The sequence below is a fragment of the Natrinema ejinorense genome, assembly GCF_002494345.1.
GTDB classification, from domain to species: domain Archaea; phylum Halobacteriota; class Halobacteria; order Halobacteriales; family Natrialbaceae; genus Natrinema; species Natrinema longum.
This window is the reverse complement of sequence record NZ_NXNI01000001.1, coordinates 385,604-442,103: the sequence shown is the minus strand read 5'-3', so window position 1 is coordinate 442,103 and position 56,500 is coordinate 385,604. Positions and strand designations below refer to the sequence as shown.

At 55.9% G+C, this 56,500-nt stretch carries 62 protein-coding genes (1 of these 62 only partly in view); 26 read left to right on the top strand and 36 right to left on the bottom strand.

Going from position 1 to position 56,500, the window contains the following annotated elements:
• The first annotated feature begins 69 nt into the window (after positions 1–69).
• Complete coding sequence (locus tag CP557_RS02355) at positions 70–423, top strand: hypothetical protein (RefSeq protein WP_245852868.1); 354 nt, start codon at positions 70–72, stop codon at positions 421–423.
• A 580-nt stretch (positions 424–1,003) separates the two neighbouring features.
• Here CP557_RS02355 and CP557_RS02350 read toward each other — a convergent pair.
• Complete coding sequence (locus CP557_RS02350) at positions 1,004–2,665, bottom strand: tRNA uridine(34) 5-carboxymethylaminomethyl modification radical SAM/GNAT enzyme Elp3 (RefSeq protein WP_097378426.1); 1,662 nt, start codon at positions 2,663–2,665, stop codon at positions 1,004–1,006.
• Positions 2,666–2,838: 173 nt separating this feature from the next.
• Between CP557_RS02350 and mbhE the strand changes: the two genes are divergently transcribed.
• From mbhE to mnhG, 7 genes are read left to right on the top strand one after another with little or no spacing between them, the layout of a single operon-like run.
• On the top strand, positions 2,839–5,352 hold the full coding sequence (gene mbhE, locus CP557_RS02345) for a hydrogen gas-evolving membrane-bound hydrogenase subunit E (protein ID WP_097378425.1): 2,514 nt from the start codon (positions 2,839–2,841) through the stop codon (positions 5,350–5,352).
• Positions 5,349–5,813, top strand: a complete 465-nt coding sequence (locus tag CP557_RS02340; RefSeq protein ID WP_097378424.1) for an MnhB domain-containing protein — start codon at positions 5,349–5,351, stop codon at positions 5,811–5,813. The genes mbhE and CP557_RS02340 overlap by 4 nt, the downstream gene beginning before the upstream one ends.
• Positions 5,810–6,163 (top strand): sodium:proton antiporter, encoded by a 354-nt coding sequence (locus CP557_RS02335; protein ID WP_097378423.1) that lies wholly within the window; start codon positions 5,810–5,812, stop codon positions 6,161–6,163. Before CP557_RS02340 ends, CP557_RS02335 begins: the two co-directional genes overlap by 4 nt.
• An 11-nt stretch (positions 6,164–6,174) precedes the next feature.
• A complete protein-coding gene (locus CP557_RS02330) occupies positions 6,175–7,824 on the top strand; it encodes a complex I subunit 5 family protein (protein ID WP_211290230.1) in 1,650 nt (549 codons plus the stop codon).
• Entirely contained in the window at positions 7,824–8,429 is a 606-nt protein-coding gene (locus tag CP557_RS02325; protein WP_097378421.1) for a Na+/H+ antiporter subunit E, read from the top strand. Before CP557_RS02330 ends, CP557_RS02325 begins: the two co-directional genes overlap by 1 nt.
• Positions 8,422–8,712: a monovalent cation/H+ antiporter complex subunit F gene (locus CP557_RS02320; RefSeq protein ID WP_097378420.1), complete on the top strand. Its 291-nt coding sequence runs from the start codon at positions 8,422–8,424 to the stop codon at positions 8,710–8,712. The genes CP557_RS02325 and CP557_RS02320 overlap by 8 nt, the downstream gene beginning before the upstream one ends.
• The gene (gene mnhG / locus CP557_RS02315) at positions 8,709–9,068 is read left to right on the top strand and encodes a monovalent cation/H(+) antiporter subunit G (protein WP_097378419.1); all 360 of its coding nucleotides are present in this window, start codon (positions 8,709–8,711) and stop codon (positions 9,066–9,068) included. Before CP557_RS02320 ends, mnhG begins: the two co-directional genes overlap by 4 nt.
• A 430-nt stretch (positions 9,069–9,498) precedes the next feature.
• Here mnhG and CP557_RS02310 read toward each other — a convergent pair whose 3' ends face one another.
• The 8 genes from CP557_RS02310 to CP557_RS02275 all read right to left on the bottom strand — a co-directional run bounded on the left by CP557_RS02310 (position 9,499) and on the right by CP557_RS02275 (position 15,054).
• Positions 9,499–10,020 carry a type IV pilin gene (locus CP557_RS02310; protein ID WP_097378418.1) on the bottom strand — a complete coding sequence of 174 codons (522 nt, stop codon included), beginning with the start codon at positions 10,018–10,020 and terminating at the stop codon, positions 9,499–9,501.
• A gap of 20 nt (positions 10,021–10,040) precedes the next feature.
• Positions 10,041–10,487: a type IV pilin gene (locus CP557_RS02305; protein ID WP_097378417.1), complete on the bottom strand. Its 447-nt coding sequence runs from the start codon at positions 10,485–10,487 to the stop codon at positions 10,041–10,043.
• Positions 10,488–10,827: 340 nt separating this feature from the next.
• Entirely contained in the window at positions 10,828–11,058 is a 231-nt protein-coding gene (locus CP557_RS23450) for a DUF7563 family protein (protein ID WP_394340606.1), read from the bottom strand.
• Positions 11,059–11,254: 196 nt separating this feature from the next.
• Positions 11,255–12,439: a tyrosine-type recombinase/integrase gene (locus tag CP557_RS02295; RefSeq protein ID WP_097378415.1), complete on the bottom strand. Its 1,185-nt coding sequence runs from the start codon at positions 12,437–12,439 to the stop codon at positions 11,255–11,257.
• 123 nt (positions 12,440–12,562) lie between these two features.
• Entirely contained in the window at positions 12,563–12,856 is a 294-nt protein-coding gene (locus tag CP557_RS02290) for a hypothetical protein (protein WP_097378414.1), read from the bottom strand.
• 194 nt (positions 12,857–13,050) lie between these two features.
• Entirely contained in the window at positions 13,051–13,623 is a 573-nt protein-coding gene (locus tag CP557_RS02285; RefSeq protein WP_211290164.1) for a J domain-containing protein, read from the bottom strand.
• A gap of 85 nt (positions 13,624–13,708) precedes the next feature.
• Positions 13,709–14,635, bottom strand: coding sequence for a PadR family transcriptional regulator (locus CP557_RS22870; RefSeq protein WP_245852867.1), 927 nt, complete (start codon positions 14,633–14,635; stop codon positions 13,709–13,711).
• Positions 14,635–15,054 carry a hypothetical protein gene (locus CP557_RS02275; RefSeq protein ID WP_097378412.1) on the bottom strand — a complete coding sequence of 140 codons (420 nt, stop codon included), beginning with the start codon at positions 15,052–15,054 and terminating at the stop codon, positions 14,635–14,637. The genes CP557_RS22870 and CP557_RS02275 overlap by 1 nt, the downstream gene beginning before the upstream one ends.
• Before the next feature lie 233 nt (positions 15,055–15,287).
• On the opposite strand from CP557_RS02275, the gene CP557_RS02270 reads away from it, so the two are divergent.
• Both CP557_RS02270 and CP557_RS02265 read left to right on the top strand, forming a co-directional pair.
• Positions 15,288–15,563, top strand: coding sequence for a winged helix-turn-helix domain-containing protein (locus CP557_RS02270; RefSeq protein WP_342746464.1), 276 nt, complete (start codon positions 15,288–15,290; stop codon positions 15,561–15,563).
• A 67-nt stretch (positions 15,564–15,630) separates the two neighbouring features.
• Positions 15,631–15,825 (top strand): hypothetical protein, encoded by a 195-nt coding sequence (locus CP557_RS02265; protein ID WP_097378410.1) that lies wholly within the window; start codon positions 15,631–15,633, stop codon positions 15,823–15,825.
• Positions 15,826–15,839: 14 nt separating this feature from the next.
• Here CP557_RS02265 and CP557_RS02260 read toward each other — a convergent pair whose 3' ends face one another.
• From CP557_RS02260 to CP557_RS02245, 4 genes are all read right to left on the bottom strand, one after another.
• Entirely contained in the window at positions 15,840–16,112 is a 273-nt protein-coding gene (locus CP557_RS02260; protein WP_245852866.1) for a hypothetical protein, read from the bottom strand.
• A 456-nt stretch (positions 16,113–16,568) separates the two neighbouring features.
• Positions 16,569–18,539, bottom strand: a complete 1,971-nt coding sequence (locus tag CP557_RS02255) for a hypothetical protein (RefSeq protein ID WP_097378408.1) — start codon at positions 18,537–18,539, stop codon at positions 16,569–16,571.
• Complete coding sequence (locus CP557_RS02250; protein WP_211290163.1) at positions 18,539–19,333, bottom strand: hypothetical protein; 795 nt, start codon at positions 19,331–19,333, stop codon at positions 18,539–18,541. The genes CP557_RS02255 and CP557_RS02250 overlap by 1 nt, the downstream gene beginning before the upstream one ends.
• Positions 19,334–20,051: 718 nt before the next feature.
• Positions 20,052–21,062: a Cdc6/Cdc18 family protein gene (locus CP557_RS02245; protein WP_097378406.1), complete on the bottom strand. Its 1,011-nt coding sequence runs from the start codon at positions 21,060–21,062 to the stop codon at positions 20,052–20,054.
• A gap of 91 nt (positions 21,063–21,153) precedes the next feature.
• On the opposite strand from CP557_RS02245, the gene CP557_RS22040 reads away from it, so the two are divergent.
• Positions 21,154–21,897, top strand: a complete 744-nt coding sequence (locus tag CP557_RS22040) for a hypothetical protein (protein WP_143825017.1) — start codon at positions 21,154–21,156, stop codon at positions 21,895–21,897.
• A gap of 138 nt (positions 21,898–22,035) precedes the next feature.
• Here CP557_RS22040 and CP557_RS02240 read toward each other — a convergent pair whose 3' ends face one another.
• The 6 genes from CP557_RS02240 to CP557_RS22035 form a co-directional block, all read right to left on the bottom strand.
• Positions 22,036–22,704 carry a GIY-YIG nuclease family protein gene (locus CP557_RS02240; protein ID WP_245852865.1) on the bottom strand — a complete coding sequence of 223 codons (669 nt, stop codon included), beginning with the start codon at positions 22,702–22,704 and terminating at the stop codon, positions 22,036–22,038.
• A gap of 476 nt (positions 22,705–23,180) precedes the next feature.
• Positions 23,181–23,258 (bottom strand): hypothetical protein, encoded by a 78-nt coding sequence (locus CP557_RS23445; RefSeq protein WP_394340605.1) that lies wholly within the window; start codon positions 23,256–23,258, stop codon positions 23,181–23,183.
• A gap of 159 nt (positions 23,259–23,417) precedes the next feature.
• Positions 23,418–24,362: a hypothetical protein gene (locus tag CP557_RS02230; RefSeq protein WP_143825016.1), complete on the bottom strand. Its 945-nt coding sequence runs from the start codon at positions 24,360–24,362 to the stop codon at positions 23,418–23,420.
• A 122-nt stretch (positions 24,363–24,484) separates the two neighbouring features.
• Positions 24,485–25,072 carry a tyrosine-type recombinase/integrase gene (locus CP557_RS02225; protein ID WP_097378403.1) on the bottom strand — a complete coding sequence of 196 codons (588 nt, stop codon included), beginning with the start codon at positions 25,070–25,072 and terminating at the stop codon, positions 24,485–24,487.
• A gap of 203 nt (positions 25,073–25,275) precedes the next feature.
• Positions 25,276–25,962, bottom strand: a complete 687-nt coding sequence (locus tag CP557_RS02220; protein WP_097378402.1) for a hypothetical protein — start codon at positions 25,960–25,962, stop codon at positions 25,276–25,278.
• A 1,119-nt stretch (positions 25,963–27,081) separates the two neighbouring features.
• A complete protein-coding gene (locus tag CP557_RS22035) occupies positions 27,082–27,357 on the bottom strand; it encodes a hypothetical protein (RefSeq protein WP_143825015.1) in 276 nt (91 codons plus the stop codon).
• A gap of 109 nt (positions 27,358–27,466) precedes the next feature.
• Between CP557_RS22035 and CP557_RS02215 the strand changes: the two genes are divergently transcribed.
• Both CP557_RS02215 and CP557_RS22030 read left to right on the top strand, forming a co-directional pair.
• Complete coding sequence (locus CP557_RS02215; RefSeq protein WP_097378401.1) at positions 27,467–28,618, top strand: restriction endonuclease; 1,152 nt, start codon at positions 27,467–27,469, stop codon at positions 28,616–28,618.
• A 293-nt stretch (positions 28,619–28,911) separates the two neighbouring features.
• Entirely contained in the window at positions 28,912–29,532 is a 621-nt protein-coding gene (locus CP557_RS22030) for a hypothetical protein (protein WP_143825014.1), read from the top strand.
• Positions 29,533–29,666: 134 nt separating this feature from the next.
• Here CP557_RS22030 and CP557_RS22025 read toward each other — a convergent pair whose 3' ends face one another.
• The 10 genes from CP557_RS22025 to CP557_RS02170 form a co-directional block, all read right to left on the bottom strand.
• Positions 29,667–30,461: a hypothetical protein gene (locus tag CP557_RS22025; RefSeq protein ID WP_143825013.1), complete on the bottom strand. Its 795-nt coding sequence runs from the start codon at positions 30,459–30,461 to the stop codon at positions 29,667–29,669.
• A gap of 9 nt (positions 30,462–30,470) precedes the next feature.
• Positions 30,471–31,565 carry a hypothetical protein gene (locus CP557_RS02205; protein WP_097378399.1) on the bottom strand — a complete coding sequence of 365 codons (1,095 nt, stop codon included), beginning with the start codon at positions 31,563–31,565 and terminating at the stop codon, positions 30,471–30,473.
• A gap of 8 nt (positions 31,566–31,573) precedes the next feature.
• A complete protein-coding gene (locus tag CP557_RS02200; protein WP_097378398.1) occupies positions 31,574–34,150 on the bottom strand; it encodes a sensor histidine kinase in 2,577 nt (858 codons plus the stop codon).
• A 183-nt stretch (positions 34,151–34,333) separates the two neighbouring features.
• Positions 34,334–36,685: an N-6 DNA methylase gene (locus tag CP557_RS02195; protein WP_097378397.1), complete on the bottom strand. Its 2,352-nt coding sequence runs from the start codon at positions 36,683–36,685 to the stop codon at positions 34,334–34,336.
• Positions 36,686–37,168: 483 nt separating this feature from the next.
• The gene (locus CP557_RS22020) at positions 37,169–37,744 is read right to left on the bottom strand and encodes a hypothetical protein (RefSeq protein ID WP_143825012.1); all 576 of its coding nucleotides are present in this window, start codon (positions 37,742–37,744) and stop codon (positions 37,169–37,171) included.
• Between the two features lie 256 nt (positions 37,745–38,000).
• Positions 38,001–38,267, bottom strand: coding sequence for a hypothetical protein (locus tag CP557_RS02190; protein ID WP_097378396.1), 267 nt, complete (start codon positions 38,265–38,267; stop codon positions 38,001–38,003).
• On the bottom strand, positions 38,264–38,704 hold the full coding sequence (locus CP557_RS02185; RefSeq protein WP_143825011.1) for a hypothetical protein: 441 nt from the start codon (positions 38,702–38,704) through the stop codon (positions 38,264–38,266). Before CP557_RS02185 ends, CP557_RS02190 begins: the two co-directional genes overlap by 4 nt.
• A gap of 237 nt (positions 38,705–38,941) precedes the next feature.
• A complete protein-coding gene (locus CP557_RS02180) occupies positions 38,942–39,781 on the bottom strand; it encodes a hypothetical protein (RefSeq protein ID WP_097378394.1) in 840 nt (279 codons plus the stop codon).
• The gene (locus CP557_RS02175) at positions 39,778–40,287 is read right to left on the bottom strand and encodes a hypothetical protein (RefSeq protein WP_143825010.1); all 510 of its coding nucleotides are present in this window, start codon (positions 40,285–40,287) and stop codon (positions 39,778–39,780) included. The genes CP557_RS02180 and CP557_RS02175 overlap by 4 nt, the downstream gene beginning before the upstream one ends.
• Positions 40,280–40,549, bottom strand: coding sequence for a hypothetical protein (locus tag CP557_RS02170; protein ID WP_143825009.1), 270 nt, complete (start codon positions 40,547–40,549; stop codon positions 40,280–40,282). The genes CP557_RS02175 and CP557_RS02170 overlap by 8 nt, the downstream gene beginning before the upstream one ends.
• Before the next feature lie 133 nt (positions 40,550–40,682).
• Here CP557_RS02170 and CP557_RS02165 point away from each other — a divergent pair, with 133 nt between their 5' ends.
• The 12 genes from CP557_RS02165 to CP557_RS02100 all read left to right on the top strand — a co-directional run bounded on the left by CP557_RS02165 (position 40,683) and on the right by CP557_RS02100 (position 50,385).
• Positions 40,683–41,030 (top strand): hypothetical protein, encoded by a 348-nt coding sequence (locus CP557_RS02165; protein WP_097378391.1) that lies wholly within the window; start codon positions 40,683–40,685, stop codon positions 41,028–41,030.
• 2 nt (positions 41,031–41,032) lie between these two features.
• Entirely contained in the window at positions 41,033–41,359 is a 327-nt protein-coding gene (locus CP557_RS02160) for a hypothetical protein (protein WP_097378390.1), read from the top strand.
• 31 nt (positions 41,360–41,390) lie between these two features.
• Entirely contained in the window at positions 41,391–41,855 is a 465-nt protein-coding gene (locus CP557_RS02155; protein ID WP_143825008.1) for a hypothetical protein, read from the top strand.
• Positions 41,852–42,157 carry a hypothetical protein gene (locus CP557_RS02150; RefSeq protein WP_097378388.1) on the top strand — a complete coding sequence of 102 codons (306 nt, stop codon included), beginning with the start codon at positions 41,852–41,854 and terminating at the stop codon, positions 42,155–42,157. The genes CP557_RS02155 and CP557_RS02150 overlap by 4 nt, the downstream gene beginning before the upstream one ends.
• On the top strand, positions 42,154–42,723 hold the full coding sequence (locus CP557_RS02145; RefSeq protein ID WP_097378387.1) for a hypothetical protein: 570 nt from the start codon (positions 42,154–42,156) through the stop codon (positions 42,721–42,723). Before CP557_RS02150 ends, CP557_RS02145 begins: the two co-directional genes overlap by 4 nt.
• Entirely contained in the window at positions 42,723–43,652 is a 930-nt protein-coding gene (locus tag CP557_RS02140; RefSeq protein ID WP_097378386.1) for a hypothetical protein, read from the top strand. The genes CP557_RS02145 and CP557_RS02140 overlap by 1 nt, the downstream gene beginning before the upstream one ends.
• Positions 43,653–46,022 (top strand): regulator of G-protein signaling domain-containing protein, encoded by a 2,370-nt coding sequence (locus tag CP557_RS22015; protein WP_143825007.1) that lies wholly within the window; start codon positions 43,653–43,655, stop codon positions 46,020–46,022.
• Entirely contained in the window at positions 46,023–46,256 is a 234-nt protein-coding gene (locus CP557_RS02120; RefSeq protein ID WP_097378382.1) for a hypothetical protein, read from the top strand.
• Positions 46,256–46,531, top strand: a complete 276-nt coding sequence (locus tag CP557_RS02115; protein ID WP_097378381.1) for a hypothetical protein — start codon at positions 46,256–46,258, stop codon at positions 46,529–46,531. Before CP557_RS02120 ends, CP557_RS02115 begins: the two co-directional genes overlap by 1 nt.
• A 106-nt stretch (positions 46,532–46,637) precedes the next feature.
• Positions 46,638–49,706 (top strand): outer membrane protein assembly factor BamB family protein, encoded by a 3,069-nt coding sequence (locus tag CP557_RS02110; protein ID WP_097378380.1) that lies wholly within the window; start codon positions 46,638–46,640, stop codon positions 49,704–49,706.
• Entirely contained in the window at positions 49,703–50,071 is a 369-nt protein-coding gene (locus tag CP557_RS02105) for a hypothetical protein (protein ID WP_143825006.1), read from the top strand. Before CP557_RS02110 ends, CP557_RS02105 begins: the two co-directional genes overlap by 4 nt.
• Positions 50,068–50,385 (top strand): hypothetical protein, encoded by a 318-nt coding sequence (locus CP557_RS02100; protein ID WP_097378378.1) that lies wholly within the window; start codon positions 50,068–50,070, stop codon positions 50,383–50,385. Before CP557_RS02105 ends, CP557_RS02100 begins: the two co-directional genes overlap by 4 nt.
• Positions 50,386–50,516: 131 nt before the next feature.
• On the opposite strand, the gene CP557_RS02095 is transcribed toward CP557_RS02100, so the two are convergent.
• Positions 50,517–50,912 (bottom strand): hypothetical protein, encoded by a 396-nt coding sequence (locus tag CP557_RS02095; RefSeq protein WP_143825004.1) that lies wholly within the window; start codon positions 50,910–50,912, stop codon positions 50,517–50,519.
• A gap of 228 nt (positions 50,913–51,140) precedes the next feature.
• On the opposite strand from CP557_RS02095, the gene CP557_RS22385 reads away from it, so the two are divergent.
• Positions 51,141–51,281 (top strand): hypothetical protein, encoded by a 141-nt coding sequence (locus tag CP557_RS22385; RefSeq protein WP_169924325.1) that lies wholly within the window; start codon positions 51,141–51,143, stop codon positions 51,279–51,281.
• 281 nt (positions 51,282–51,562) lie between these two features.
• Here CP557_RS22385 and CP557_RS02090 read toward each other — a convergent pair whose 3' ends face one another.
• The 6 genes from CP557_RS02090 to CP557_RS23560 form a co-directional block, all read right to left on the bottom strand.
• Positions 51,563–53,575, bottom strand: coding sequence for a helix-turn-helix transcriptional regulator (locus CP557_RS02090; RefSeq protein ID WP_097378376.1), 2,013 nt, complete (start codon positions 53,573–53,575; stop codon positions 51,563–51,565).
• The gene (locus CP557_RS02085) at positions 53,565–53,861 is read right to left on the bottom strand and encodes a hypothetical protein (protein ID WP_097378375.1); all 297 of its coding nucleotides are present in this window, start codon (positions 53,859–53,861) and stop codon (positions 53,565–53,567) included. The genes CP557_RS02090 and CP557_RS02085 overlap by 11 nt, the downstream gene beginning before the upstream one ends.
• Positions 53,858–54,367, bottom strand: a complete 510-nt coding sequence (locus tag CP557_RS02080; RefSeq protein WP_097378374.1) for a hypothetical protein — start codon at positions 54,365–54,367, stop codon at positions 53,858–53,860. The genes CP557_RS02085 and CP557_RS02080 overlap by 4 nt, the downstream gene beginning before the upstream one ends.
• Positions 54,364–55,566, bottom strand: coding sequence for a DNA-methyltransferase (locus CP557_RS02075; RefSeq protein ID WP_245852864.1), 1,203 nt, complete (start codon positions 55,564–55,566; stop codon positions 54,364–54,366). Before CP557_RS02075 ends, CP557_RS02080 begins: the two co-directional genes overlap by 4 nt.
• A gap of 109 nt (positions 55,567–55,675) precedes the next feature.
• Positions 55,676–56,377 (bottom strand): SAM-dependent methyltransferase, encoded by a 702-nt coding sequence (locus CP557_RS02070; protein WP_097378372.1) that lies wholly within the window; start codon positions 56,375–56,377, stop codon positions 55,676–55,678.
• Positions 56,370–56,500, bottom strand: partial view of a DUF7563 family protein gene (locus CP557_RS23560; protein ID WP_449406609.1) — the end only. The gene runs 157 nt beyond the window's last position; only the last 131 of its 288 coding nucleotides appear in the window; the start codon falls outside the window, past its right edge — the gene reads right to left on this strand; it ends in the stop codon at positions 56,370–56,372. Before CP557_RS23560 ends, CP557_RS02070 begins: the two co-directional genes overlap by 8 nt.

Below are 56,500 nucleotides of genomic sequence, written 5' to 3'. Positions count from 1 at the left end.
ACCCGGACGTCGACGACTTCGTTCCACAGCCATCCGAAAGGATATACTATCAGCGCCCGAATGTGTTCTATGCTCTCACGAGAGAACCGCGTTCTCGCTATCGCGGCTGTTCTCTTCGTTGCGGGACTGAGTATCGGGCTGATCCTCGAGATTGAGCACGTCCTCTTCGGCGTGCTCGTCGTCGTCGTGATCCCGATTCTCGGACCACAACTGTACCTCGCGGTGACCGACGGCGATGGCGAGTACGCGCCGCGAACTCGCATTCGAACCGCAGCGCTGGTCAGCCTCGCCTTGCTCCTGTCGTTTCTCGCTGTCGCCGACGGTACCGACCGAACGATCCTCGGCCTCCTCGCCGGCGGAGTGGCGCTTGGCTACCTCTGTTACGAGGGCGGGATCGGCTATCGGAGGGCGCGCGAGGCGTGACCGCTTCGCCGAGGACGGCGAGGCGTCCCGTCCCGCGGTTGGGCTGTGTGCTGGTTTGTACCCCGGTCGGCACGACAGGACGACCGGCGTTTACGAACGCACCGCCCTCGGACGGCCCAGCACCACCTTCCGACTTCCGAGGATGGAGTAACCGACTGGCTTCTCTCGCAGACGGTCGTCGACGGCGGCCGTCACACCGTGGACGCACCGCTCTGGCTACCCGAGAGCGCATGAGAGAACGAAACTGACGGGATGGCGACGACACAGAAAGGTCCGGGGACGAGCGCGCCGAGATGGCCGCACCAGGAATCGAACGATGAGTGGCGTTCGACGCACTCGATCGGACGGTGATGTGGTGTGGCGTTGTCGGAGTGGGGGGGTTTGACAACGGTGCCGACCACTGTCGGCAGCGGATAATTGTGGGATTACCCGAATAAATTTTTCGATTATAATCCAGATCTACACCGTCGCCAATAAATACGACATCGGAGTCAGACACCGCCCAAGCGGGCGCTGCGATCCGGACGACACGATCCACGAGCCCGACTTACAGGCGGTTGCTGACGTACGGACCGTCCACTCACACTCGTTTGCTGACGTACGGACCGTCCTGATGGTAGCCGAGCTTGTTCCGGTAGTACTCTCGAGCACCGATGCCGGAAATGACGCTTACCTTGTCGTATCCGGCGTCGGCGGCGAGCGTCTCGGCGTGGTCCATCAACCGACGGCCGTAGCCCTGGTGTTGGTGCTGGTCTGTCGCGCCGTCGTCACCCATTGCGACTTCCGAGCCGTAGACGTGCAGTTCCCGGACCAGCGCTGCGTTCTCGAGTTCCGGGCGGACGGGATCGTTCGGGAACCGGAGCCGGCAAAAGCCCACGAGGAGGTCCTTGTCGAAGTCCTCGACGGAAATGAAGTGCTCGGTGCCGCCACAGGCCTCGTAGCGGGTTACGTCGAGTTCGACGGTTTCGGGCTCCTCGTCGTGCATTCCGGCCTCGCGACAGCGGATACACTCACACGTCCAGCCGTGTTCGTCCATGCGCTTGCGCGCGAGCTGGCGGAGGTTCGACTTCCAGACGCCCGCGTCGATGAAGTCCGCCGGGATGTCCCGCTGGACGCGCTGGAGCCGAGTGTACCGGGGGATCATGTCCTTGATCTCCGCGATCAGGTCGGCGGCCTCGTCGTTCGAGAGGGGATCGTACTCGTCTCTGTGCCACCAGTCGTAGGTCGCAGTGCCCCGCACCACGAGCGTCGGGTAGATCTTCAGGTAGTCGGGCTTCCACTGTTCTTCCTCGAAGAGTCGCCGGAAGTCCTCCAGACACATTTCCTTCGACATCCCGGGCTGGCCCGGCATCATGTGGAACCCGACCTTGAACGCCGAGTCGCGCAGCCGCTGATTGGCGTCGATCGACGCCTGAGCGCCGTGGCCGCGGTGCATTTCCCTGTTGATTCGCTCGTAGGTCGTCTGGACGCCGACCTCGACTTTCGTCCCGCCAAGCTCGAGCATCCGATCGATCTGTTCGGGATCACACCAGTCGGGCTTCGTCTCGAAGGTCGTCCCGATGTTGCGGATGTCCGCCGTCTCGTTTTCCGCGATGACGTCCTCGAGGTACTGCCACTCGTACTCCTCGGGATCCTCGGCGAAGCTAACCCCCTGGGCCGGCTCGGGTTCCTTGTCGACGTCGTAGTCGTTCATCGCCTCGAGGGCGCGCTTGACGAACCACTCCTGATAGTCGTGGCTGCGGGCGGTCATCGTCCCGCCCATCAGGATGAGCTCGACCTTGTCGACGGGGTGACCGATCTGGCGCAACTGCTCCAGGCGCAGGGTCACCTGCCCGTAGGGGTCGTACTCGTTCTGGACGCCGCGAGCGGCGGCGGGCTCCTCGCCCGTGTAGCTCTGCGAAGAGGAAAACTCCGAATCGGGACCGCCCGGACAGTAGAGACACTTCCCGTGGGGACAGCGCTCGGGCGAGGTCATGATCGCGACCGGCGAGACGCCCGACGCCGTCCGAACCGGTTTGCGCTGGAGCACGGTCTCGAGATCCTCGCGGTGCTCCTCGGGCGCGTAATCCAGCAGCTCGGAGTTTTTCGGCACCTTGGGCGCCGAGTGTTCCGAACAGGCCTCGAGTTTGGCTTTCTCGACCTCGTCGCGCTCGACCTCGCCGGCGAGGATCCGCTCGACGAGCGTCTCACAGACCCGTTCGAACGCTTCGGTTTCGGTCGGTTCTGGCGTCTCAGTACTCACTACACGTGAATGGTCCCCGTTCGCGAATAAGCGTGTCGGAGTCGTCAGTCGCGAACCGGCCCCGCCGATTCGAACCCGATCGTCCCCCGCTCGTGTCGATCGATTCCGATCATCGTTCGGCTATCCGAAAGGTAACCGTTTAAGGCCGGTCTTCCCCTACCCCGGCGTATCGAATGTCTCCCGACCTGGCGATCGTCATCGCCGCGGTCGCGCTGCCGTTCGTCGCGACAGCGCTCACGCCGCTTTTCGTCCGCGTTCTCGGGGAGCGGACCGGATACGCGGGCACCGTCGTCGCACTGGCATCGTTCGGACTCCTCGGAACCCAGTACGGCCAGGAGGGAACCGTCGCCCTCGAGTGGATCCCCGCGCTGAATATCGCGCTTCGGTTCTCCGTGGACGGCTGGGCGCTGTTGTTCGCGTTGCTCGCCTGCGGTATCGGAGCGCTCATCTTCACGTACTCGCCCGCCTATATGCACGGACAGTCGGGGCTCACCAGATACTACGCCGCGTTGCTCGCCTTTATGGGATCGATCGTCGGCGTCGCACTCGCCGCCGATCTGATCGCGATCTTTCTGTTCTGGGAACTCACGAGCCTCTGTTCGTTCGTCCTGATCGGCTACTACACCGCTGACGACTCCTCGCAGTACGCCGCCCGGATGGCGATGTTCATCACCGTCGGCGGCGGCCTCTTCTTGTTGGTCGGCTTCCTCCTGCTGTCGCTCGTCGCCGTCGACGTCGTCGATTCCGGGTCGGCGGTCGCAGTGTTCGACCTCGCGGCGATGCTCGAGAACCCCGACGCGATGCAGGAGGCCCTTCGCGAGCGGGGACTGTTCCTTCCGGTACTCGGATTGTTCGCCATCGGCGCGGGAACCAAGTCCGCACAGGTCCCGCTGCACTTCTGGCTCCCCAACGCGATGGCAGCCCCGACGCCCGTGTCGGCGTTTCTCCACTCCGCGACGATGGTCAAAGTCGGCGTCTACTTCATCGGCCGCGTTCGGCCGATGCTCGTCGGACCCGAGTGGCTCGTCCTCTTTGCGACGCTCGGCCTGACGACGATGACCGTCTGTGCGATCATGGCCGTCGCGTCGACGGACATCAAGGAACTGCTGGCCTACTCGACGGCGAGCCATCTCGGCCTGATGGTCGCCGGATTCGGCTTTACGTCCGTGTACGGCGCTGAAACCGGCGTCTTCCACCTTCTCAACCACGCCCTGTTCAAGGCCGCACTGTTCCTCGTCGCCGGCATCGTCGCCCACGAGGCGGGCACGCGAGAGATCGCGAAACTCGGCGGCCTTCGCCACGACCTCCCGGTCACGGCGGCGATCACGACTATCGTTGCACTCAGCATGGCGGGTCTTCCGCCGTTCAACGGCTTTTACTCGAAGGAACTGCTCTTCGAGGCCGCCGTCGAGGCGAGTCACTACCACGATATCGGGGTGCTGGGCTGGCTCTATCCCGCCGTCGCCGTCTTCGGGAGCATCTTCACCGTCCTCTACTCGCTGCGATTCCTCTCGCTGTTCTTCGGCGACCGGCCCGAGGGGCTCGGCCACGTCCATCGCCCACCCGTAACCCTGCTCGTCCCGCCGGCCGTGTTGGCGCTGCTGGCCGCACTCGTCAGCGTCGACCCCGACATCGCCGTCGACGTCATCGTCCAGTCCGGCCTCGAGGCGACGGCCGTCGATCCCCACGAGATGCACGTCGGGCTCCCGACATCGTATTCGACGCCGGTTGGGATGAGCGCGGTGACCATCGGCGTCGGGTTCCTCGCGTATCCAGCCTACGGCCGCATCCACGACGGCGTCCGAACGCTCGTCGGAGGGATACCACCCATTCGGGCGAACTGGTGGTACGATACTATCGTCGAGGGGCTCACCGACGAGGGACGGGCGTTCGCCGAGACGGTCCACAACGGACTCCTGCGGACGTACGCGACGTGGACGTTGGCGGCGACCTGTACGCTCGCACTCGCCGGCTTCGTCGCGGCGGGCGCCATTTCGCCCGTCGCCTTCGGGATCGAGGTGACGCTGCCGATCGCGCTCGTGTTGCTCGTCGCGGTGATCGGTGGCGTTGCCGTCGCCCTCTCGGACTCGCACATCGCGGGCGTCCTCACGCTCTCGATCCTCGGCTTTATGATCGCCATCTTCTACATCCTCGCGAGCGCGCCCGATCTGGCCTTGACCCAGCTCGTCGTCGAGACGCTCGTGCTCGTGCTCTTCCTGCTCGTCATCGAGGAGATCCCCGAATCCGAAGAGATCGAATTGGGGGCGGTCGCCCGTGACGCCGTCCTCTCGGTTGCAGTCGGCGTGACCGCGTTCGTCACGGTGCTGGTCACGACCGCCGCCAGGCCAGACGGGTCGACCGACATCGCACGCTACTACGCCGCGAAGGCCGTTCCGGAGGGCGGCGGCACCAACATCGTCAACGTCACCCTCGTCGACTTCCGCGGGTTCGACACGCTCGGCGAACTCGCGGTGATCGCGGTCGCCTCGATCTCGATCCTGACGCTGATCGTCATGCGCGGGCGCGGCGACGACGACTCGAGGACCGCCGGGACCGACGTCCCGCCCGCCGGCGGCTCGAGCACGGGTGGACCGACCGCCGGCGAGACGGACGGCGGTTCGTCTACCGACGACGGGCCCGCCGGAACCCGATCCGACGGCGGTCCGACCGGGGGTGAGGACGAATGACGACGGTCATCATGCGCACGACCGCTCGAGCGATCGTCCCGATCATCCTGGTCGTTGCGATTTCGCTGTTCTTCGAGGGCCACAACCTGCCCGGCGGCGGCTTCATCGGCGGCGTGCTCACGACGACGGCGTTCGCGATCGTGTACATGGCGTTCGGGCTGGACTTCCTCGAGCGGGGCGTCCTCGGCCGGGACGTCGATCCCGGCAAGGGACCCTCGCGGGACCGCGTCGTCGTGGCCTACCGCCGGCTGTTCGCCTACGGGTTCGCGATCGCGGTCGCCAGCGGCCTCGCGCCGCTGCTGTTCGGCCGGCCGTTCCTCACGCAGACCTACGAGACCCTCGAGGGGATCCCGATCTACGACCACCTCGAGGTCGCGAGCGCGCTCGCGTTCGACTTCGGGGTCTACTGCGTGGTCGTCGGTGGCCTCCTCACGATCCTCTCGGTGGTGGGAGCCGAATGACCGGCGTCGTGCTCGCGGCGACGGTCGGTGCACTGTTCGCCCTCGGGACCTTCCTGCTCCTGCGTCGGGATCTGATCCGGGTCGTCTGGGGGCTGGCGATCATCAGCCAGGCCGCGAACGTCTACCTGCTGGCGATGGCCGGAATCGCACCGGCGACCGCCGACTCGGTGCCGATCCTCGCCGGTCACGGCGAGAGCGTTCCGGAGACCGCCGACCCGCTGGTCCAGGCACTGGTGTTGACCGCGATCGTCATCGGCTTCGGCATGACCGCGTTCGCGCTCGTGCTGTCGTATCGCGTCTACGAGGAACACGATACGTTAGACGTCACGGAACTCGGTGATCGTGAATGATGATGACGACGATGACGACGATGCCAGTCGGGACCGAATCGCAGCTCGTGATCGCGCCGATGCTGATCGTCCTGGCCGCGGCCGTCGGCTCGCTCCTGCTGGGCCGACACCCACGGACTCGAGCGGCCGTGAGCCTCGCCGCCGGCGCCGCCTACGCGGTCGCGGTGGCAGCTATCGACTGGTATATCGTTCTCGCGCCGGACGCGCCGGGAATCGCGACCTACCAGGTCGGCGACTGGCCGGCCCCCCTCGGCATCACGCTGGTCGCCGACGGCCTCTCGGCGTTCATGCTAACCATGGTGGCCGTGCTGGGAGTCGCATCGCTGGTCTTTTCGACCAGACATCTCCCCGGCGGAGAGGGGCGCAGTTACTACTTCCCGCTCTTTCACTTCCTCGCGCTGGGCGTGACCGGGGCCTTCCTCACCGGCGACCTGTTCAACCTCTTCGTCTGGTTCGAGGTCATGCTGATGGCCAGTTACGTCTTCGTCGCCTACAGCGGCGGCCCCCAGCACACCAGGGCCGCGTTCTGGTACGTCACGCTCAACCTACTTGCCAGCGCCGTGTTCCTGCTCGGCGTCGGCGGGATCTACGCGACGACCGGAACGCTCAACATGGCCGATCTCGCCCAACGGCTCGCCGAGCCGGCGGCCTACGGCCTCGAGCCCGTCCCCGTCGTCGGCCTCCTCGGACTGCTCCTCTCGGTGTTCGCGATCAAAGCCGGCCTCGTCCCCTTCCAGTTCTGGATCCCGACCGCCTACCGGGCCGCACCGCCACAGATAACGGCGCTGCTGGCCGGCGCGACGAAGAAAGTCGGCATCTACGCCATCATCCGGCTCTCCTTTACCGTCTTCGCCGGCGCGGAGGTCGCCGTCGACCTGCAGCTGCCGGTCCTGAACGCGGCGATCGCGGGGGAGTCCCCGCTCCCGTTCGTCGGCACGGCGCTGTTCCTCATGGCCGCCGCCAGCATCCTCGTGGGCGGGATCGGAGCCGTCGGCCGCGACTCCATGGAGGGCGTCTTCGCGTACTCGAGCATCGGGCAGGTCGGGTTCATCGCGATCCCGGTCGCGATCGCGGCGACGACGATCGATCCGACGCTGCGCCAGTTCGCCATCGTCGCGGCGCTGGTCTACGCGCTCAACCACACGCTGGCGAAGGGACTGCTCTTCCTCGCAGTCGGGACGGTCAGAGCCGCCACGGGGACGAGTCGCTTTGACGATCTCGGCGGGATGGCGAAGCGGTCGCCCCCGCTGGCGATCGCCGTGTTCGTCGGCTCGCTCGCGCTCGTCGGGATCCCGCCGCTGTCGGGCTTTTTCGGCAAGTTCCTCGTCTTCGACGCCGCGGCTCGAGCGAGGGCCGGTCCCGTGATCGTCCTCTTGCTCGTCGGCTCCCTGTTGACGATCGCCTACACGACCCGGCTGTGGAATCAGAGCTTCTGGGGGGCCGAGACTGACGCCGTCGAGACGGCGACCGTCGATTCCGTACAGGTGATCGTCCTCGCGGTCCTCGCGGCGGCCATCGTCACGGTCGGCGTCGGCTTCGATCCAGTCTACGAGTTCGCCGAAACTGCCGCCGAAGCCGCGCTCGATACCGAGGGATACGTCGACGCCGTCGATCCCACGGACCCGAGCGAACTGGTACCCTCGAGTGGAGGTGAACACTGATGCGAGTTCGAACCTGGCCGGTCATTGGCATCGTCTTCGCCGTCCTGTGGGTGTTCGTCCGCGGGTTCCCCCTCACACCCATCTCGCTCGTCCGGGGGCTCCTGGCGGGACTGCTCGTCGGGCTGCCGGTCGCCTTCGTTTTCCGGCGGCTGTACGGCAAACACGTCGATCTCGGGCGGGGCGTTCGCGTGCTTCCCTACGCCGGACGCTACCTCGGCGCGTTTACCTGGGAACTGCTGCGGGCGAACCTCGACGTCGCCTACCGCGTCCTCTCGCCGGGCATGCCGATCGAGCCCGAAGTGATCCTGGTGCCGCTCCGGGTCGAGTCCGACATCGCGATCACCGTCATCGCGAACAGCATCACGATCACGCCCGGCACGGTGACGCTGGACTACGACGACGAGACCAACGCCCTGTATGTCCACGGCGTCAACGGCCGCAATCCCGAGGCCATCGCCGAACCGATCCGAACCTGGGAGGACTACGCCCTCGAACTCTTCGACGAAGGCGCCTCTCCATCGGATCCGGCACCCGAAATCGTCGTCTCGGGTGGCGAAAGAGACAGGCGACGGGATCGCCAAGGTGGAGGTGTCGACGATGACTGACGCCGATCCCGCCGTCCTCGAGACAGCGATCCGGGCCGCGCTGGTCCTCGTCAGCGGGCTCTGTGTCCTGTGTGGGTATCGCGTGATTCGCGGGCCGACGAACCCGGACCGTGTGGTCGCACTGGACACCATCGCGACGAACGTCGTCGCGATCGCGGTCCTGTTCGCGCTGCTGACCGATCGCGGCCTCTTTATCACCGTGAGCCTCGTGCTCACTATTATCGGATTTATAGCGACGGTCGCCGTCGCCAAGTTCGTCACCGACGGCGAGGTGATCGAATGATCCACGCGATCGTCGTCATCGCGTTGCTCGTCGTCGGCACGTTCTTCCTGACCGTCGGGACGATCGGCCTGCTTCGTCTGCCAAACGTCTACAACCGAATGCACGCCACGAGCAAGCCCACGACGCTCGGGACTGCCGCGATCTTCCTGGCCGGATTCGTCCACTTCGGCCCCGGCGAGGAAGGGCTGACCGCGCTCATCGGAATCGCCTTCCTCTTCCTGACCGTTCCGACCGGTTCACACATGATCGCCCGTGCCGCCGAACGGATCGGGATCCCCTTCCTCGGAAGCGTCACCTGGCCCGATCCCGACGCAGTCGAGCGCCCCGAGCGATCGAACGACGCGAACGATGACTGAGACCGACGGCCGACACGAAATCGGGCTGCTCGAGGATCGTCACGTTTTCGGTGCAGAACTCGAGAAACGGGTCGATCGGCAGTATTTAGTTCAGTGAGACGACATGTTGGTCGGCTTCGTCCAAGACGATAACCGTCGGCCCGTCGACGGCTCGCTCGATCGCGGCGGCCAGGTCATCCGTCGGCACGGACCGACGTGAGATGGTCGGTCTCAACATCACGTTGCGTGACCACCTCCCGATCGGGCCGGATGTCGGTTTGGAGAACTTCACAATTAGTAGTCATATCTGACTGTTCGGTTGACCGGGCTATAATTTCGGAGGGGACGGATTCCGACTGTTCCGAAAGCGGCTAAGAGACTCGGTAGACTGAATAGATCTCTATTCGGTATCTGAGCACTCGCCGAAAAATGTGAAAAGCGAACTACAGTATTAGCTGTAGTCGAAGTCGAAGTCTTCACTTGCGACTTGTGTCTGCGTATCGTCCTCTTCGATGACAGCAATAGCGGTTACTGTCCCGCTAATTTCTGTGTCAGAAGCACCGGAACTAGCGGCAGCAAAGTGCACATCGGCACCCTCGCTACCATCTCCAATTGTAACTGTGTCCCCAACTTTCAACTCTTTTAGATCGTCAACTTGATCGCTTGCTGAATCACCTGTATCTGGATGGGTGTCTAAATTACTTTCAGTAGCAGCACCCGACAGGTTCACATGATCGGAGTTTCCAAGTGACGTGATCTCGACCTGCACTTCTTGTGCCTTGTCGTCGACTTCTATCGACACACCAGCCTGTGCTTCCTGACCCACACTCCCGCCAAGGTCAAGTACGAAGGCTGCAATAACAGCAGCGAGAATGACCGTAATCGCAACCATCAGTATCACTCCGATAACGGGTGAGACTGCACGTTGTCGGTCGTCCCCAATCAGACGACTTCTATATTTTTTAAAGTCCATATATTTATTCCGATATGATCTTAGCTGAAGTCCCACTCTTCGCTGCCAACCTGTGTTTCTGTCTCGCTCTCGTTGATGACAGCAACAGCAGACATTTGGCCAGTTTCAGCGATATCGCCACTACCACCATTATACGCATAGGTGACAGCATCGCCGACTTTCATATATTCTGCAGAACTCGGTGCACCGGAACCAGTATTCCAATCACTCGACGTGAGGTTCACGTGATCTGAGTTCCCAAGAGATGTGACTTCCACTTGCACTTCATTAGCAGCACTGTCGACTTCCATCGACACACCGGCCTGAGCTTCCTGCCCGACACTCCCGCCGAGGTCGAGCACGAATGCAGCGATCACAGCAGCCAAAATCACTGTAATCGCAACCATCAGTATCACTCCAATCACTGGCGATACTGCTCGTTCGTCGTTTCCACCAATCAGCTTCGCGCGATATTCTTTCAAATCCATGTGTTCTCACACACCGGTGCGTGAACGGTGAGAAAGCTTATCAGCGTCCTCGTCAAACCGAGGACTGCGGACAGGGGGTTAGGAATCCACCACGTCCCCGCTTTCTCGACCACACCTTACCGATGCTAACAGAGTCGCGATACCGGACATATATAAACATACCTGATAGTCAGGATTCGTTCTCGGAACAAAGGCTTTCAGAAATGATAAACAGCGCCCCCTGGAAGCACTACAGCACCCTCTTGAAGCCGTCCCGTCGAGCGATTTCACCACCATCTCTCAAAGCCGGACGAATTTGATCGTTCAACTCCGTTCTCTCCTTCTGCGTGATACCGACCCACTAGTCGCAGAGCGTGCGCTCGCATGCACCTACAATCCCCGTATACCGACCCCGCCGACACGGTCGAGGGAGACCGTCGCGTGCTGGTCTACGCGAGCCGGCATCACCACAGCGGTCGGTCAGATCGTCGTCACCGAAGACACGGCGGAACCGATCGGTGACGTGATCCCCACAGTGTTCGCACCTCGAGTTGTCGACTGACGGCCAGGGCACGACCGCCACGCCAACCACCACCATGCGGTCTGTCGACTACGTCGTAATATACGAAACCGAGAATTGGATTTTCGGCCGTCTCGAGGGTACGAGCCGCTAGGAGTTGAACACGTAGATAATTTCGAGTGGGACCGCCGAGGTTCTCTCGGCAAGCCGACCATACACATTGTGCTGTACTGCGTTGCGTTCGATTGATTTCTTATCTGTTTGATTATCATTCTGAACCCCTTCCGTTGTCGAGTTTTTCGAGATGCTTCCGTCTCCCAGCACCGCGGACCAACTTCTCGGGCTGGTCGTAGACGCTTCTGATAAGTTCCTCGCCAGCGTTGGCCTTGTCCGAGAGATCGGAGATCGGCCAGCCCTGGTCGCGGTGCCATGTGATCGACCCGGTCCGGAGCTTGTGGGGACTTCTCGAACTCGGACACTTCGAACCGTGACCGTGCTCGCGAGCCTCGCACGTCTCTGGGTCCCTATCATGCGGACACTCACCGCCGAACTCACAGGGCTGCGTGTAGATGTAGATCCAGTTCCGCATCGAGGACTTCGAGAGCCGACCATCGCCCTTTCGCGATGTCAGCAGCGGCTTCCGACCATGCTCGTCGGTCCGGTCAGGGCGGTTGACATCGATGTAGTCCTGGATCGTTTCGCCCACCCAGTCAGCGACGTTGACCACTCGCTCACCGAGATCGCCGTTCTTCAGTCGTGTTCCCGTCTCGGGCCGATTCCGAGGGAAGATGAACGGGAGCGCTGCTCCCTCGAGAATCTCGTCAACGACATCAGCTGAGAATCCACCTTCCCTTAGGTACACGCGCAAGCGATCACGATCATCGTCGTCCAGGTAGACATCCTCGAGGTCGAGCGCGTAGATCGTCCCAATCCGCGCGGTGGTCCGCCAAAGCAGGAGGAACAACACGTGCTCGCGCGAGGCGTACTGGAACCGCCCCATCTTCTCGAGGATCGTCTGGGCACGCTCGGCGACCAGCTTCTCCGTGTTGACGCGATCCTCTTTCGTCAAATCCGGAACGTCCAACGCCACGACGACGTCCTCGCTGACCGCCTCAATATCTTCACAGTAATTCAAGAACTGCTTGAGCGTCCCAAACTGGTTGTTGATCGTCTGCTTTTGGAGTCCTTCCGCGCGGCGCTCGGCTTCGAATTCCTTGATCATTCTCGAGGAGAGTTCGTCGAGCGTCGTCACGTTCTCGTCGCAGAACTCGAGGAACGACTCGAGTCGGTACTCGTAGGTCTGCAACGTCGAGTCGGCGCGATCGAGTTGCTGCATCCAAAGGTCGAACGCCTCTCGAGGATCGGTCGGCTCGAGATCTTCCTCGTCATCGATCTGGTCGGACAGCCGCCCGATCTCGTCGACGAGATCGTCGATGCGATCGTCATCACTCATTGGACAATCCTCCAGAACCGCGAGAAGTGGTCTCGCGTCGTCCAAGGCCGGACGTTCACCGCGCCGCCGCCGTAGGCCCACACCGTCGCGCCCAGGACGTGCTCGCGAGCGATCGAGCAACGGTCACTCATCGCGATCACCATCCTGCCAGTTTTCGGGACTGCCCCACCGGAACTGGGGATGCTCGTCGTCGACGCGATCGCGTTCGAACAGCCGGTCCTGAATATCCCTCTGGAGTGCGCGGCCGGACCGATTGCGTGGCTCGTGCTCCGCGTGGTGGTGATCATCCACCCGCGCGGCGAGATCATCCATCGACTCAAGCAGTTCACAGAACACAGCATTCTGGTAGCGAAGCTCCGTAGCGATCGCCTCGAGGGCCTCTGCCTGTCGCTCGAGCGCGAAGGTATCGTCATTCATCGGAATCACTGTCGTAGTACGTTTTTCCCGAGCCACTCTTGGGGAGGTGATCGGGCCGCTCGGGACAGCCGATCTTATGCCCATATTCGACACCGCTATTCCCGCGAGTGCACCGCGACTTGCAGGTGTCACAGACGAACTCGCGGGATGTCCGGACGACCGGGTTCGCCGTTCTCTGACCGAGCGAAGCGTGGCTACTCATCGAGCATCGCCTCTTCTGCTTCGACGACGCGTTGAAACTGCTCAGTGCTGCCACCCGAGTCGGGATGATACTCTTTCTTCTTCGCTCGAGCCGCGGCTTCGACGACATCGTCGTCAGCGTCAGGTGCGATGTCGAGAACCTCGTGCGGTGGTTCTTCTGCCACGACCGCGCCGTCCGCGCTCGGAAGACGAGCGGCAGCGAACTCCGCATCCGCTGTTTTGACCGGACGATCCGACCGAAGCCGCGTTTCGTGGACCCACTTGAGGACTTCCCGAACGTTGTCGCGAAGCTGTTCGTAATCGTCACAGGCCACAGCGAATTGTTCGCCGTCCTTCGACCACCGGAGAACAAACCCCGGATCGTCCGGATTCGCGTTGTGGCGCGGGAGGCCGCTCGACTTCGTATGCTGGTTTCCGATCGCCGCCCGCCAGTCGTCGGGATCGAGTCGATCCATCTCCTGGGCGAGCTCTTTCGTCGTCGAGCCGAGGGTCGCACTGAACCGACTCTTCGACTTGCGTTCGCTTGGCGGCGTCCGCTTGGTCGCTGCCGGCCAGTCAGGGATCATCACTGATCACCGCCGAGATGGGCACAGGAGATCCGCCGGCGCTGGCACTCAGGACACCAGACCGTCTCGGGCTCGCTGATCCAGTTCATTCGCGACCGACCTCCCTTCCGTCAGCGGTCGCGACCGCCATTTCACACGCATCCGCGAGCCGTTCGACACGCTGGATCAACAGTGCGCGTCCTTCGTCGGTCAACGTGTACTCGTTCGTTCGCCGATCGAGTTCGGACTTCTCGACAAGGCCACGATCTGCGAGGTCGTCCAGGTTCGAATAGAGTCGCCCGTGGGTCACCTCGTCGTACTGTGTCTCGAGTCGGTGCTTGATTGCGAGCCCGTAGGAGGTCTCGCCGTCGCGATCGAGCCGCTGGATCTCCTCGAGGCAGTCGCGCTGGAACCCGGAGAGGTCTCCCCAGACTATGCCGCCATCACAGCAGACATCTTCGTGATCATCGTCCGGCTGTGGTTTTCTGGTGACGATCTCAGCGTTCTCATCGACGAGAGCGTGATGGAGGTCGTCTTTCAAATGACCCCAGACCCTCTCACAAGTTAGGCACATCACGTTATACTGATCTTGCTGCTGGAGTTCGCCGTCACACTCGTCGCGTGGACAGTCCTCGTGATCCCAGCAAAGGACAGTACCACTCGAGTCCGTCCCACCGTCGGCCGCGACCGGCCGCTGCTCGCTCTTACAGAACGGACACCGCCGCCCATTGCGGACGATCACGTGATTCACGTCCGGCGTTTCGGGACACTCGTGGGGAATGCGCTCGCGGTCGATCTCGAGGCCGACGTGACAGTCGGGACAGTTCGTGATCGACTGGACGTGTGGGCTGGTGACCGTCTCGTAGGTACACTCTGGACAGCCGAGGATGACCAGTTCTCTGCCGTCGCCATCGCACAGCATCTCGCGATCGTTCCCCTCGTCATCCTCAGCTGAGTTTCCGAACTTGTCCTCGAGGCGCTCGGGACAGATATCGATCTCGTGGCCACCGACGCCGCAGTACGAACACGGCATCAGGCCTCACCTCGGTTCCGGCGGACACGATGCTTCGCCTCGGCGACGGTCTCGTCGTCGAACGCCTCGCGTGCGAGCGCGTTCAACACGTCCAGATCGGAGACACCGGATCCGGACAGCGCCGTCGAGAACAGTTCCGCGAGGACGACGCGGGTGACCGTCGGCGGGATCTGGTCGGCGACCTCGAAGCCGACGCGATCACAACGCTCGAAGCCGCGCTCGCGCCAGGTGCAGCCGGTCCACTCGTAGTCGATGCGCAACCAATCGCCGCATCCAGCCGGTTCGAACGCGATTTTCCGCGGCGCGCCGTACGTCGGATCGAAGCGAACGTCAAACCCTTCGGTCGGGTTGCTGATCGGTTTCGAAGTCAGTGCTGTCGTGTCGGGGCTTTCAATACCCCGCGTTTCGTTGTCGGACATGGCTTTCGTACTGTAACTACGAGAGCCGCGCGGACCCGGTGTCACCAGCACCGGCCCGCAATTTTCGTACGGACCCAACGGACAGTCGGGTCCACGTGAAACTCTCGTGAAGCACAATCTTGTGCATTGATACTTAACTGTTATGCACAATTCTGTTCCTATTTGGCCGAGTACTGTGCTAATACAGATGGGTATGAAAATAGTAAAAACAGAATCGTCCCTTGGGCGGGGTAATGCGCCCGAAGTTAGCAGAATGGATGACTCCTGCTGATAGAGACATCCTGGAGTTGTTAGAAAACGAGGGCGCTGATCGTGAATTGGTGCTAACGCCCGGTTTGATAGCGGAGAATACAGACTGGTCAAGGAGTACCGTTCGTAGCCATCTGATGGAACTCCGTGATCACGGTCTCGTCGAGTATTACGATGAAGATCGCTCGATCCACCAACTGACGAACCGAGGTCGGGACTATCTCCGTGGGGAAATATCACCCGACCACCTCGAAGAATAGCCACGCTTACCGTACCCGTCGTAGATCCCTCCGAGAATTTAAACCGGAAGCCGCGGCCAACAGCGGTGTGCTCTCGACAGATCATCCGCAGGACGACCTGTTGATCGCTGACGCACTGCTTCGCGAGTCCTACCGACTCGAGGACACCGACCCCGCCAGAGCGAACAGGGCGAACGACCTCGCGTCCGAGATCATCTCCACGCACGGACTCCGCCTCTGCGAGCTGCAGCGGCAGATCGACCGGGAGACCTACCCCGAATGACGAAGACGCAACGCTCACGCCTCGATCCCCTCCAGTCCGATCCGCTGCAGCATCGGCTCGAGCCAGGTCGGGATCTCGTCGGTGTACCCTTCGCCGTGGAGTTCGATCAGGCCGGCAGTTCGATCCTCCACGGCAAAGACCCAGCGCGGGCCACCTTCGACGCACACGTCGATCCGCTTCTTGTTGCTCGGCGAGCCCGTAATCTCGACATCGACGGTCCGCCCATCCTCGAGATCGGTCTGCAACCGGGGCTCATCTGCATTCGAGTCGAGTTGTCGAATGGACATGAGCGAGAGAAGGTCACAGTTTGCGATAAGTGAAGGGCGGAGACGAACGGAAAATCACCAATATCGACTCTTGCGTATAATATCGGACGCTACAAACGCTCTACTGTGGATAGCGGAAAGCGAACGGAACGAACGGTTCTATTGAAATCTTACTCATCAAATAAGTCCTTGTACAAAACAGTTGGTCGCTGAGGGATGCGAATTGACCACTGAGGAACCTGCCAATTTCAGATGACTTCCGGCGAACAGTACTGAATAGAGGGCGCATCTCGCACAGGGCTGAGTTCATACTGAAGCAACCGGATCACTCGATGCGGGCTAATAAGATAGCCCGGGGAATCCACCGTGCGAGCGAGGAACTTCCTGGCAAAAATGGTTTCGCAGCGTACACACGTTGGTATGTGATTATTTCTGAGGTGTGACTGGCGTTTCTGGGTACAACAGATCTGATGAGCACTAATCGTGCGCTTCAGGATCTAGATGGAAAAGCACCCCGTCAAGTTCCTTGCTCTGTATGAATCCTCGAAGCCGTATATCAAGTTCTACGTAGTCATGAGGCGCTTGCTTGTATGGAATAGATTCTAGAGGTTCGTTCGACATATCGAGTACAGCTGTTTCTTCTCCGGGGGCGGCTTTTACGTCCAGTGCTTGCCCGTCCCCGTCTACGAACTCTACACCCCGGCTTTCATTCTCTAAGAGCAGGAGTGCGGTGTAGGTGTCTGTGGGTTCAGTGAGGATGGGTATATCCAAAAATGAGTGGTGGGAATGGGAGATATCTCCGTCGTGTGCGAACCTGTCGTCATCTAAAAGCCTTCTCCGATGTTCGCCCGTTTGCAGGAGGATTACTGACGCATCTCGCTTTCGGACTTGATCCTCTATTTCGTTGAGCAACTCATCAATACTGTCGACGTTATGTTCTTCTAAGGTCAGCCTCCTCAAAACGTATTCATTGTACCTATCGAAGACTCCACGAAAAGTGGTTGTGATCGGTTTACTCACCCCTTCCTCTGGTACAAACATCCGTTTTGGTGGATAGATTGCTGACACCCTAATTCCATCAATATTCGGAGGAAAAGGCTTCTCGCGAAGTAAGCCGGCTTCTTTGAGTCCCTGTCTCAACAGGGAGGAACTATCGAACTGATCGTTTATTTGCTCTTCCCAAGAGTCGAGATACTCTGGTTCAATTTGATGGTTACGTACCCGCATTATTGCCTGCTTTTCTGCGTGTGAGTGTGCTTGATCAAAGGTTTTAGAGAGGATCTCTACCCGCTTATCGAGATCTACATGGCTATCTAAAAGAAAGTCCAGCAGGTAGTCGTCTTTAAATTCCTGCACCTTGTCGTGGAGGCTATTGAGATCTCTACGGTATTGTCTTCCGGCTGGAATAGGCACTTCTTCGGGTGTAGAATTTGAAAAGCGGTCCTGAGTATTTTCATCAAATAGGTAGAGTGAGAAGGCTAGGTAGAATTTTGGAACCCATGTATTGGTTCCCATAGAAGTCATAATAGGACCGACTGCATTTTGGAGCTGTCTGCTGGTCTCCCAGTTTTCCCAGTAAGGGTCTTGGTCTAAGACGGATCCGATCTCGAAATAGGTCTCTGATAGGGATTTGATGGATGAGAAATTCTTCTCCGCGTAATCCCGGTATAGGGTTTGAATGAAGTTTTTGTCGGAGTAAACGTCTTCTGCGTAGAGTTTATATGCCCAAGAATATGCAGCAAATTTCTGGATTTGAATACACTTCCGGAATGTGTTAGCGAGCTTTTGCTTTACAGCCAGGATATCCTGAGCGTTTCCATCTGAGGGGACGCCTGTATGTGAGTATCGAAATCTTTCGAAGGCTCGTACGTCGGTCAGATTGTTATGCAGCCTCTTGATTGAGTCCTTACATTCGTATTCAACAGAGTACCGCCAAATCTCACGGTAGTATTCAAGGAGAGTTTCGATGATCTCTCTACTCTTTGCTAATTGTTCTACATTGTCGGCATCCTGGAAGTTCTGCGCTATTCCATATTGGAGGGTGTTGTATCTCTCAAAAAACTGCTCGATTGCGTCGTCAAACCCTGGTTTAGGGTATGAGCTTACGTAGCAACTGGTAAGAGCGTTAAGCAGTTGATCAAAGGCGTCTCGATCGTTTGCTTGCCGGGCGTAATTGGCCTCGGCTGAGATTGAGTTAATGACGGTTTCTCTCAGGTCTTCATCAGCACCATTGTCAAGGATGTTGTTATATAGTCGGATGTATCGACGTTTGCAGAATCTATAGTCCGCCCTGAATTGTCCTTCTAAAACCGTCTCCTTGTCAATCAATTTTTGGATCAATTCTGCGAGGTGAGAGAGGTTATCGGTGAGTTCCTGACCTTTTCCTTCTCGGATAGAGGTCTCTGCTTTCTCGAAGAAGTGTTCGAGGTAGTCTTCATAGTTCGGCATCAGTTCCCACCTCGTGTCCGGATTCCCCGGCGTAGTTGTCTTTCAATCTGTTCAAGTTGCTCTTTGGATAGATCGCCGTCCAGAGAGATCACAGTGGTATCTTCAGCCAGTGTCATATCTATAGTTGGATTTTGATCGATACTGGCCGTGGCATCCTGATTAACGATCTCTGAGATTTTGTACATCCTCCGCAAGTTGATGTCGGACACAGTCCCTCTCTTATCGATATCTTTTGAGGAAACAATGATCCTCTCTAAGCCGAAATTGGGGAGACGCATCGAGACTTGATCAAATCCGGGTACAGACTCCGCGAGAACCTGGTTTGGAGTCGAAGAGGTGCTTATGATCTCTTTCTCTAAATCTTCCTTTGCAAAGTTCTTGACTTTTCCATCTAAATCGGTGTAGAACAAGAGATCCAATGCGTCTAAGAACCGTTTTGCCACAGTCAATATTGATGCCGTGAATAGTACTGCAGTAGTGTAGATTGGTAGGAACTCTGCGGTTTCAACTGAAGAGTGTGTGAAGGCGATAGCTCCGATTACTAGGTTAGCGCCGAAGACGAAGGTGACTGTCCAGATAGAACCGATATCTTCTACAAATAATCTTGTGAGTTCATTGTTAAGTGAGTTGCCGTAGATCTCTTCCCAGACGAAAGTTAGAGCAACGAAGCTGAATCCGATGATAACTGCGTGTACCTGCCATGTAGTTCCGAGTACACTACCAGAGATATTGAATGGAACCTCTTCTGAAAGAGATGAGTGAATGAAGCCGATGAAGATCCCTGCGATGAGCACTGTGATAACCAATAAAATACCTTTCATAAATTCCATACTTCGACGTCTACGGGATTTAATTACACTAAGTAGAGATAAAGCCCCAAAATGTCTGTATTTCCTGTATACCGTTCTTAATCGTAGTGACCAAGGAGATATGAAAATACCTCCGTACCAGAGTATTCCTAATACAAGAATGGCGGAAGCAGCAACAAACAGTAAAATAATCTGCCAATTGACGGCGAAAACCTGGTTTAGCGTGATCAGCAGAAGGGAGACAATTAGAATGAGAGTACCGAATCCGATTACAAAGGAACTCAATAACCGTAAACTTGAGATAGAAGGTTGTCTGAGAGAAGCCATTCTTCTTAGATCGATATTACCACCCATCAATTAAAGAATGATGGTTTTGTTGAAGTACTAAATGTTTGCCACATTCTGGCCTGTTAGTAGTTAGTGTAGGCCAGAGATAGCACCGGAGCATCCGTCGAGGGAGCGAGGAAACCCTCCTCGGCAAAAAATGGTTTCGCAACTCTATTGATCTGTTGATTTTGCACAGATTATTTGGAAGAAACGGCATCGGTTTACTGCATTCATTCTCTATATTAACCATACTGCTTATGTCAGATATCAAAGTTATAGATCACCGCTTTGGTAACGTCTTCTCCTGTACTTGCCGCTGAGGGTGTCGAAACTGTCATTTAGTGATGTTTTCAACAAAGCCGAACGAGCGGGAAATTCAGAAGCCGGGGACAGCGTAGACCTTCGCTCGACCGTTGCCGTTCGATTCGATCAGACCATACTTCTCCTCGAGGTTCTTGAGATACTTCCGCCGAGTCGATTTAGCTTTCGGGTTCTGAGAGCGCTGCTCGTAGGTCCCGTGGAGTTCCGTCCCAGGCACTTCGCCCGCAGCTTCGATGATATCGTACAGCAGACGCTTGTGCGTTCCGAGATCTTCGACCCGCTCGAGGTGGATCTCCTCGCGAGCCGCCGTCCGGTTGTCGTCGACGACTTCGACCGTGATCTTGGAGAGATCGTCATCCTTCGAGACGGCCCGCGCACCACTCCGGAGAATGCCGATCGCCTCACGTGCGTCTCCTGCAGCGACATCGGCGATGTAGTCGATCGCGTCGCTCGAGATCGTCCCCGGTCGAAGCCCCGCGCGGATGCGAGCTTGGAGGATGTCGACAAGCTGGTTGTGCGTGAACCGCTCGAGGTGGATCGTCTCGGCGCTGCGGAATCGACTTTGAACTCGACTGTCGAGATGTGCGAAGAGATCGTCTTCGTCGATCGTAATCGCGACAATTGTCACGTTCGGAATCTCGTAGAGCGCCTGGAGTGTCGTGTCATCCTCGAGGACATCGACCTCGTCGATGATCACGACGACGCGCCTGTCACTCTCGCGGAGCCGATCGAGAAACGAACTCGTCGGCGAACCGGTTTTCCGAAGATCCGCTCCGAGACCGGCGTCGCGCATGATGCCGAATAGAACTTCGGACTTCGACGAGCCGGAGATGCAGTTGTGATAGCCCCAGCGGAGGTCGAGCGTCTCCCGCTCGAACTCGCGCACGACGAAGCGAGCGAGCGTTGTTTTCCCTGTCCCGCTCGGGCCGAAAATGAGTGTGTTCTCGCCGGTATCCCCATCTGCGATCGGCTCGAGGGCGTCAGCCAACTGCCTGATCTTCGCATCCCGGTGGTAGAGATCACTCGGGATGTGGGACGGGCGGAGGGCTCGAGCGTTAGCAATCATATGTAGACAATCTATTGTCAGATAATAAAACCAGTACTCGGGACAAGTAAGGATATGTATTTCAAATAGAACTACACTCGTTCTATTAAAGATGAAGTCTAAGGCTGACGATAATCCTCATCAAAGGAACCGAGAGGATATACGGTTTCGATCATTTATAAGCGAGAACAGTGATTTATTTACAGTCATGGGTGTTTTCGCTGCACTTTCTGTTTACATATCCCGTTTACCCTCAGAAACAGTTGATGAATCCTATATTCAACTAGGTCTTGTTTCTTCCCTTTTGATAACAGGATTAGTTGCTTTAGGGATAATGAAATCACTATCTGATATAATAAACCCAGAGGAGATCTTTCGCCTTAATAACGCTCTTATAACCTTGTTCTTAATATCGTTCCTATTCCTGCTATACTCTTTATCTAGAATCGTAATTAAGGATCCGCAAGAAGTTTCTATCATTTGGAGTTTTTTCGTGATAACCCTACTACTGATGGCACTTTATGAGGGATATGACTTTATCAAAAATCGTCTGTCTCCTGTAATAGCGGATCAATTGTTGCAGAAATTGATTTCTGTTTTCTTGGTGTCAAGTATATCCCACTATCTATTTCCAAATATCCGGGCATGGTTGAAGAGGAGATATACACTACAACAGTTGGAAGAAGCAAATAATGTTATAGAAAGTCTACCCACTCTAATAAACAATTCAATTATATTATTAGAAGAATTTACCTATCCAGCCATGATTATATTTGGGTTCTCTATTTTTATACACGCCATGGATATTTTGGGGACTAGATGCAGGAAATTAAAGAAGTTGTGGGAAGACCATTGACAAAAAATTCCCGACAGGACCAATATGATCAAACTGTGGAGACGCACTCCCAAGAGGGAACTCGAACAGATTAGTTCGATAGCGATTTGATACTGTACCATAATATATATATATATATAATATCAAGAACAATAAGAGCTAGATTTCTTGAAGCTGTTCCTCGTACCCAAACTGAGCAATTGGAGCTTCTCCATTTTCCAGATAATGTACTCCTATTAGATCAGTCTCGATCTCCTGACGCTTATGAGCTGCATCAAGTTCTGGCCGATTGACGTAGGAAAAGAGCGCATCGCCGCCAAACGTCTTTTCGTGGTTATAGAGCCGTGACGAAATATTGCTAGACTCTCCAATGTATGCGAGTGGCGGTGAGTTTGATCCATACCAGATACGGTACAGCCCGTTATCTGGTGGATCTACAGCGAGCCGATTCTTGAGGAAGTAGGGTTCGGACCATTCGAGACCCATCCAGTTGGAGCCAGTTACTTCGTTAACGTTCTCCCAAGGGACTGGCCCGCGCCCATTCTCGGTGTTTGATTCAGTCTCGTCTTCCGACAGCGGCCCACCGACGATCTCGTCCTTACTGTAACTCGACTGCTTGTAGCCGTCGATTATCCGGCCGAAGTTCGCTGTCGGACTTTCGCCCATCTCTCGGCGAGCAACGGCGATCAAAGCGGCTTCGATCGCTTTCCGCTCCTGCTTGTCTTTCGCCTCTGACGGAACCGCGTATGAAACCTCGAACTCCGGTCCGTATCGGTCATGGACAGCCCATAGACACGGTGCAGCTGTATGGGGATCTCGATACGGCATCTCTTCCGCGTACGTTCCTCGAGCGAGCGAGCCTACTCGCCCGCGTGTACTCCGCCCAGTTTCGCCGATGTACTCGAGTCCATCCCGTTCCTGATGACGCACTCGGTACAGTCCCGGATCACTCGAGATCGTCCCTAAGTCTCCGTCCGCCCGAGCGAGGGAGAGCCACGGGCTCCACTCAATTCCTAACCAGTCGTCGCCATAGAAACCGGTTTCGTTCATATTCGCTCGTTGTACCATCTAAGTCACTCGCCAATCATTAAACCCTCCACTGGGGATTGAACCGTCACCTCGGGTCTTCAAGTATGAGCAAGAGTTTTTCATATGTGCGATTTTCCGCATGAGCACGATAACAGTCTCCGACTTCAGCAACCCGACCAACCTGAGCTGATAGAACGCTTCTTTCGACCATTCCCATTTTCTCCCGACTCATGCGCAGGGTCTCGTTGTACGGTTCAATCGGTGGGCTGTCCGGCTCAAGCAAGGTGCTTCGCTGAGAGAATATACCAGTCATCGCACTGCTGTGTGCAGTACTGCCGAGCCTTGCTGAACAATGTTGACGGAACGAACTGAACGCTATAATCAAATCAGGAATAGAATAAATTAGAGAAATGTGATGAATAGAATTGTAAGTCTTGCACGGTGATGACTAAAGCTAGTGGAAAGTGATTCTATTAAAATACACTAGGGGAGGACACAAGGGAGCGGGCGATTCATAAGCCAGGTTCATCGCTAGCTTCAAATGGGCAATTTGTCTCCGTATCGGCTCCAGGGAGAATCAAGACACTATTTCGATATCCGGCTTCCAGACCGTCAGCAATGATACTTCCGAGCCATGGATTCTGATCTTGGGCACGCATGATGAATTGGAACTCGGAAAGGGCAGCAAATTCTTGTTCAAAGAATGGATAGAAGTGTTCAACATTGTCTATCGAGTCTGCGGTCTCAGTAATCTCAGTATGAAGCAGGTCTGGCAACGCATCAGTAACTGCATCGTTGACTGCGTAGAATATCAACTCAGTACCTACACAAACGATCCAGCCATCATAGGTCCATACTGGGTCGCCTTCATTAATCATCTCTACGTCGTCCACCGGTTCAATAGCATCGTATGCAATACTGAGTACCAGCGCCAAGAGAACTGGATTGTACTCCGAAGAAGATCTGTCAAGATGTTCACTGTATACATCAAGTGCCTCACGATAATCAGATACAACTAGGGCGTCAAATGGCGTTCCAGAGAGGATCGTTTCCAAGACTGGTTGCTGGAGCTCCCAGTTAAGATCACCGATTGAGAGAAGAAACTGGAGTGTCCCCTCCTGAGCACTCAAGTCGGCAGCGCTATACTTGGCAAGTAGACCCTCACCAAGCCGGATCCTTTCCTTGTCGGGGATTTCTTCAAACGACAAATCATCTGGGATTGGTGCATCCGCGGGGGTATACGGAGAATTGCGAGTATAGAGCAAGTCCAGCGAGCGAAGTGTCCCAAACACATCCCAATCAATATCGCTCTTGTGTCCCAATCCGGCAGCGAGCAACCATTTGTATCCTTCTGGTTCCAACTGAAACGTGAATGGGTGATTTGGACCAGAAGTTATTATATACCAGTTGCTCTGGTCGTTTTCTGGCTCCGATTGCCGCTTATTTAGCGTTGGCACAATTTGAGTATCAGTATGTGAATGAGAAAGATCTGTCCTCTGATCTCTAGTAGATCCGTCTGATTCTACCTTGAGAATTCAAAGCGTCGCCCAGCGACAGATCTAACCTCTCTCATTATCAGTCATAACCAGTTCACCTTTCCACGTTCCCGCTGCTGGGCTTCCGGGCTGAACGTCCCACGGTAGTGTTCCAGGAACGTCTCGAGGTCGTTCCACCCGCCCCAATCACACACCAAGAGCGGATCAACATCTGCCGAAGCGAGCGCAGTTGCCCAGGTCCGACGGAGATCGTGGAACCCGAGATGGTCCCAGCCGGCGTCACCGGTTTCATCGTGCAGCTCATCTGCTGCCGATCGAACCCAGCGCCGCAGCGAGCGCGTACTCGAGATCTCGACGAGCGGTGAACTCGCGTCCGCGTCGCGATAGTCGTCGATCGTGTCGATGGTCGTTGCGAGATCTCGCGGGACTGGCGTCTCGCGGAACTTGTCACCTTTCCCGTGCCACACTCGGAGCATCGTCCCAGCGTCGGTGTCGACGACATCGTCTGGAGCGACATCGAGCACTTCGTGCGAGCGGAGCCCACAGCGAGCTCCGAGCGCGAATGCGATCCGCTGTTGGGTATCGGCGGCGGCCTCGAGGAACTGGTCGACCTCGGGCTGACTGAGCCAGACCTTCATATCGTCTCGTTTCTCGTGCTGTTGTAGATTCATGTCCGGAATGCGCGCTAACCGGCCAGTTTCGAGGGGAGATGGTAGTTGTTTCGGTGGTTCAGAGGGGAGATCGACATCGATTTCGTCCGACTTCGGAGGAGTTCTCGGACACGGTCCAAGCGGTAAGTGTACACGCTTATTAGACATATTTTCACTTACGGGATTCATAAAGAACCGAATTTTGGTAGGGCCAGTAGAACGATTTAGCGACTTTGTGCTTCCGAGAAGGAGTACGATGAAAAAATCACATCAGAGTCCTCTATAGAGTAGTGATACAACCGTTGCAGTTGGCGCGTATCACCTTCGTAGAGGTTCGATGTTAACTCACCATCTACACGTAGCCAGTGGAACTCCTCCAACTCGTAGCCATCATCCCGAGCAGCTATTTCATGCCCGAGCATACCGATAATATACTTCTTTTTCTGTCCAGGCTCTAAGAACTCCGTGTGCTTGCGCCAGTCCCCTGCCCCTCCTTTGTAGACTTTTATACTATCGGGTAAGTCCTCATACGGTATTTCATCATCAAGAATAGGGTCATCAGAACCTGTGTCTCTTACTGGGGCAAGCGACAATCGGATAGTAGCCTCGATTGGAACTTGACCCGTATTCTCAAATACGAGATGCCCGGCTCCCCCATCAATCGTCTCATGATGCAACGACAACCGAGGTCGCCGCATGAACTCCACCTCCTTCCGCATATACTCTGTCTGCCTCTGAGTGTTGTAGACCGTTATTGCGGTAATAAGAGCTAAAAACAAGGTTCCAAATGCTACTGCTTCATCCGCAGTAAAGAGGTCACTTTCCAGATAAACGATGACTGTGACGAGGAAGAGGAGAGTGGCAATGATTACAGGCTTTCCGTGATCAAATCTCCAGTTCAACTGCCTCACATTTGGGGATACAGTTCATCTATTATACTACTTTCTTTTTAAATATCAGGTCAAGCAATCGCGACGTGTACGTCCTGTACTTACCGCTTATTCACTATCTCCTGTCCGACTTCAGGGAACTTCTCGGACACAAAACTCGCGGTAAGTACAGATGTTTATATATTTAACACACGGGACACTACAGAGAGCCAGCAGCCAAGTCTAAACGGAATCCAATCATGGTCAGTATCCAAGAAGCAATTCAATTCTTACTTCGACCACTTGCAGGAATAGTCCTCTTCGTCTACGTCGTTCTGTGGTTGGTAGGTCGTAAGACGACCGATCTTATTAGATCTCTCACTGGGCTTCATGATGGTATCCAACTGGATGTCCACAACCTCCGTATTTTGTCTCTCTCAGTGGGATCAGGTCGCCAAGAACAACGGCTTCGACTCAGTTGCGGTGTGGACATTCAGAATGACACATATTTTGATCTTGTGATAGACCGTATGGAAGTCAAATATGAGTTCTTGGGCGAACACGACCACATAGATACAAGAGAAGATTCACGCTTTCAATTACGCGACATAGAAGCACACAGTAAACGCAGACAGAACTTCCACTGTCCGATACCATGGCGCGCTATACGCGATACTACTCGTGATAACGAACCGTATCTTGAGGGATATATTGAGATCGACGTAAGTCCGCTTGTGACGTTACCTATCTTGACCTCACAGCTGGGTTGGAAGAAGAAACTCAAAACAATTCAAATCAATAAACAGTTTGATGCACAGGTTCCTACCGAAGAGTGGCATCTTGAGACAGAGACCTCCTACGCGATCCCGATGAATGAGACGACATGGAAGAGAGTCAGCAACCAGAAACCATAAGTATTCTACATACCCTCGTTTTCGAGGACAGAATCTAGCAATTCTAGATTCATAGATTATATTGGAAATAGTAGTTACTGCGATAACTGCTTGACCTATACTTAGCGGACTGTGGTATCCTTGATCTGCGTATTTGACCCTACAGAATATGTGGAACCGCGCTATCGGTACAAAAATCAGCCTTAATCTCGACTCGAGTGTCCTCAAGGAGTGGGTTCTCGGACAGGAGAAACCAATCTTCGGGCACCTAAATAATGTCAAATCTTTTTAATGCATCTTCAATTGCTTCTCGTCGATGCGATGGGCACGGGTTTGCTCTCGGCTTCTGTCTATTAGAGGCCGGTCCAGATGTTAGCCCATAGTCCTCTTTTACATCTGCTATCCAACAATTTTTCGCATGGAACCCGTGCTGTTCCTTAACGTACTCGCGGATTTCTTCGTAAGTAACTACCATTTGCCACAGATAGTCGTACACGGTTGATTTTAATTTTTGCTGTCCCATCATTCCAGTAGTCTTCAGCATGTCCGTGACGACCGGCTTCGCGGACACAGTACTCGGGTAGTGGGGTCGACAACCGAGTAGCAGTCGATGAGTGATAAAAGCAAAACACCCCTAGTAGAATCTATGTTCTATGACCAGTTATGGCGACAAGTACGTCGTTAATGAGACATACCGGAGTTCGGTGGATCCAGCGATTGATGAGTTCCAGACATGGCTGAACGGACCAATCGACACCGGAATAAGAAATTCAGGTGGCATCCGTTCGATTAAGAACCCGAATACCGGTGAACGCGAGTTCTTAGTCTTCTACTCCGATTCCAGTTCCTCTCAGACTCAAAACCCGTGGGAAGACGTCATCAATATGTCTGATGGGATTGCCCATTACTGGGGCGACGCTAAAGCAAAACATCGTCCCGATCCAGACGCACCCAAGGGTAATGGCTGGGTCAAAACAGACTATACGGAAACCTACGCTCAGGGCAAGCGTGCAGACGCGCCACCAGTGTTGTTATTCGAACAGCCAGAGTCAGGTGAAGTCACCTTCCGTGGAGTGTGCGTGATTACTGATCTCCGAATCGAACGTCACAAAGATGAGGGCGAAACCGCTGTCAACTATCTAATCGAGCTTGCGATTCTCGATGCCGATGCCGTTAGTCTGGAATGGATTCATCGAAAAGCCCGGACTGGTGTCGATACCGGCGGGCCTGACGCTTGGAATCAGTGGGTGTCGGACGGACGGATACAACGGTACTCCATATACAAAGACAGCATCCGCGCAAAGGAGACTCAATACCCAGACGGACACGAGAAAGAACTGCTCGATGATATCCGGAACCGTCTCGACGGTCCGAATAAGGGAGTCCAACTCGAGTATCTCCTCAGATTTCTTCTCGAACAACTACCCACATTCACTAATGTAGAGTTGACTCCCCCAAGCGGTGACAGGGGCGTAGATCTCACAGGCAGTATCGATCTCCTCACAGATACTCATCTGAGTGGAACTGCAACAACAGTCGATTTCAAGGCCCAGGCAAAAAATACGGCCAGCAGTATTTCTGGGAAAGAACTCAGCAGATTGGCCTCTAGAATCGATGACGGTGAGATTGGATTGTTTTTTACTACATCCCACTTCACTCACAGTGCCCAAAAAGAGAACTCGACCACCTATCCGGTTCGGTTGTTCGCAGCTGCTGATTTAGTTGAGTTGCTTCTCCAAACCGATCTTGTCGAAAGTCACCGTCTCAGTGACGAGATTGTTAGCGAAATCAAGGAGTCGAGCTGAGCTACCACTGTACTGAACTGGATTCGAGTGTCCTCGATCTCCAGTTTTGAGTCTACAGAACATGAAGGGTCGGACAGAGGGCGCACGTACTAGCCGTCTCTCGGTTCAAGATGTCCTCGAGGAGTGGATTCACGGACACCTCTTGTCCGACTTTGGAAGATCTCTCGGACGATGATTTCACCAAGTTTGGTTTCGAAAGTGGTGTTACCCACGTGTGCGAAATTATTGACAAACACCCATAATATGGTTTACAGAATCAATACTAAGTAGTGAGAGTTTGAAGCAGGGTGAAAATGAGCAATGAGGGAACAATAGTGAGAGAAATTAATGCGAACTACACGCAGTCCGAAGACCGGGCTATTGGTGGTAGACTCACAATCACACCTGAAGCAATCAAATTCTCACCGAATAAAATAGATGAACTAACTAGCAGGAGTGATCTGCGCATTCCAGTAGAAGATATTGAGAGCGTAGGTGTGGAAGAAAAGTTCAGCAATGGATTGCAAGATACTTTAAGAGGAGGTGGGTTACGAGACCGTCTGTGCATTAAGCGCAAAAATGGCCAGAGCGAACTCTTTGTAGTGAATGATTTGAGCGGGATTATTGACGACGCACAAGCAGTAGTAGAAGGTGATACTGCAAGCACACCTGAAGATGATGAAAACCCTGAGCTGGGCGGTCTACTACTGAAAGGAGTAGCATATCTCTTCGGTGGAATCGCGCTGTTGCTCGGAGTCTTACATTTGATATCAAGTAATATTGCGGTCGGCGTACTGCTGCTACTTGGGGGTATCATCGGATCGCCGTATACAAGAAAAATAATGGGAGATACCCTTGGCGTTCGCATCAACAAATGGACGGCGACAATCCTGTTTATACTATCCTGGCTAACTGCTTCGCAATTCTTGCCATAAAATAAGTACAGGCTCTGTATTGAACGGGGTCGCTATCCGACTTTGGAGGAAATCTCGGACACAGACTCAATGAGGTGTGGATATTGTGATAAGATGACTACTTCAACAATTCCCGGACCTCTCCAGAGACTTTCTTAGACGCGCCGATGATTGTTCGGGTCAACAAGGGGCCGGCCGTCGGTCGGTGTACAGTGATGTACATACCACGCTTCGGAATGTAATCTCCCAGGCATTGGACTGTTGAATGCTTCTTCGGGGAACTGAGGCAAGTTGTCGGCAAGGAACTCGTCGCTCGGCCAACCCTGGTTCGCAATGACCTGTTCGGGGAGATGGTCATTGAGAACCATATAGCCGACAGCAACGACATCGAATGGTGCACAGGGAATTCGGGGATAGTCGGGGTACGTTTGCTCATGCGCTGGCGGTTCCCAATGCTCAAATGCAACTGTATCAATACAATTTGGATTATACTGTGCATGAAACACCGGATGGTTCGCATCATGGTCGCCATTCTCACCGTTCGCCTGCTCAGCATGTAGATCAAAATCAAAATGCAGGCCTTGCACGCGTTCTCGAGATTCTGATCCGTCATCCTCGGTAACCTGTAGATACACCATCTCAGTAGACGACTTGGTGATAAGGTACTCGGGACCCTCGTCAGCCCGACGTTTCCGTACAGTCAGCCCAAACTGAATATACACCTCAACGGTAACACTCCTATCACCGGGTTCATATGGTACGGGGCCGAGCCTCACCGCCTCTCCCTCAAACGTCTCCACAGAGATCGTCTTGCTGTCCACAAAATCGGCTTCGAACTTGGCAGATGCAGCCCCATCAGATTCTGTTTCTCGCGACAAATTATTCAAAAACGTAGCAAACGCTGCCTCTATCTTATCCACGTCACGGCCGTCCACTCGTTCCCAGGTCATTTATAAAATTCACCACCCACTCAGCTTCATGTACTCCTCCTCAGAAATCCGTGTGAGCGACGCCCCAGCCGGAATCCATGCCTCAGGACTGACTGAATGTTCCTCACAGACAGGTTCCTTGCTCAATACACAATAATAACCTGCATCCTTGTGGCCCTCTAGGCACTCTACAGGATCAATATCAAATTCTTCACGCTTGATAAACTCTCTTGCACTGATTGTCCCTTCATCATCGACTGTCGTATTTCTCGTCAAAACACTATCTAACTCAGCAGTCCACCACCATTGCTGTACCCCTGAAAACGGGCCCTCATACGCTGCCTGACTGAACAAGGCCTGAATTTCATCAGACTCACAGAACATCTTAACATCGACATCCAAATACGATGCTGCCGCAACCGAGTTTACTAGCACTCCGGGATATTCCAGTACCTGATTATACATCCAATATCCCAGAATTGTTCCCTTCCGTCGAATCGCATCCTCCTTCATTTCGTCTTCAGTGAGTACTGATAGACTTTCAGATTGGCCCCACGAGTACTTGTCCAAATTAGGCTTCGCACTCACAGGCACATCTGCCATATCGGTCAAGAACTCCGACGGTCGCTCTAGCAACTCCTTAGCATCGGCATCCTCCATGCGTGCCACCAAGTGTTCACGGATAGATCGGAACCCCTCGATAATTCCAGCACACTCGGCGGCCATCCCACGATGGCCCCCGTCAACCGGCCGTAACTGAATAATCTGATCGTCCGAGTCTTTCACACTCTCGGGATTTGCATACTCACCCTCATCCCGGTGATATACGCAAAGCGGAATTCCAAGATCACCACAAGCATCACGTACATCCGGCCGCCGCACTGTACTTAACGTATATTCGTTCAATTCTGCGTCGAGAATCACCACCAACGGGTACCCGGGTTCCCCCGTCTCTTCAAGAAGCCGTTTTACAAACGATGCGTCGTCCTCACCATCTGCAGCGGTCGTATCTCCTTCAAAGTGGTCGATGGTATACATCTCCGTATCCAGATCCTCGAGCAATGGCTGTTTGAGTGATTCGTAGTTCGAGTCATTGTCTTCGAAGACCAAGATCTGATATGTCATGGGCGTGGTTATCGCTCGAACCGCACTTCAAAACACGTTTCGAATCCGTCGGGTGCTTCTACAACTTCGATTTCGCCACCTGAACTCTCAACAACTCGCTGTACCACATATAAGCCGAGGCCGACGCCACCGCCGAGTGGATCATCTTCGCGCGTATCTGTCGTCGAAAAGAGTGGATCGAAAATCCTCTCTTCGACACCCTCCGGAATCCCGCTCCCTGTGTCCGCTACGCGAAGTTTATGCCACCCTTCCGTGTTCTCGGCGTTAAATCTGATGTGTCGCCCGCGTTCTTCGGGCGCAACATCAAGGGTTGCCTTCATCGCATTCGTAAACAGATTCATCAGCACACCAGTATAAATGCTCGGATTCAATTTCGGCGTTTTGAGGCGCTTCTCGAACGCATACTCTACCTCAATATTCTTCCTGTCGGTATAGTGGTCGAACTGTTCAACGACTTCATCCACTTTCCCATGCACATACAGTTCACTCTGCGTGTTCTCCTCTAACCCAGACATGAACCGCTTGGCGTACCCAAGTTGCTTCTCGAACTTCTCACGGGCCTCCCGCGTCACTGCTAACCGCTCCTCTAACTCAGGCGACCGCTCCGACTCTGGCACGTCTTCCCAGACCTCAATCATCTCATCCGCACACCGAAGTAACTCACTTGTCTCATGCGTCATGAAAGCCGCTACTGCACTCATCAAGTACATCGACTCCACGGACCCACGCAACTCCTCACGTGCCTGCTCGTATTTCTCGACCTTCTCTTGCAACTCTGTGTAGGACTCTCGAATCTGTGGCTTCAACTCCGTCCGAAATCTATCTCGGACATCCGTCGGCTCACCCGCGCTACTCGTCGACGACTCGGAAACCGATGGCGACTCCGTAGATACTTCACTCCCAACTGAAGACGATGGCTCAGACGACGCTGATTCTCCAAGATTTTCCGACTCCGTCGCCACGTCGTCATCGGCGTTCGAGCTAGATCCAGCGCTACTGGACTCACCTCTTAAGTCGTCGAAAGTGAATTGACCATCGTCACTCGACCCCGTTGTACTCGCGGTGTTTGATGATAAATCAGCTGTCTCTGACTCGGTTAATCCGTTGACAAAATTGTCGACTTCCTCCTCAAGCGCCTTTTTTTGCTCTTGAATCTCCTCTTTGAGGTCCGACGCAGATTCCTCTACTTCCTCCTGCTCACGCCGGAGCGTCTCTTCATAATCCAAGACTGCAATAATCTCCATGGCCCCCCGCGTGATATCGATCAATTGCTCCATAGCCGCATTTTCGACGAATCCCTGGCGATCCATCGCTGGCACCAATCGATTCGGGCGGTCTGTCTCACTATCAGTCTCATCTTCACCGGGCCGGTAACTCGACACATTCACCGCCCCAAGAACCTGATTTTTCGCTGGAAGATTCAACTGCGAGTTTCGAACCTTCTCTTCGTTTTCTTCGTCACCAGGGAAAAGCTCCGAAACAAACGACGACCGCCATCTTCGCTCACGTCGTGCGCGTGATTCTGAAATATTTAGCCAATCATTACCTTGGTCACCATACGGTGGCACACGGAAATGCTTATCAATGACCCGGATCCCACCGTTATCCCGCAACCACTTCGGAGCGGAGCGACCATCGATGGTATCCATTCCTCGGAATACTCCGGCATAATTTTGGTTGAAATACCGGATTTGACCGTCTATGTCTCCCACGAGATTTTCATCGAGAGTGAATCGATATTCACGGTGTTCTGCTTCACCATCATCATATCCGTACGGGTACTCACAGTGATAGGTGAGTGTTGAACCATCGACTGTGATTTCGACTTCACCGACATATCGTTCATAAATTTCTTGGGCTGCACTCTTTGTTGGCGAGCCCTCCCCTGGCGGTGCAAAATAGACTCTGAAACCAGGGTCCATACCCTCCCTGTCCGTTGTCGGTTCTTCAGTTGTATCGAGTTCGGATCGGACGTCTTGGTAGGGAGCGGAGATGATATCTAAGACTTCGCCGGAGACTTCTTCGAGGTCGCTCTGGGTCCAGTCGTCTTGGAGCGCACCTATCCGGAGTTCGGTGCCCCTTTCCTCTTCGGTTGCTTCCTCGATTCGATATTCGACATCTTCATGTTGGAGTGTTTCGCCGCTTTCGAAGTCACCCCAGCGGAAGGTCGCCACCAGCCGTCGATAAGCATCAACCTCGGGATAGTAGGCGACAGTGTCGAGGTCCAACTCGAGACCAAGGTTGCGGACAGCGAATCGCCCAACACCTTTGGCACCGGTCAATTCGCGATTATATCGACGGGAGGTTTCCTGTTGGAGTCGGCTTGTAGTGGCGATCGTCATCCAGTAGTTTCGGAACTCGGTCTCTGTCATGCCGTGTCCGTCATCTTTAACGATTAGCTCGTCGTCGGAGAGCCAGATATTACATTTTGTGGCGTCGGCATCGTAAGCGTTCTTGATGAGTTCTGAGAGTGCGATTTCAGAGGTGGCGATCAGTCGTTCGCCGATTTCAGATAATAGTTTACTGTCGCTAGAGAAAGAGACTGCATCCGTCTTGAGAACCTCGGGGGTGTCCTGCTGAGACATTGGCCTAGTTTCTAGCCTCAACCGTGTTAAACTCCCCTCTTGAACGACACTCGCTTCCCGAGGAGACGGAGAAACGGACCTCAAGCCATCACTCCCAAACTCTTCGCTGAAAGGATGCGATAGTTTGGAGTACAACCCGCGGTGTGGTCACGGAGAGAAGTAGATTGAGGGACTCGGGTTGGATTAGGAGGCGTCGAATTCGAGGTGGGCTTCGATAGCTTCATCGATTTGCTGGAGAATTTGTGTATCGTCGGCGTTTGGGTCGCGGCGGGCGTCGCAGAGGTCGTTGAAGAGTGTGCTGAGATGCGATTTGAGAGATTGAGGGATGGATGCAACGTCGAGGACAGGGGCGGCTTCAAGGTCGCTGATTTCGAGTTTTTGGAGGCCGCTGTAGTTCCGGCTGCGTTTGGAGAGGATCCCGCGGATGAAGTTGCTGTTGAGGTAAGCAAGGAACACGTTGAGTGTGTCCTCGTCGTTGAGGTAGATGGTGTGAGTATTGTTGGTGGTGAGTAGATCGGCGTCGTTCCGGTAGAATTGAAACCCATTCCGATTCATGTACTTGCCTAAGATGTCCGGAGGGTCGCGTCTGTCGACGCGATACCAGGGATTGCGCCGAGACACAAGTGTTCCTTCGGTGACCCCGGTTTTGCGGCCATGGTTCAGATAATCCTTGACGGCTTGGCTTTCGATGTCATCACTCTGTTGGATATTACCGTCGTCATCGTAGCAGTACAGCATCCAGACATCATCGCCGTTATCTCGCCATTGCTTCCAATCTTCGGTAGTGATGTTGAGTTTATCAAGTCCGCGAGCAGTTTTCAGGATTCGCTCTCGATACTCGGGAGGGATGTTGTGGGCGTCGATGTCTGCTTGCGAGAGACAAAAGAAACTGTTGTTGCCGGTGGCGATACCACGTTTGACGGTAGCGAGGGTGTCGAATTCGACGAGTTCTGGATGATCTTGGATGTCGGTTTCATGGAAGTAATGTGTCCAGCGTTCGGTGGTGGTGAGAACTTGTTGTGCGACCGTAGCGTGGAAGGCGACTGCCTGATGGGAGTCTCGCTGACTGGGTTGGTCGAGAAGAGTCGCGACTGGGATGTCGGTGGGCCAGTATGAGAGTTTAAGGAACGATATTTCGTGGGTATCTGTGGGGGTACCGGCTTCGAGAAGGAGGATACTGGGAGTTGTTTTTACGCCGTCGAAGATGTCGACGCTATCATCAAGCTGAATGATTGCATGGATGGTAAAATGTTCAAGTAGATATGATTTCATGTCGATGCCGAAGTCAGTGGCCATGAACTGTGATGGCATGATGAAAGCAGCACGGCCACCTTCCCGGAGGAATTGGGCGGCATGAATCAGGAAATATCCATAAAGTGGGGTGCGTCGTGAGAAGTTCTGGCCGGTTTCTTCTGAGATAATGGTATTGAGGTTGTTTTTTGATTGGTTGTCGACAGCCTGATGACGTGAGTAAGGAGGGTTACCGATGATCACATCGTAGGCCTTGAATTGTGATTGAGTGCCTGAGTAGACGGGACTGAAGTGGATGAAATCGTCTTGGTAGAGGTTTGGAGACCCTGGACCGTCGGCGAGCTTTAGTGCGGTGGCAGCCATGGTAATCGCGATCTCGTCGACGTCGATACCGGTGATATCTGGCATCGGAGTTTGACAGCCCTGATCCATCTTGCAGCGGAGGGCTTGATAGGCGAGTTGCCCAGCGCCGATGCCGGGGTCAAGAATGGTATCATCTGGGTCGGTGATTGCCCAAGATGCCATAAACTGGCTGACATGATTCGGAGTGGCAAATTGGCCGAGGTCTCGGCGGGCGGCCTGTGAGATGAGTTGCTCGTACACGTCTGCAAGAACCTCGGAGGGGTTGGTGGTCTGGACGACGAGGTGGCGGAGCGCAAGCAAGAGTGAGTCAATTGGCTGTGGATGCTCTGGGAGGTGTGTATCTATAGAGGAGGTGAAGGCGTGGTTGTCAGTTATGTTGGCCGCGGCTTCGAACTGGGAATTCCAGTCGGCACCCGGGCTCAAAGCTTCGAGGGAGTTGGCTTCTGGTTGGTAGAGTGCATAGAGAGTGGCTTTGAGGAATCGATTGAATAGGGCACTATTGGTTGCGTAGTGGCCTGGATTAACGCGGTCAGTATTTACGCGTTTGTCGAGCCAGTCGGAGACATTGTCTGTGAGTGTAAGTGGTTTGTAGTGGGTGAGATAGTGTTCAGTGAGTTGCTCTATGACTTGCGTAAGTAGTTGTGGGAGTTGAAGACCAGTGAGGTCGGTGGGTGAGTCAGGAGGTGTCGGTTGGTTTGTATTGAGTTGCCAGCGGTATGCGGTTCCCCATTTAGTAGCAGTGAGGACATTTGCATTGTGGAGTTCATGGAGTTTGTTAAGGGCTGTTTTGTTCGAACAGCCGAGGTGGTCTTCGATATCGCGTGTACGCTCGGCACCTTCTAGAGAAATTGATAGGAGAATCTGAGAGTGGTGGTATTCTGGAAGATATCTACCAGACTCTGACTCCCGTGAGTTCGACATACGGTGCCCATTACAAGCTATTGTAAAGGGTTTTGCGAATATGCGGCCTGCAGTCGTTCGGCAGCTCACTGCATCCAGTGGTAGACCATCTTGTTGGTAACGGCGAAAATCGGCTTGCCGGTGCGATCCCGGCCGCGTCGGTGCGGGCGACGATGTACGTTGTTAGTCGATTGCGAACCGGCAGCTCATGGTAGTGTTTCTGTTTTGGAACGTTCTCCCAGACGTGCAGGTGTGTCTCCGTTGGTGTCTCTACGATATCAGCAGATGTGATCTGCACCTCGCAGCGGCGCAGTCCACACCTGCAGATCAACTTCACTTAACCACATGCGCTTCCCCTCACGTTGTGTGAACGACTTGAGTCTCATCGCTGTCCTCAATCCTCAGTTTTCCCCGACAAACCATGATGGATTGGGTTGTCAGTACAGCAATCAGCCTCGATCTCGGGGCAAGTTATCCTCGAAGACCGGCTTCGCGGACATGGAACTAATTCGTTTTTGCTAAGTGATGTTCTGTAGACTCGTAATATTGTTCTCCCAGAAACGTCCAAGAATATCTATAAGCCATGAAGACTGTTTCGTCATCATCTATTCTATGAGCGAAGTCGCTCTGAGATCCTTCCTCAACAGAAAAATGGATTTCTAGAGGATTCCAATGCTCTTGGAAATCCCGTCTAACTGCAGCAACATCAATTCTAGCGATACCTCCATCAGTGATAGCGATATCAAGATCAGGCGCTGGAGGTGTGTTTATCCAATCCTCGCCCTTTACAGCCGTTATTTTCTCTTCAAAACCAATATGGAAAGCCAGGTTTTCAGCAGTCTCTTCTCCAGTATTACGTATACGAATCATGTACCCCTTACCCTCTATTTCTGAGCTTGATGAATATCCAAAGGCGATCTCGGCTTTCCTTCCTAGGGGAGTACTAGCAATCAGGCTATTCACAAACCGTCTAAACGGGTCAAGAAAGGCACCTAAAATCCAACCAAAAATAACGGCTACAATGTGAGTGATAACGCTCCGCCTGTCGGGCAGTTTGCTATCATCGTCATCCTCAGTCATCAGGTTTGATTACTATCCTACAGCAATGAATTTGTCGTCAATTACTGAGATAGTCGGCGTTCAGGTGTTGGAATGATCTAATAGAATCGTTCTCGAAGACGGGGTTCTCGGACAAGGGTTTCCTTCACGATCTCGACGGCCATCGGGAGGAAACAGAGCGTGGCGACTATCGCCGGATCGATTGGGAATGCATCGGATGGTCGCGGCAGATTCCCTGTGCCACCGAGTCCGTAGAACGCAGTCTCATCGAATAGACTCACATGCCTTCGACCTCGTTCAAGCTGATTTCATGAGTCTGCTTGACACAAAGGACCTCGGTATACTCTATCAGGGCATCGAAGTCTACCATCGAGGTTTTCGTGAACGGCAGCTGGTGGTTGAACTGGGTGTATCCGCGATGCTTCTCGCAATGCGCATGTATCGAGCCGAGACTCAACGACGTACGACTACACTCCGTGCAGCGGAACAACACGAGATCTCCGTCGCACTCGTATTCCTCATGGAACTTCTCGAGAAGACTCATGCGTCCACTCCGCTCGTCTCTTCCTCAAGGAGCCCCGAGGCCTCGATCATGAACGTGACGAACGCGATCGCCGAGGCAAGGAAGATCTGAGATGACCCTTGCTGTACAGCGATGAGGAACACGATCGCAGTAAGAAACGCAGTGAACTCCACACCACTCATCGGGGCATCTTGGCCCATCTCCCCAGCCTGACACTCTGACGGTACGGCTTCCTTGATCGCCGGACCGATCCACTCGACAGTGCCGAGTACCACGACGAAGGGAACTGCCACGAACACTGGAGCCGGCACGCCGATCACGTGGAGTGCAACCAGCAGCGCGATCGCTGGAGCAACGCAAACAGCCAGCGCTCGCAACCGGACGAAGTTCTCGACCGAACAGTCGTCACACGCACACCGGTCCTGGACGATCCACTCCTGAACGAGCTGCCGTCTCATCGCCGACCTCCATCGTGATCCACTGGTCGCGACATCCAGATCGAACTTGACGTCGACGCCGATCTCGATCGCGATCTCCACAACTCGGGATCACGATCGTCCCCGCACCCCCTGCCTCCGAGTTTACCAATCCTGTCCGTCAACTGGCTTTGGGCGTGCAACAGTATGTATAGTGCTGTCGGAGCTACTAACAGCGCAAACCCACATCGCCGTCTTGCGGTTTCTGGTATCGAATCGTTAGCCCTGATCATTGGCGATTTGTCTGATACGTCCATCAGAGATTTCGACGGCAGAGCATCTCGCGATGTCGTTCGCGGACAGTTCACTCTCTTCATAGATCGACGCGAGTAACTCGTCTCGCCGTTTCCGATCGGCTTCTTTGCGCGCCTTCTCGAGTTGCTGTTCGTGGTCGGACTGCCGAATCCAGTTGTCCGATGATTCCTTGTCGTCCAAGCGATCAAGCTTGAGGTCCTGCATCGTCCGGAACGTCTCGGAGCCATCCATGTTCGGCCACTCGAGAACCTGCAGGGTCTCGTAGTAGACGACGCGCTTGATCCGGTTGATCTTCTTTTTGTAGATCCTGGCCCGACCACGGATCTCGACGTTGACCCAGTAGTCGGCCAGCATCTCGAGACGCCCGTCGATCATCTCCGGACTCGGCAAGTTCATCAGCGCGATGATCTCTCGAACGCGCTCCATCGCCCAGGTCTGGCTGGCATCGACGTTCTCGTGACTCATCGATCGACGGGAGTCCAGTTGCTCTCCCTCCTCGAGGACGATCGCCGATTCCGGTTCGACGACGCCGTAGAGTTGGAAGAACTCCGGCGGGTCGATCGCGATCTTGTCCGGCGAGAACCCGTCCTCGGTCGTATCGAGAACGTAGCCCAGAAAGTCACAGAGGTTCGATTTTCCAACGCCAGTCTGCGCGTCGTCTGCCGTAACGAGAATCTTCGCGTCTCGACCCTCGAGCTTCCGGCGACCGATCTCTTGAAAGAACGGGCCGCTGAAGTCCTTATCAACTGGGATGTCGTGATCCGGCTCCCGGACTTCCGGGCCCCCAGAATCGACAGTACTCATTCGTCACCACCCGGCAGTTGCTCGGCAGCTTCGAACTGGCCACGATCTCGGAGCAGACCCCGCAGATCGCTTTTATCGGGATCGTTCCTCGCTACCCGGTCTTTGACCGATGACGAGAATCCGAGTTCCCCAGCGATCTCGTCGAACTGGTGGGACCACTCGAGGAGCTTCTGACACGGGATCCGGTAGGGCTTGCTCTCACTGATCTGCTTGATCCGACCGCCTGTCGTGTCCACCTTCTGATTCGTGATTTTGGCGTTTGCCAGCGTGTGGACTTGATCGAGGTTGTAATCCTCCCACGTCTCCTCAACGCGGTCGCGATGGGGAAGCAACTCGTCGTAGACGCTAACGACGGCACTCTGAAAACTGGCCTGTAGCTGCTTGGTAACGGCCCCAACAGCCTTTGCGCGCCGGTATTCGGCCCGGCGACGATGCATCTCCTCGAGGGCGTCGTTGACCATCTGGGTCGGCCGTCGCGACCGCTGGGGGATATCGTCGTTACTCATCGGACCCCTCCGGATGCGGTCGGATGATAATACACTGTTCGTCGACGAGGACGGGGACCGCACCGCTGTGAACTAACAACTGGACCGCGGAACTTCCATGAATCCCGATGTGTTCACAGAAGTCTCTATTTAGCGTACTGGACAGCGAGCCCGTATTGTTCTCTTGAATCGTCCTCGGTTCTGCCTCTCGCATGAGGACATCCATATCAGCCGTCTCGACCCCGTCATCCGAGGCTGTTCGATGGCTTGATGACTGTGCCATATCTCGGCCATAGCGATTTGTTGACTTATAATCCGGTTACCGTCATAGTTGAATCATATTACTGTCTGACTAGCATACCATATATCTGTAATATTACGGATTTTTAACTGATTGACTGCCGGCCGATTTAGCGATGGGATCGAAAAGAGACCAAATTACCCAGACACTGAAGATCGGGGGCGAAATGCTCCGATCCTCACGATCGCTGGATGAGGATGACCGGGCGATTTTAGGCGAGGTTCGAATGATCGGCGGGTCAATGGTCACTATCCTGATAATCGCGTTGGTACTCACGGAGGTGTACAACGCGGTTGACTTCTCACAGACGAATGGGACCTATGACAGCCCGTTCGGGTCGGTCGTGAGCGACCTCGAAACAACTGGCGTCGCTGCCATGAGTCTGCTCGTTGTCGGACTACTGGTAGTTGCAGCAAGCGCGATCATGCGCTACTTCGGTGGCGGATTCGGCGGCAACAGGTGACAATGTTAGACAAACTCAAAAGCGAAAAAGTCGAGAAGAATCGAGACGCGGCCCAGTCGGTCGTCAACGATCGGCTGGACATGGACAGTCGCGGGGTCATGCAGGAGGCTCAACTCATCGGCGGGGCACTAATCACGATCCTGATATTGGCCCTCGTACTTACCGAAGTCCACGGAGCTGTAGCAGTCGATAGTGGCCCCTTCGCCGAGATCGTCACCGATCTCGAGACGACCGGCGTTGCAGCACTGTCGCTGCTGGTCGTCGGCCTCCTGATCGTCGCAGCAAGCGCCATCATGCGCTACTTCGGCGGTGGCTTCGGATCCCGTTGAGGTCCACCCAAATCCGCGTTTTTAGCAACCAATGAATGGGAATATCTGGACCGTTGCGATAGTCGTGGTTTTAGCGGGCGTGCTGTTTCTCGGCGTCAGCACGCAACACGAGAGTGCGACGGTCACGGAGAACGTTACAGACGAACTGCACACGCTCAACGAGACCGAGCCGATCGTCCTCGAGGCCAGCGACGACTGGTATCACTTCGTCGAGGGCAGCGATGTTGTCGAGAGCAACGCGACCGGCGAGCAACTTGAGCGAGGTACCGATTACTTCCTCGATAACGAAAGTGGCGAGATTACGTCATCAACGGAGTACGACGGCGCGACCGTCTCTATCGATTACGAGTACACGACAACCGATGACCAGACAGAGTCGATCGCGGCTGTCGTCGAGCCGCTGGCAGTGCCGATCGCGTGGACTGCCCTGATCGCGGGGGTTGGGACGATCCTCCTCTGGATCGCGCGGCTTCCCAGCGGAGGTGGGTCCTGGTGACGTGGTCTGGCGTATTCTTCGCGACCATCGCGATCGCGACACTGTTCACCGTTATCTACGGGGTCCTCGAGGAAGCCGTCGTCTTCTCGACGGCGATCGCGACGACGACGTGGTTGCTGCTCGCGTTCATCCCGGAAGTCGTTGTGATCTCCAACGGCAGCAAGGTGCCGGTTCAGATCGGCCCCATCCGCTGGATCTTCACCGGCCTTGCTCTCTTATCCGCGATCGCACTGATCGGCGCGCTGCTGGGCGTCTTCCCAGCTGAACCAGACATCGATACCCAGCGAGATTCGATATCATGACCTCAGAGAAACAGGCACGAGAGCAACAGCAAAGACAGCGAGAAGAACTGCAGGAGCGGTCAGCATCCTCGAAACAGGCCTCGCGGCAGGCGGAGCAACTGGTCGAGGAAACGCAGAGCCAAGAGTTCCTGGAAGAGTTTCGCGACGCCGATATGGCCGACTGGATCGAGGAAGAGCTCGGTCCAGAGCTCTCTCAGATGTTCCCGATCGCCAACGAGAGTCGCGAAGACTACCGTCGGCATCGGTGGCTCAACGAGAACCGGGCAGAGCGGATCGTCAGCGAGCACGACCCCGGCCGACTCTGTCGTGGTCCGCTGCTCGAGCTGGCTCAGGGAGTCCACGATCGTCCCGATCAGGCACCCCGCATCGGCCAGACCGATCAGGAGCGACGGCACGTTCGCGAGGCAGAGACTGCCAAAACGGCGATGCAGAGTCTCGGGATCGAGGCTCGCGGTCTTCGATCGGTTACCGAGGCCGTGCACACGAGCAGACTCGAGAAGACTGACGAAGGGGATAGCGGCTCGAGCGGTCGCATTCGCGGTGCACTCAACAAGGTGTTCGACTGATGACTGACAACGACAACACGGACAACGACATTTTCGACGACGAGTTCTCGTGGGACGACGAGGATACCGAGGCACAGAAAATCGAAGCAGCAGAAACAGCAGGCGACTCCGTCGCAGCGGTTCTGTACTTCCCGATCAAGTTACTGCTCGCGTTCTTTGCGAAGCTGATCATCGGGATCAGCCGCCGAATCCCCGGACGGTCCCGTATCCAGAAGGGGCTGATCAAGTCGGGCATCGAGGGGCTGTGGAAAACAACCGATGCGAATCTGATCGTCATGACGATCTACGGCGACGGTGTCGCCGTCCCTCGACCCGCGCAGGTCAACAGTGACGAAGGCAAAGTCGAGACGGCCAACGGCGAAGAGTGGACGCTCACGGATATCTCGACCGTCCGAATCGGCAAAGCGCCAGTCGCCTTTGGAGTTGCGGACGATCACGAGCTCGCGTCTCCGGTAGCCGCTCGAGTCGCCGAGGCAGTCGACTCGGACTGGCGGCGAGTCAAGACAGTGCAGGAGACTGCAGACGGCATCTCGCCAACAGAGTACACCGATCCACAGACAACAGTCGCTGATGGCGGCGAGAGCGGCCTCCGCGAGCCGTTCGACGACGTGTGGGTCGACGCTCGGAACCCACTACAGAGCACTGCCGGCTGGATCGTGAGCATGGACAAGGCGTACGAACTCCACTGGTCGCAGTCCTCGAGCGAGGAAATGAAAATGCAGGAGACGCGCGGACGGCTGGCAGAGATGGATCCGGAGGCCCATCGCGGTCGCGCGATCCGGATGGTCATCATTGCGATCGGCTGCTTCGCGCTGGGATTGCTCGGACCAGCGCTCGCCTCGCGGATCGCAGGCACTGCAGCATCTGATGGCGGCGGGTCGGCGATCCCGATCATGATCAACCTCGTCACGTCGCTCGGGGTGATCTAAATGGCAGATGATGTCCGCGATCGCCTCGATGCCCCTCGAGACAGGAAAGAAGTCCAGCGGCTGGATGTTCGTGACGAGCGCCGCCGCGAGGTCGAGCGCGAGACCGCTCGGGAGATCGCAGCAGAAGACGATCGCTATGACCCAGAAGACATCGACGTCTCTGTCGAGAACAGCGAGATTCAGGCAGAAGTCACCGAGGAAGCACGTCGCGAGCAGGCACGCGAGCAGATCGCCGAGCAGCGAGACGATCTCGAGCCTGGAGACATCGACCGCGTCGAGCTAGGCGAAGAAGAGACCAGTTTCGAACTAACCGAAGAGGCTCGTCGCGATCGCGTCCGAGAGCAGGTCGCTGCGGAGAACGAGGACCTCGAGGCGGACGACATCAATGTGGAGTTCGGTGACGATGGAGAGGATGTCAATGTCGATGTCGACCCAGAGGCAGAGATGCGTCTGGCCCGAGAACAACTCGAGGAAGAGCATCCTAATGCAGATATCGAGGTTACTCGAGAAGATGGGGAGATCCAGGCTGAAATCGATGAACAACGGGATTCGAAGGTGGGCCGGGCATTGGAGAATGCCTCCGGTGCCTGGCAGAAAGGTGCGTCAAAAATCGGTGACGCTGCCGAATCAGTCGCCCCTGAATCGACATACTACGTGACGACCGTTCCGGGCGTAGCTGTCGAAACTCCACCAATTGATGAGGTAGTCGGACAAGGAACCGAGAGCGGGATCAAAGCTGTTGATCCTGCTGCCGGCGCTCTGGCGGCAGGAGATGCAGCCAAATGGGCAGAGAACGAAGCAGCAAAAGCAGTCAATGCTCGCCTCGAGGCAACAAGGAAACTCGGTGAGCTTGGGCCACGAGGTGTCATAGAGGACCCTCGAGAGGCTCTTACTCTCGGGGCTGAAGCAGGCGGCACCGTCCCTCTTCAACACACATCGGACCGAGCACAAGTCGGTGTCGAGGAAGGATCCGATGTTGCGATGCGCAGTCTGAGGGCCTCCGGAGAGTCTCTCGGAGAGGATCCTGGACTCACTATCGCAAAAGGTGCTGGTGTCGGTGTGGGCTCCGTCGTCGTGCCGTCTGGGGCAGCGACGGCTGGCAATCGGCTGCTTAGGGCAGCACCAACTCGGGGAGCCCGAACTCGGCAGATGATCCGGAGCAGTGATCGTGGCCAGATGGAGCTGACGATAACAAGGGAGAGGCCACAGTCATCTCGGACCGTCGACGATCTCTCGCCCGAGCAACGTGCAGAACAAAATCTCCCGTCGCGAGAGAGCTTCTCTTCTGAAGCCGAATTCCAACGAGAGCGCCAACGGGCGATCTTGACAGAGCGCGCAGAAGACGAGCTCCCCTCACGAGACCAGTTCTCGTCTCCGGAGGAGTTCAGACGCGAGCGCGAGATGATGGCTGATCGAATCGCCGAGGAAGAGAACATCCGCATCGGAGATCCAAGCGCTCAACAGGCGCGTCAGCGGATCCCCAGCCGAGACCGTTTCGAGTCTGAGGATGCTTACCGACGGGCGTATGAGGACGCACGCGAGGAAACTCCCTCTGGTAATGAAGAGGCATCGGAGACAGCCGTAGAAGCATCCGAGGCATCCAATACTGCGGGGGCTGGAGACGAGACGGCTGAAGCCGTACTGGACTCTGAGCCAGATCGCCCATCCGATGATCTCATTGTTGCTGGGCAAGATCCCGGTGGGGGATTGGAGGAAGCGACTCTGGATGTGGATCCAGATGATCCTCTCGAGGAGACTGCCGTAGCAACTGGTCAGGATCCCGGTGGTGGGATGGAAGAAGCGGCTCTGGATCTCGATCCAGATGGGTCCTTCGAGCAGACTGCGATAACCTCTACGCAGGATCCTGGAGACGGATCGGCTGAGGCTGAGGTTGAAGCCAATCCAGAGCCAGACGAGCTAACTGCGGCTGCAGCGGGAGATGTGTTCGGACAGGAGTCAGATACTACGACATATCTCGACGAGGATCTGCAGTCCAGGTTGGCATCGCAAGAAGTGATGGGGTCTGAGATGGCCACTGGCCTCGATGAAGGATTCCAGTCCGGGTTGCAATCGGAAGAAGCAATTCGAACGGACCTAGAAGCAGTTGCAGATAGTTCTGTTATTGCGTCGCTTCAGGCTGATTCGGGATCAGAGGCAATGGAAACCAGTCGGATGGTGCGGGAGGCAACGCCAGTGACTCGCGACCTTGACATCCGGGCCCGGTTCAGAGGCCCTGACCTATCTGACTCCGAGGGATGGCCTGACGACAACTCCGGATCTTTCGCCCTCAAGGACACGAGTTGGGAGACTGGCTTCCTCCAGCCGGAGGACGTCTTCGACGACGACACGGATACAGGGTGGTGGGGGTAGATGTTCTGGGTTCTCTTCCGCGCGTTGATCCTTGCCGCCGCGGGCGGCTTTATCGTCCTCGTCGCGACGATCGCCGCGGACCCTGTCCTGACGACGATGGCCGATCACACAATGCACCCCAACTCGCGCAACGCCTACTGGGCTGAGCAGTTCCTGACGTGGCTCCCTGCGATCGTCTTCGGATCAATCGCAATCAAAGTACTCGCTGGCGCGGTCGCACGGAGGCAGGTATAATGGTCTTCCGTGGGATCCAGCGCTTCGCGATCGGCATTATGTCGATGTTCGCGGTGATGGTCCTCGGGTTAGTGATGGACTCCGCTGGTGGAGAACTGATCGATCTCGCGTACGACTACGACGTTCACCAGGGGCCCTGGGAGCCCGTCCTCTCACTAACCGAGAACCTCGTCTGGGTGATCGTCCCGTTCCTGCTGCTCGGAATCACGATCTGGATGCTCTGGAGTCCCGTGCGCGAAGAACGCCGAGAAGAACAGATGCGGAGGTTGCCATGAGCGTCGACGATCTCCGCCGCATCCAACTCGAGGAAATCGCTCAAGGACAGCGGACAGCCTCAGCGCTGCGGCTGGCTGCTCGAGCACAGATCACGGAGGGAGGGAGATGAGAAACCGATTTATGCCGCCTATCAGCCGTGGTCAGTTCCGGGCGGTCTCGCTTGCGATATTGTTCGCTGCCAGTGTCATTGCGATGCCACTGGCGTTCACTGGGTTTGGAAATAGTGGAACCGCCGCTGCCCAGAGTTCCGGTGACGTGATTGACTACGTGTTTGTCAGTGACGGGAATGGAAATATCTACAAGATTGATAGAGAAACGGGAGAACAGATAACATGGGACTACAGCGGATCTATTGGATCAACTGAGGTATCCAAATACCATGATGGATATCTATACGTGGGCGACAATTCCGTTGATGGAGGGCTGCACAAAATAAACCCAGGAACTGGTGAAGCTGATTGGGTGTACTCTGGTAATCCATCAAGAGCGTTCGCATTTGATGACTCGCATGTCTATTCTGCTGATAATGATAATAACAATCTGACCAAAATCAAAACCGAAACAGGGGAGGCCGAATGGAACGTTAGTCTCCAATCAGGTGAAATACGCGCTACTACTCATCATGAGGGGTCTGTATATATTGCCAACTCGGATGATGTGGTCGAATTAGATGCTGAGACCGGCGATGAGATAGACAGGCTAACACTCACGGAACCAGCGACTGGTTTGGTAACTGGTTCCGATGGGAATCTCTACGCTTCTAATACGAACGGTGCTGGTGTTACGAAAATTGACACCGGATCTCTAGAAGTTGTCTGGAATGAACTGTCTGTTTCCGCAAACACCATTCAGTCTAATGGAAACGGAACCATCTACATTGGATCAAACTCTGATGAAATAACAGCTATTGATCATTCTGGAAATTCTGAATTAGTATCGGCAACTCCCGGATCGGTTTATACAGTCAACGTCGGTGTTGATGGTGGTATCTATGCTGGTGGGTATGACTCATGGTCTGGAAAATATAATTCATCAAGCGGATCTAACGAGTGGGATTTTGCGACAAGTACTGATGTCCAATCAATAGCGACTCCTGTCCCACAGACCAAACAAATTATCGGTACTGTTGAAGACCAAACCGGCTCCCTGGTCCCGAACGCGACGGTCGAGGTCCGAAGGGAGTTCGACAATGCGCTCATTGAAGAAACGACGACAAACCAGAACGGGCAGTATACCATCGACACCATCTCGACCGACGATGAGACGCAGACCTACAACGTCGAAGTCTCTGTCGGTGGCGAAGTCCGCTGGGACAATAACTGGGAGCTGCCCAATAACGAGGGCTATAACATCACGATCGAGATGCGTGATCCCGAGATCACGAACGCATCTCCCTCTGGCAGCTCCTCGATCGGCTCCAACGCCGATGGCGCGAATCTCTCGGTCGACGTAACTGACGATGACTTCCCGAGTGACGAGGTCTCTGTCGAGTTCTACGAATACATCGACGGGACCGAAGCGAACGACGTGCTGATCGGCTCGGACACTGTGGCCAGTTCGGAGAACGGCGGAACGGTCACCGCGTCGACGACGTGGAACAACGTCAGCGATCTCGGGGCATATGATTGGTACGCGGTCGCGAGCGATCAGTATAACAGCACGAACGACACGATCAGCGAGGTTCAGACCTTCGAGGTCTCGACCAGCGCGCCAGTCATCGACGGTGGATCAGCAGACCCGCATGACGAGATCGTGGACAGCGAGACCGTCGATCTCTCCGTCGATGTCGATGACCACGACTTCCCCGAAGACAACGTCACCGTGCGGCTGCTCGAGTACTCTTCGGGTGATCCAGACGCTGATGATCTGATTCACGAAGAGACGCTGGACTCCAATGGCACCGTCAGTACGACCTGGTACAAGGACGCAAATCAACGCCAGTGGTACGTCTACGCCGAGGACAGTTACGGGCACTCGTCGACATCGGCGGTCTATTCGTTCGATGTTGCGGGAGAAATTGCAATCCGCGACGCCGAAACCGGCGACCGAATCACTGATCGGAACGTCTCGGTCGAGGTCACGTCGACGGGAGAGAACCTCGAGGAGATCGTCAGTAGCGGCCGCTTCGATCTCTCGCAACTATCCCAATGGGAAGACACGCGACGGATCGAAATCCAGGCGAAGGACTACTACTCGCGGACGATCGAGATCCGGTCGATCACCAGCGATCAGGATGTCTACCTCGAGCGTGGTCCCAACTGGGAGTCGGATCCAACCAATGACGATCCCACCGACTCTCCGGACCCCGAGCAAGACGACAGCAAGGTCACCGTCCGGTTCACGGTCTCCGATCGTACTAGCGAGTTCCCTCCAGAGGAGACCGTCTTGCGAGTCAACGGGACCGTAGCAGTCAATGGATCGACCAACGAGACGGTCAACGGAACGACCAACCAAACACAGGCGGAGATCCACAGTGAGCGGTTTGGGACGGTCAACCGCGTCGACGTGATCATGAACAAAGACGAGCGCTACCGGCTGACCGTCGAGAACGACGACGGTCAGATGCGCGGCCTCGGCGGATTTACCGCAACTCAATCCGAGACGGTCGAGCTCATGATCGGGGAGATTAGGATTGTACAGCCAGAGGATGGCGGGGCGGCGTTCAACGCGCGGATGGCCAACGAAGACGAGTATGGCAAAAACAAGGTGAGAGTGACGTACGTCGACGACGCCAATCAGACGGACCGACTTACCTATTACGTGCACGCCGCTGGCAACGACAAAGATGTCATCAACGAGATTGTGACCGTTGAGGATGTCTCTGAGTATTCGGCAGTGCTGGATATTCCTGAGTCCGAAAACCAGACGCTCGAGGTCACCTGGAAGGCCCAGCGGGCCGGTGAAGAGATCGGTGGCACTGTTCCAGTTGGAACGGTCGGACAACTCAACCCGCCAGTCTCTGATCTCCTGTTGCACTCGCTCGGGTTCAGCGGGATCATCCTGCTGGGCGGGCTCTTCGGCGGACGGATGTCACGCACGGGAGCGGTCGTAATCGTCGTGGCGGCCTGGGCGATGCGCATCCTGGGACTCGTCGCGATCCCCTACCCGCTGTTGGTGACTGCCGGCATCGTCGCGATCATGTTCAAAGTCGGAGACTCGGGGTACCCATCATGAGAGGAATGCCCATTATCGCGCTCGTCGTATCGTTCGGCTTGGTCTTGGGGATGTTCGGAGCGCTCGGTGTGACGGACATGTTCAACGGACCCCAGACACAGGTTGAAGACGAAGTCGCGTCGACGGCAGAAGAACAGAACGAATCACAGATCGATCCCAACGAGGCTGGAGAAGGTGGATTCATCAGTTTCACGGTCAGCGCGGTTCGCGAGGTCGCTGGGATTCTCCACCTGGTCGTCTTCCTGCCGTCGACGCTTGCCTCGATCGGCTTCCCGTGGCCCTTCGCTCGAGCTGCCGGCCACGGCGCACAGATCGTGATCGGAGTGACGTTAGCCAATGCCTGGCTGGGGGATGCGATCCGATGACGGACGGCAACATCTCTGACTCCGGAGAACTGGACTGCCTTTATCGGGAGGACTGCACGTGGATGGATACGATCCTCGATCCGTATACGTCGCTTCTCGGCGAGCCCGTCGTGGGGATGGTCGCTGCTGGCGTGCTCGTGGTTTCCTTCTATCTCTACAACGACGATCTCGCGATGCCGACCGTAATCTCACTGCTGCTTGGCAGCGTCCTGATGACGATGGTGCCGGGCGATCTCCAGCAGGCCGGGATCGGCTTCATGATCATCGGTGGAGTTGCAGGCGCGATGGAAGTCTGGCGTCGCTACGTCCTTTGATTTCGTTTCTGGTTTTTAGTGGCAGAGACGACAGGAGAGTCCGACAATCCGTGTGCCTTACGCGCTCATAGAGACGATAACGGTACCGCTCTCTGTTCCGCGATCGTTAAGAAAGGTGCTCTCGAGACCAATTAGAATGTCGGCCCGATGTCCTTGGTCGAATCTATTCCGGGGAAATCGAGTTCGTCTGGATTGTCAGCCCACTCGTCGAAGTCCGTCGTTATTGGCGCTTTTTGGGACTCGTCAATAGCTTGCGCTCTTTCAGACCGTGACTCGTGAACCTGCCGAGCGTTGTACAGGTCGTCTGTCGTTGTTTCAAATTCTCGCTCTACTGGCGAAGACGAATCTGCACCCTGAAGTACAGAGAGGGCTGCCCCTTCGTCGTCCACTGGAAGTCTTTCACGTTGTTCATCAACTCTGTCACTGAACTCTTGGAACGAGAGGCCTGGGTCGTCAAGCTCCCCCGTTTTCATATCCTTGAAAACGTCTTCCCGCGTCTCCTTTATTCGGGTTCTTCTCCTTGCCATACCTCAACACACTATTTCCAGAACCCTAGTTTTTGCGGGGGAGAAGACTGTCCTGCATCTGACAAAGTGCCGTTGGGCGATCGTCGTACCGTCTGGATGAGAAATGGCGGGGTAGAGCATCAGATACACATCTTTCCGTGACCTTTCATACCAGACAGGAGAGTTCGACACGTTCATACTGAAGTTATGCGGAATACAATCCAATTCGGCTCTGAAGATCAATCGAGTATGTCCTGCTGGCTCTACATCGAGTGCCCGGTCTGTGGTGATCGCATCCCCGTTGCGACGGATCACGAGAGCGTGACTGAAGCACTCGAGACGCACAAGCGTGCCCTCCATCCAAGCATAGCGACCGTCCTCGAGGCCTAATTTTCGCGCACCGCCCTTCGGGCGGGGGTGCGTTTCTTCTGGATCAACTGGAACAGCCAGCCGAACAGCTGCCGCGGTTTTTTAGAGTATGTACCGTTAGGTACACGCGGTAAGCCCCCCTGCCCACGACGCGGGAAGTAAAACATATTTGATAGTGGCTGTAGCTACCCGGTCGATGTCTCTCGAGGGACTGGATACAACTGAGGTTGTGAAACTCAGCTGTGAGCGAAAATCAACTTTCAGAAAAGTAGGTGCCGAACAGCGTTGCCACTCAGCGGTCGTCACGCCATGGCCGTTCCGAGAATCAGAACGGCACCGCCAGATGTCGTGAACGGATATTGCCCAGCTCGGCGATCACCGTTGAGCCGGTAGGTGAAGCTGCTGTCGATGAAACGGGCGGCGACACTCGAGCCAGTGTTGCGAGCGGCCTCGAGGCCTGACCGGAGGACGTGTCGGAGCTCGCGCTTGCTGTGGTGTCCGGTCAACTCGACATCGAACTCGTCGTAGTTCTCCTGGAGGATCGCGCCGTGCCGGCGGGCCCACTTCGCGAGCGGCGAGTCGTCGGCGATCTCGTCGTTGCCATCGACGATCGCATCGATGCCGTTCTCGACCCATTCGGTCACGTCCTCGAGGGCGGCGAAGACATCCTCGATCTTGTTGCGGACGACATCGTCAGCCAGATCGTAGGTTCCGCGACCAACCTTATCGACGAGGCTGCCCCACTTCTCGATCGCGCGGTAGACACTGCTGCTCGAGGTCTCGGTCTCCTCGACGATCTGCTCGTAGTGCATCTGGCCGCCATCGGCCAGCGCCTTCACGACAGCCCGATCAGTCGGGGACAGATCCTCGCGCGCCAGCTGAGCTCGCGTGAGATCTTCCTCCGCCTCGCGAAGCTCCTCGGTCGGATCGGAGTGAATCGGTACATCGTGCGCCCGCTCGTCGGCATCCCAGTACTCGTCGGGAACATAGACACTCGGATCAGCGTGTAACGGGAGGCCAGCAGCATTCAGCGCAAACAGTAGATATTCGTCGAGCTCGCTTTTCAGGTCCTGGTAGTCGAACTCATCGTTGGACTCGTAGGGAACAGCATTCCCGTCAAGGTAGTCGCTGTGGCTGGTGTTGAACTGAACCTCGATCTTCGGATGGTGCGTCGACGCTCCCGACGGATGCTTCTCGGGCTGCTTCGGGAGGTAGCTCTTCAGTAACTTCCCGACGTTGTGATCGCCGTAGAGCTTCTCGAGCGAGGTTTCGTTCATCGCGACCGCGTGGCGATGCCCGATGATCTCTTCGTTGTCCCACTTGTACTCCCCGCGACCGCGACGGATACTCGTGAACTGTGCGAGCCGATCCATCACGCCGTTCTTGTCGACAAAGCGCTCTTCGGAGAGTTCACGCTGGATCCGAGCGTACAGTCCCAGTCCCCAGATACGTGAGTGGTCGTGGATACACTCGTCTTTGAAATAGCGCGTGTCGATATCGAGTTCGTCCATCAGCGTTCGCAGCACCTCGAGAACCTCGTCGATCTCGACGTTCGATGACTGGGCTTCGACGCGGATCCCGAGCGGGAGGTCCTCCGGCATCGACTTGATGCGATCGCCGGTCTCGCAGTGTTTCGCGTTCGGAAGCGATGGGCGGAACTGAAAGGTAACCTTCCTCTCGCGAACCTCATCGCACGCGACGACGCCGATCACGTACTCGTTGTACGAGTCACCGCTGTCACTCGGTCGGGTCTTGATCTTCGCCTCTTCGTCGCGGTAACTGATCTTGTTCTCTTCGTGGTTGAGCATCCAGATATCATCGGCTGCCTCGAGCGTCCCGACATCGTCCTGGCCAGTCTCGTCTTGGAGACAGCGGTCCCACTGACTGACGACGGCGAAGTATGGCGCGAGCCCATCCTGACTCGGGTGGAGATCCTCATCTTTCGGCTCGAAGAGGAAGTTCGCCCGAAGCTCGTGGACCTGTGGATCGATCAGCGGTCGGCCATCAGGTCGGAACATCGGCGATCCTTCGTCACACCGATCCTCGGAGTGGTGCCGCCGTTCAGCGACGACGGTTCCAAACTCGGTCTGGCAGAACCGACACGCCGATCGTGCGTCGTCGTCGACCTGGCGCTCTTCGTCATACTCGAGTTCGACGCCACCGTCGGCATCGTCGCCGCCGGCTGTCGGCATCTCGTCTTGCTCGATCGCCGTCTCGATCTCGTCGTCGGCACCGTCGACCGGACGGCCAGCATCGAGCAGATCGAACGCTTCATCAGCAGCCTCCTCGAGGTCGTCGCGATCCTCACGTGTCATCGTCACCACCGTCTTCACTTGCGCTCAGCCCGGAGAGCACTGCCAGCGGGTTCCAAAACGTCGCTTTCTGACAGCGGTGACAGACGTGCTTGAACGACGTGCACTCGGATGCATCGAGCGACATCGGATCGATCTGTGGATGCTGGCCGACATCCTCGGGCTGAGCACGTTTCACACGCGTTCGCTGGCAGCCAGTACAGATCGCATCGAATGGGATTCCGCGCTGACCTGCAGCATCACTCGCGAGCTCAGCCTCGAGGTCGCGATCGTCCCGATCGACACTCATGGCGAACCACCGTCCTGGATCTCATCGGGTTCGAAGATGCGCGCCCAGCTGAACTGGACGTACTCCTCGCTCCGATCCTCGCCGGCTGATCGCCATCCGTCGGTAACGACATCGATCAGATGATCGATCTGCGTAGCCGGAACGATCTTCGCTGCGATCAACTCCCGATTGTGGGGAGCACAGACGGCAAACAGGTAGACGCCTCCGGCCTCGAGCAACGCCTCGTGTTGCTCGCGACGTGGCTGGAAGCGTCCGCGGCGTTGTCCTTCGCCGTAGACGACGGCAACGCTCTTGATCTCGACCGGTGTGCCAGACTCGAGAACGACGATCCCGACGAACGGCAACTCGGCGCTGGGCTCGACGAGAGCCTCGGCGATCGCGTCGTAGTGTTGGGACTCCGTGTCGGGGACGTAGCGCAGCTCGGGAACCCGCTCGAGGACGACCGTCTCGGATCGATCGCCTGCCTGCCTCGAGGCAGCAAGCTGAGACTGCTTGGGAAGACTCATCGCGACCCCTCCGATCGATCACTGCCCGCGCTTAGTTGCTGATCGCCTCCATCCGTGTATGCTGTCAGAGACGTTTCGACCTCGTCGAGCAGGTACTCCGGTTGGTCAACAGTCAGCCCGACACGCTTCTGCGCCATCGCGACGTACTCCGGATTCAGGTCGATCCCGATGAATCGGCGCCCGAGACGCTTTGCGACAAGTGCAGTCGTCCCTGCGCCGCCGAAGGGGTCGAGGACGATCCCCGGTTCGGTGTACTCCCCGACCGTCGGACAGTCGCAGGCCTGCTTCCAGCCAAGTGTTCGTTCGAACGTGGTCGTGAACTCGCGGAAGTAGCCCTGGAGGACCTCCTTGGCCTCGAGTGCGAGTTTCTCGACGTCGTCGGTGTTCAGTCCTGACCGAATCTGTTCTTTCCCGGCCGCTGTGTCCGCGAAACCGAAAGCACGGACCGCCTCGAGATGCTCTTCGGTAAGGTCCGAGGATTCGTAGATGTTGATCGCGCGCCGAAGTTGCTCGCGGTCGGGATCCTCGACTTCCCACGGATCAATCTTCTCAACCCCGCGCTCATAGGGCGTCCCGCACACCGCACAAACCTTTGGCGGACATGAGGATTTGATCGGTGCTTCGCACAGTACCTCGGGATAGACTGCGAAGTGCGTGTCTGGGAACTGCGCAGGGTTGATCTCAAAGACATCGCCCGGATTCTTCCCGTTTGGATGGGTGAACTGCCTCGGGTTCAACGTCTCCTCGCTCGCGACGCTCTGTCGCTGCGAGTGTTGGTGACGGGTGTCTGATCTGGTGCTGCGCTCTATCGACACGGGATCGTGGGGCTCGCGGATCGCGTCCAGATTGAACCAGTACTCCGGTTTCGGCGTCAGGTGAAAGAGGAACTCTTTGGTCTCGTTCAGGCGGTCATGCGCTGAACTGGGCATCCCGCTGGGTTTGTGCCAGACTGCGTCAGCACGGACGACCCAGCCGGCGTCCTCAAGCGCGATCGCAACACGATGCGGAACGAGCATCTTCGATTTGTTGGCGAACGTATCCCCGAGGTTGAGCCACCAGCTGGCATCATCGCGAAGGACGCGTCGGAGTTCGGCGGCAACCTCGAGCAGCGCGTCGATATACTCGTCAAGTGACTCCTCGAGACCGATCTGACCCTCGACGCCGTAGTCGCGAAGTCCGAAGTATGGTGGTGAAGTCATCACGCAGTGAACCGACGATTCGGGGAGTTCGGAAAGAGTGTCAGTAGCATCTCCCTGGTGGATATCATTTACCCACCGGTCAATCCCGATCGGGGATGTGACGCTCTCGTCAGTCATCGTGACCCTCCAGCGATCCGACCAGGACAGGTTTGACTTCGATATCGACACCCGGCTCGTACTGCCGACGGTCGATCTCGTAGCCGATGTCCTCGAGCAACTCGCGCGTCTCCGATGGCGGCGCACCGCGTTCGGGATGCGTCTCGACGATAACCGTCTCGGGAGCGACTCCCAATTCACGCAGGATCGGCTGCTCCGCCCCTTCAACGTCCATGATCAACACGTCGGCACAGGAGAGGTCGTGTGCGGGAACGACCGTCTCTGCGGCCTCACCGTAGACGTTGCCGGGTTCACCGACGATCGCGTGATGGAGACCAACGTCGACACTCCAACTCGGACCGACGTTACGGGTCAGCGTCTCCTGGGCGATCTCGAGCATCTCCTCTGCGGCCTCGTAGCCACGAACGTGACTCGCCCCCTCGCGCAGACAGTGAACCGTCAGAACGCCGCGACCGGTGCCGATCTCGTCGACGATCATCCCTGGCTCGACGTGCGCTCGAATCGCGTCGACCATGCCACGCTTGTAGCCCGGCCGATCTTTGTTCACGTCGAGCAGCCGCGGAGCGCGGGCTTCGACGCCCGCGAGAGTCCCGATCGTCCGCGGCAGGCGTGGCCGCAACACCTTGTTGTAGGCCTGCTGGACGATGCCGTACACGCCGTCGGCGTGATTCGGATTCTTCGTCGAGTCACCCATCGACCTCACCCCCATCAGTTGCGACGGGCTGACACACTGCCTTCACGTTCTCGGGAAGGTCCTCGAAAGCAGGCTGGAACCGAGACGGATCCTCGAGCGGGTCTGGCTTCGGGACATCTTTCC

Coding starts and splice junctions, on each gene's coding strand:
- CP557_RS02355 (WP_245852868.1), top strand. CDS start 70: ATGCTCTCACGAGAGAACCGCGTTCTCGCTATCGCGGCTGTTCTCTTC.
- mbhE (WP_097378425.1), top strand. CDS start 2,839: ATGTCTCCCGACCTGGCGATCGTCATCGCCGCGGTCGCGCTGCCGTTC.
- CP557_RS02340 (WP_097378424.1), top strand. CDS start 5,349: ATGACGACGGTCATCATGCGCACGACCGCTCGAGCGATCGTCCCGATC.
- CP557_RS02335 (WP_097378423.1), top strand. CDS start 5,810: ATGACCGGCGTCGTGCTCGCGGCGACGGTCGGTGCACTGTTCGCCCTC.
- CP557_RS02330 (WP_211290230.1), top strand. CDS start 6,175: ATGACGACGATGCCAGTCGGGACCGAATCGCAGCTCGTGATCGCGCCG.
- CP557_RS02325 (WP_097378421.1), top strand. CDS start 7,824: ATGCGAGTTCGAACCTGGCCGGTCATTGGCATCGTCTTCGCCGTCCTG.
- CP557_RS02320 (WP_097378420.1), top strand. CDS start 8,422: ATGACTGACGCCGATCCCGCCGTCCTCGAGACAGCGATCCGGGCCGCG.
- mnhG (WP_097378419.1), top strand. CDS start 8,709: ATGATCCACGCGATCGTCGTCATCGCGTTGCTCGTCGTCGGCACGTTC.
- CP557_RS02310 (WP_097378418.1), bottom strand. CDS start 10,020: ATGGACTTTAAAAAATATAGAAGTCGTCTGATTGGGGACGACCGACAA.
- CP557_RS02305 (WP_097378417.1), bottom strand. CDS start 10,487: ATGGATTTGAAAGAATATCGCGCGAAGCTGATTGGTGGAAACGACGAA.
- CP557_RS02295 (WP_097378415.1), bottom strand. CDS start 12,439: ATGAGTGATGACGATCGCATCGACGATCTCGTCGACGAGATCGGGCGG.
- CP557_RS02290 (WP_097378414.1), bottom strand. CDS start 12,856: ATGAATGACGATACCTTCGCGCTCGAGCGACAGGCAGAGGCCCTCGAG.
- CP557_RS02285 (WP_211290164.1), bottom strand. CDS start 13,623: ATGATCCCTGACTGGCCGGCAGCGACCAAGCGGACGCCGCCAAGCGAA.
- CP557_RS22870 (WP_245852867.1), bottom strand. CDS start 14,635: ATGCCGTGTTCGTACTGCGGCGTCGGTGGCCACGAGATCGATATCTGT.
- CP557_RS02275 (WP_097378412.1), bottom strand. CDS start 15,054: ATGTCCGACAACGAAACGCGGGGTATTGAAAGCCCCGACACGACAGCA.
- CP557_RS02270 (WP_342746464.1), top strand. CDS start 15,288: ATGCGCCCGAAGTTAGCAGAATGGATGACTCCTGCTGATAGAGACATC.
- CP557_RS02260 (WP_245852866.1), bottom strand. CDS start 16,112: ATGTCCATTCGACAACTCGACTCGAATGCAGATGAGCCCCGGTTGCAG.
- CP557_RS02255 (WP_097378408.1), bottom strand. CDS start 18,539: ATGCCGAACTATGAAGACTACCTCGAACACTTCTTCGAGAAAGCAGAG.
- CP557_RS02245 (WP_097378406.1), bottom strand. CDS start 21,062: ATGATTGCTAACGCTCGAGCCCTCCGCCCGTCCCACATCCCGAGTGAT.
- CP557_RS22040 (WP_143825017.1), top strand. CDS start 21,154: ATGAAGTCTAAGGCTGACGATAATCCTCATCAAAGGAACCGAGAGGAT.
- CP557_RS02240 (WP_245852865.1), bottom strand. CDS start 22,704: ATGCCGTATCGAGATCCCCATACAGCTGCACCGTGTCTATGGGCTGTC.
- CP557_RS02225 (WP_097378403.1), bottom strand. CDS start 25,072: ATGAATCTACAACAGCACGAGAAACGAGACGATATGAAGGTCTGGCTC.
- CP557_RS22035 (WP_143825015.1), bottom strand. CDS start 27,357: ATGCTGAAGACTACTGGAATGATGGGACAGCAAAAATTAAAATCAACC.
- CP557_RS02215 (WP_097378401.1), top strand. CDS start 27,467: ATGACCAGTTATGGCGACAAGTACGTCGTTAATGAGACATACCGGAGT.
- CP557_RS22030 (WP_143825014.1), top strand. CDS start 28,912: ATGAGCAATGAGGGAACAATAGTGAGAGAAATTAATGCGAACTACACG.
- CP557_RS22025 (WP_143825013.1), bottom strand. CDS start 30,461: ATGACCTGGGAACGAGTGGACGGCCGTGACGTGGATAAGATAGAGGCA.
- CP557_RS02205 (WP_097378399.1), bottom strand. CDS start 31,565: ATGACATATCAGATCTTGGTCTTCGAAGACAATGACTCGAACTACGAA.
- CP557_RS02200 (WP_097378398.1), bottom strand. CDS start 34,150: ATGTCTCAGCAGGACACCCCCGAGGTTCTCAAGACGGATGCAGTCTCT.
- CP557_RS02195 (WP_097378397.1), bottom strand. CDS start 36,685: ATGTCGAACTCACGGGAGTCAGAGTCTGGTAGATATCTTCCAGAATAC.
- CP557_RS22020 (WP_143825012.1), bottom strand. CDS start 37,744: ATGACTGAGGATGACGATGATAGCAAACTGCCCGACAGGCGGAGCGTT.
- CP557_RS02190 (WP_097378396.1), bottom strand. CDS start 38,267: ATGAGTCTTCTCGAGAAGTTCCATGAGGAATACGAGTGCGACGGAGAT.
- CP557_RS02185 (WP_143825011.1), bottom strand. CDS start 38,704: ATGAGACGGCAGCTCGTTCAGGAGTGGATCGTCCAGGACCGGTGTGCG.
- CP557_RS02180 (WP_097378394.1), bottom strand. CDS start 39,781: ATGAGTACTGTCGATTCTGGGGGCCCGGAAGTCCGGGAGCCGGATCAC.
- CP557_RS02175 (WP_143825010.1), bottom strand. CDS start 40,287: ATGAGTAACGACGATATCCCCCAGCGGTCGCGACGGCCGACCCAGATG.
- CP557_RS02170 (WP_143825009.1), bottom strand. CDS start 40,549: ATGGCACAGTCATCAAGCCATCGAACAGCCTCGGATGACGGGGTCGAG.
- CP557_RS02165 (WP_097378391.1), top strand. CDS start 40,683: ATGGGATCGAAAAGAGACCAAATTACCCAGACACTGAAGATCGGGGGC.
- CP557_RS02160 (WP_097378390.1), top strand. CDS start 41,033: ATGTTAGACAAACTCAAAAGCGAAAAAGTCGAGAAGAATCGAGACGCG.
- CP557_RS02155 (WP_143825008.1), top strand. CDS start 41,391: ATGAATGGGAATATCTGGACCGTTGCGATAGTCGTGGTTTTAGCGGGC.
- CP557_RS02145 (WP_097378387.1), top strand. CDS start 42,154: ATGACCTCAGAGAAACAGGCACGAGAGCAACAGCAAAGACAGCGAGAA.
- CP557_RS02140 (WP_097378386.1), top strand. CDS start 42,723: ATGACTGACAACGACAACACGGACAACGACATTTTCGACGACGAGTTC.
- CP557_RS22015 (WP_143825007.1), top strand. CDS start 43,653: ATGGCAGATGATGTCCGCGATCGCCTCGATGCCCCTCGAGACAGGAAA.
- CP557_RS02120 (WP_097378382.1), top strand. CDS start 46,023: ATGTTCTGGGTTCTCTTCCGCGCGTTGATCCTTGCCGCCGCGGGCGGC.
- CP557_RS02115 (WP_097378381.1), top strand. CDS start 46,256: ATGGTCTTCCGTGGGATCCAGCGCTTCGCGATCGGCATTATGTCGATG.
- CP557_RS02110 (WP_097378380.1), top strand. CDS start 46,638: ATGAGAAACCGATTTATGCCGCCTATCAGCCGTGGTCAGTTCCGGGCG.
- CP557_RS02105 (WP_143825006.1), top strand. CDS start 49,703: ATGAGAGGAATGCCCATTATCGCGCTCGTCGTATCGTTCGGCTTGGTC.
- CP557_RS02100 (WP_097378378.1), top strand. CDS start 50,068: ATGACGGACGGCAACATCTCTGACTCCGGAGAACTGGACTGCCTTTAT.
- CP557_RS02095 (WP_143825004.1), bottom strand. CDS start 50,912: ATGGCAAGGAGAAGAACCCGAATAAAGGAGACGCGGGAAGACGTTTTC.
- CP557_RS22385 (WP_169924325.1), top strand. CDS start 51,141: ATGTCCTGCTGGCTCTACATCGAGTGCCCGGTCTGTGGTGATCGCATC.
- CP557_RS02090 (WP_097378376.1), bottom strand. CDS start 53,575: ATGACACGTGAGGATCGCGACGACCTCGAGGAGGCTGCTGATGAAGCG.
- CP557_RS02085 (WP_097378375.1), bottom strand. CDS start 53,861: ATGAGTGTCGATCGGGACGATCGCGACCTCGAGGCTGAGCTCGCGAGT.
- CP557_RS02080 (WP_097378374.1), bottom strand. CDS start 54,367: ATGAGTCTTCCCAAGCAGTCTCAGCTTGCTGCCTCGAGGCAGGCAGGC.
- CP557_RS02075 (WP_245852864.1), bottom strand. CDS start 55,566: ATGACTTCACCACCATACTTCGGACTTCGCGACTACGGCGTCGAGGGT.
- CP557_RS02070 (WP_097378372.1), bottom strand. CDS start 56,377: ATGGGTGACTCGACGAAGAATCCGAATCACGCCGACGGCGTGTACGGC.